This is a genomic window from Bacillus sp. MM2020_4, assembly GCF_011250555.1.
GTDB lineage: Bacteria > Bacillota > Bacilli > Bacillales > Cytobacillaceae > Neobacillus.
In genome coordinates, this window is record NZ_JAANMZ010000008.1 from 1 (window position 1) to 57671 (window position 57671).

Consider the following 57671-nt stretch of genomic DNA (forward strand, 5'->3'; position numbering starts at 1 on the left):
TTCTCAGCGCCGATGGTAGTTGGGGCATGCGCCCCTGTGAGAGTAGGACGTTGCCAGGCTGTTATCAATGGAGGATTAGCTCAGCTGGGAGAGCATCTGCCTTACAAGCAGAGGGTCGGCGGTTCGAACCCGTCATTCTCCACCATAAACATATCATGTTAACTGTGCCGGGGTAGCTCAATTGGTAGAGCAACTGACTTGTAATCAGTAGGTTGGGGGTTCAAGTCCTCTCGCCGGCACCTTTTTTACTCTTTTTTTATTAGTTTCCTAGAATATAAAAATGCGGGTGTGGCGGAATTGGCAGACGCACCAGACTTAGGATCTGGCGCCGCAAGGCGTGGGGGTTCGACTCCCTTCACCCGCACCAAAGTTTTTTGCGCTAGCAAAATAACTTACCATATTTGCGGAAGTAGTTCAGTGGTAGAACACCACCTTGCCAAGGTGGGGGTCGCGGGTTCGAATCCCGTCTTCCGCTTTTGTTTTAGCCGGGGTGGCGGAACTGGCAGACGCACAGGACTTAAAATCCTGCGGTAGGTGACTACCGTACCGGTTCGATTCCGGTCCTCGGCACCATTCGGTTTCGGGAAGTAGCTCAGCTTGGTAGAGCACTTGGTTTGGGACCAAGGGGTCGCAGGTTCGAATCCTGTCTTCCCGACCAGTCGTAGGTTATTCAAGATTATATGTATTTTGGCGGTGTAGCTCAGCTGGCTAGAGCGTTCGGTTCATACCCGAAAGGTCGGGGGTTCGACTCCCTTCGCCGCTACCAAAGTAATCTTTTTTGAAAAAATGGAGGAATACCCAAGTTTGGCTGAAGGGATCGGTCTTGAAAACCGACAGGCGGGTAACACCGCGCGGGGGTTCGAATCCCTCTTCCTCCTCCAGTTTTTATTTATGTTCATATGTGGAGGGGTAGCGAAGTGGCTAAACGCGGCGGACTGTAAATCCGCTCCCTCCGGGTTCGGCGGTTCGAATCCGTCCCCCTCCACCATTATAGGGGCATAGTTTAAAGGTAGAACTAAGGTCTCCAAAACCTTCAGTGTGGGTTCGATTCCTACTGCCCCTGCCAAAATAATTATCATGCTGCTTTAAGCTGCAGAATTTCATCTTATGCCGATGTGGCGGAATTGGCAGACGCGCACGACTCAAAATCGTGTTCCGTGAGGAGTGTCGGTTCGACCCCGACCATCGGTATACTATCGTCGCTTGCCAAGGCGGTGGATTTAACGTTTCTTACACATTGTAAGGAACGTTTTTTATTTATCTCAAAGAAGAAATTTATATAAGCACATAATACATAAAAATAGAAGAAATGAAACCAATTAAAACGAGTGTGAAGAAGTTGACGATACTTCTGATATTCGGGAATCGGGCAGTCTGAAACAGGATACCCTTTTTATTGGAAATCGCGAAGGCACAGATAGGATGATAGAGCCTTAAAAAAAATTCAATTCATACTTTACAGGTAGGAATTATATGTTATAATAAAGTTAATCAAATTACGAATTTAATAGTTGTTGTATTCAAAGGATGGTTTTTGTAAAACAAAAGGAGTGTTTCCGATGAAAATTAATGATGAAAAAAAGAGACAAAAACTTATCAATAAATTAATTTTTTTAAACGTCTATCCCAAAGAAGATCAACAGCTGTATAAGTTTCCACTATCGAAATTAGAATATGAGTATAGAAAATTTAAATTACAAAACCATCCACATGGAGAGTTTGGGTCTATTCGGTTGGTATAAATAAATATGGTTACGTGTCAATAGACTGTATGGTGTTTCTTCACCTGCAGTCTTTTTTATGGAGAATGAAGACATAAAATGCTTTCCTAAATGTTACGAATTTGTGATTATGATCGTTATTTTTTCAATTTTTAGTAATAGCTTAGTAGAATATAAATAGAATAGTTATTGTCATCAGTTTGTTTTCCTACTACTAGAAGAATAATTATTTCTTACTTAATTGACAAAGCGAGGGGAAAAAATATGGACGTGAAAAACAATGCTAATTCAGAGGGGTGCCCGTTTCATCACGGAGGCGCTACTAGTTACAAATCAAGCGGTACCTCAAATCGAGACTGGTGGCCAAACCAGTTGAACTTGAACATTCTTCATCAGCATGACAGAAAATCTAACCCAATGGGAGAAGACTTTGTTTATGCAGAGGAATTTAAAAAACTAGACTACTATGCTCTTAAGAAGGATCTTCAGGAGCTAATGACAACCAGTCAAGAGTGGTGGCCTGCTGATTATGGTCATTATGGTCCATTATTTATCCGTATGTCTTGGCACGCCTCTGGTACGTATCGTATAACCGACGGCAGGGGTGGTGGTGGAGCAGGGGCACAGAGGTTTTCACCACTTAACAGCTGGCCAGACAACGGTAACCTTGATAAAGCTCGCAGGCTGTTATGGCCGATTAAGCAAAAGTATGGAAACAAGATCTCTTGGGCTGACTTGCTCCTTCTAGCGGGTAATGTTGCCATTGAATCCATGGGTGGTAAAACATTTGGGTTTGGAGGAGGACGCGAAGATATTTGGCATCCAGAAGAAGATATTTACTGGGGCACTGAAACAGAATGGTTAGGTGATAATCGTTACTCGGGGGACCGTGAGCTAGAAAACCCACTTGCTGCCGTTCAGATGGGGCTTATTTATGTTAATCCTGAAGGTCCAAACGGTAAACCGGATCCAATTGCTAGTGCTCGCGACATACGTGAAACCTTTGCACGTATGGGGATGAACGATGAGGAAACAGTGGCATTAATTGCAGGCGGTCATACTTTTGGTAAAGCACACGGTGCAGGTGATGCTGCACATGTAGGTCCTGAACCAGAAGCTGCCCCTATCGAAGCACAAGGGTTAGGTTGGTTGAGCACACACGGCAGTGGTAAGGGGCATGACACCATCACCAGTGGGATTGAAGGTGCTTGGACGGCTAATCCAACACAGTGGGATAATGGTTACTTTGATCTATTGTTTGGGTATCAATGGTGGCTTACAAAGAGTCCTGCAGGTGCATTTCAGTGGCTTGCTGTAAATCCTGATGAGAAGGATCTTGCACCGGATGCAGAAGATTCATCCGTAAAAGTTCCAACGATGATGACTACCGCGGATATGGCATTACGTTATGATCCCGAATACGAAAAGATATCTCGTCGTTTCCATCAGAATCCAGAAGAATTTGCAGATGTATTTGCCAGAGGTTGGTTCAAACTTCTTCACCGTGATATGGGGCCAAAAGCAAGATACCTAGGCCCAGAGGTTCCTGAAGAAGACCTTATTTGGCAAGATCCTGTTCCAACTGTAGATTATGAATTAACAGATGCGGAGGTAGTAGAACTTAAGGGAAAAATCCTGGATTCTGGACTTACAGTCAGTGAGTTAGTTTCAACTGCTTGGGCTTCTGCTAGTACTTACCGTGGCTCAGATATGCGTGGAGGCGCTAATGGTGGCCGCATTCGTCTTGCTCCACAGAAAGATTGGGAAGTGAATCAGCCGCTACAGCTTGCAAAAGTTCTTCGTGTACTGGAAGACATTCAAAGTAAATTAAATAAGCAGGTTAGCCTTGCTGATTTGATTGTTCTTGGTGGTAGTGCTGCAGTAGAAAAGGCAGCACGAGATGCTGGCTTTGATGTTACAGTTCCCTTTGTTGCCGGTCGCGGCGATGCAACGGAAGAACAGACTGATGCTGAAAGCTTTGAAGTACTAGAGCCTATTGCAGATGGTTTCCGTAACTATCAGAAGAAACAGCATCATGTAAGTCCTGAGGAACTGTTAGTAGACAAGGCACAACTCTTAAATCTTACTGCACCAGAAATGACTGTACTTGTTGGCGGTATGCGTGTTCTAGGTGCAAATCATGCTGGTACAGAACATGGTGTATTCACGGATCGTGTGGGCATACTTACTAACGATTTCTTTGTCAATTTACTCGACATGAGTGTCGAGTGGAAGCCTGTAGAAGGAAACATATATGTAGGCCGTAATCGCAAAACAGGTAAAGTAGTACGTACTGCAACAAGAGTCGACCTCGTGTTCGGATCAAACTCCGTACTGCGTGCCATAGCAGAAGTTTATGCTCAAGAGGATAACAAAGAGAAGTTTGTCCATGACTTTATTGCTGCGTGGGTCAAGGTAATGAATGCAGATCGCTTTGATCTTAAGTTGAACAAAGCTCAAATAGTAAGTATTTAGACTTACAAAAACTGAAACTTCCAAAAAAATAATGTGCCTGGTCTCTCCCCGCAAATTGTTGAGTTCTCCTCGATAAGATTCGGGAGGGACCGGGCTTTTTTAATGATGAGTATTTCGTGTGCCAAATCGCATGACTCTTTTAGAATTTTTTACTTTACATAGAGGATAAAGTACAATGAGGCTGAAGGTAGATAGAGAATGAGAGGAATACATCATGACATTTTTAGAAAAGATTAAGCCACATTTGCTTAGCGATGATATCTTAATCCAAGAAGTAGTTCTGTACGCGTTGCATGATTATCCATTGGTCCCCGAAGAATGGACCAATGAACTGTTGAAAGAAGCCTTTAAAAGCAAAGACAAACAATCAACGATCTTACTTTATGTAGAAAATCAAACCATCAATGAAGAGGGCGTTAGGATTCTATTGGAAAATATCCCATTAATGGATCCATCCGAACGTCATTTAGCTTTCAGACTATTTAATCAAATCGAACCCGAACTAGCCTTAAAATATAAGGAGCAGCTTCAAACCTTTGTTCCGGCGGATAGATGGTCATTATATGAGCTAATGTTAACAGGAACGGAGGAAGAAGTTTACACCGAATATGGAAAACTTCTATATGACCTTGATCGTGACACTTCATTCCAGCATGACAACTACATAAAAGCAAAAAATCTGGCGGCTTGTTTGGTGAAAAAAGGATGGGTGACGGAAGCAGAAATCCACACTGTCTTTCAAAAGAATCTAAAAGAAGCATGGTTTTCATCTAATGGAATCTTAACCGTTTATATGATTGGGTTATTAAAAATGGAACAATATATTCCTTTACTGGCTAGTTTATTGAACCGTGATGAGGATGTTTTGTTAGAGGAAGTTTCTGTTGCACTCATTGGATTCCAATCCGATGAGGTAGTGAAGGAAGTAGCTCCATATCTTCGGAATCATGATTCCATCATTTATGCTGCCTCGGTTATTGAAAATATTAAGTCAGATTATGCTGTTCAGGTATTACGAGATGCCTATCGCTCTACGAAAGAACTTGATGAACAAGATATGCTGACTGAATCACTTTGCCATCATTTTTCTAAAGAAGCACTGCCTGAAATAACCGAACATATGAAACTGGAATATTCATCAGGCCTGGTGGACATCGAACAGACCGTTTATAGCTACTTTTCAATTTTGGGCCTAGATCACCCTGAACTGCGAATTTGGAGAAAGGTAGCACTGGAAAACGTGATGGACTTTAGAGGTGAACCAGAACAGGTGAATTCTCTTTCAAGTGTTCCGGTTCGAAACGAAACTAAAATCGGCCGTAATGATCCATGTTCATGCGGAAGCGGGAAAAAATACAAGAAATGCTGCGGTAAATGAAATTTAATAACAAAAAACTTCAGGGTTCTCACTGTTAGTGGGAGCTTTTTTGTACCCACATAAAACTATTTTTTCCTACCAGACTATATAAAATGTTTAGAGTACAAAAATAGCCATTATCGCACTCTATTTTTTTTCTAAAAAAATTTGTTGCTAAAGTAATCATGGAACAATTTCAAAAACAGTCCCTTGGTTAAAATCAGTCACTTTCATAGAGCCATGAACACCTAAATAGAGTTTGGATTGATCCAGATTCGTTCCCAAACTAACAAAATATGCTGATTGAGACCCAAAATTATAATCGGTTTCAATCACACTAAAATCATTTAGTTTACCATCTGCTCTGAATCTGGTATATGCCAAAGCACCCCTAACCTGCGGTTGAGATTCTCTTCGAGCAAGATCAGAAAATACAACGCTGCCAGTTAAATTGGGGATTCCATTCCCCATATAGGATTGCACTCCCGTAAGTGAGGTTCCCCCAAACTTATCGGGCCTTCGATCTTTATGAAAATAACTAGTAAGAGGCTGAATACGCTTAACTGAAGTTTGGACTGCTTCGTCGAAATAAGCAATTGTTTTCTCATCCAAATCGGGATTTGCGGAGCAGTCCCGTATAATTGAAGTTGGAAAAGCGCCTTCCCACCCTCGCCAGCCAAAGTTAATCAATCCTTTGTGGGTGGATTTAGGTTTCATTAACGAAGTTTGGACAAGCTGATGAACCGGTATTGGGTTATAATGAATGAATGAAAAAATCGACTCTACCAAATCCTGTCCGACGTTCCCCGTATATTTGATGTACTGATTATTATTCCTTTGAAATGAAATACCTGGGATATTGCGGACTCCTATGGCCATTACCGAAAGTGTTTCCTGAATAGGTGAGGGAAGTTCATTAAAACGTGTGACTACTGGTGGAGGAGAGATTGATGTATGTTTACCTACGTCAATTTCAATGATTTTACCGGCTATTTCCATTTGATTCTGGCTTAAATTAAATGGATCATAGCCTGATCCACCATCTCCGGTGGTTAACACAAGTTTTCCTGTTTCAGGTGAAAAGTTTAAACTATTGACTCCATTATGATTAAGAAATGGTCTTCTTAAGTTAAGCAATGTTCTTCGCTTTTGAGGTTGGCCATTCGATTGTAAAATCCATTCTTCCAATGTATCAATATGATTATATTGTGTTTCTCTATTTGTCCACCTTAAGTTTATGGTTTTTGGATCACATGGATCAGGCTTAAACTGTTCAGAAAGAGCACCTGGTCCTTGTGTTCCGGCTACTGAGTAATGGAGATAAAACAGGCCGTTATAAGTAAATTGGGGATGAAACGCCAATCCCAGCAATCCCCGTTCATCATAACCACCTCTAGGACCGCCTAATTTTAGAATTCGCCCGCGAATATCCAAAAAAGTCCTTATACCTCCGTTGCCTATGTAAAAGATTTCTCCGACCTGGGTTGCGATAAATAATCTTTCAATTGAGTCTCCCGGAAGTATGGTTGTTTTTAAAACAGTGGGTAGATTTAACTTAGTCATAATGGGACGTAAACGAACCTTAATCTTTTTCACCCAACTTTCCCCTCCTTCTCATGTTTTCTTTTATAAGAATATGAGTAGACGTGTTCTGTTAGTACCAAGTTCGGGCTGGGGGAGGATAGCGAACGGTGGGGTCTTGTGCTATGCTAAAAAAGAAGGCTCTTTTCTACTAGTTTGTTGCTTTCTAGAATTCGGTGATAGGACCCTAAAATTGGCTGATATATGGGCTGTGGAGGTAAATAGTTCAAAAAATTAATTGTTTTGTAGCTGAAAATAAATGCTATTTATCAAGAGAATAAAGGAAAGGGGACACCATGAAATATTTAAAAATTGTCATACCCGTTATGGTTATTGTAGCGGTTATTGCGTTATGGATGCTAGGCAAGTATCATGCAGCTGTACAACTTCCAATGCGCATATTGATCGCAATAGGAGGGGCACTCCTCTCAGGCATTGTGAGCTTTACCATGTTGAAGCTAGATGTTGATCGAGTCGACACAAAAACAAATAAATGAAGTAAAAAATATAAAACGCAAATGTAGCCATATTAAAATAATGGCTACATTTGTTTTAGAGTTAGTTTCTGAAAAAAATCTATCTTTTGATTGTTTAATTCCTTTTCTATCTAATAGCCCACCTTAAAAAGATTATATGAGTGTTTTGGTCATAATTAAGTCAATTTGTTCTTCATCACCCATATAAAAAGAGTGGGATCTTCTTCCGACTGGGCATCATTGATATTCACCTTTAAATATCCGGCGACTTCATTATTAATATAAACAAAAAAGAATTGCGAAGAAACAGTAGATAATTCTTTTTCTAGTTGTTTTAAGTTAAATGCCCTTTCCAAATAGGCTTTCATATTCTCGGTTGAATTCTGTTTCTCAAAAGTGGTTCTTTTGTTTCCCTTTTTTACAAATTCCCAGTCGATTTCTACATTTCTCCTTTCTCTGTAGGAAAAAGCTTTTTAATTTTTTGGTTATGTTCATCATTATTCTTTTTAATAAATCCATTAATTTCAAGCTTTTTTATTGCCCGAGCTGCTGTTGTTCGATCAACCTTTATCATCTCAGCAAGCTTTTCTTGAATGATTCCTGGGTTTTCGCATATTCGCACAAGGTACAAATACTGCCCTTTTGTAAGATCAAATTCTTTAAATTCTATAATACTTATAGAATCTAAAGCCCTTGCGATCATTCCAATTTCACGAAGAATTTCTTTCATAACTAACTCCATATCAGGTAGAGAGATTGCGTAAATTGAAAGACAAATTCGGAAAACGATTAGAAATTAAAAATCTGATTAAAAATGGTAAAATAAACTAAAATGATAAATAAATTCTTTACACTGGAATTTTGATCACAATCTGGTGTAGGAAAAGTGATTAGAAAATAGTAGGAGGCAAAATGATGCCAAATGCAAATCAAAAGATCGTGCCCCATTTGTGGTATGACAAGGAAGCCAAAGAAGCAGCTGATTTTTACGTTTCCATCTTTCCGAACTCAAAAATAATGGATGTAACTTCAATCCACGATACACCGTCGGGTAACTCAGATTTAGTCTCTTTTGAGCTATGGGGGCAAAAGTTCATGGCAATTAGTGCAGGACCATATTTCAAAATCAATCCGTCGGTTTCTTTTACAGTTAATTTTGACCCTTCACGAGAAGAAGACGCAAGTGAAAAAATACTTGAGGTTTGGAACAAATTGTCCGAAAATGGAACCGTGTTAATGCCACTTGAAAAGTATCCCTTCAGTGAGTGCTATGGCTGGGTTCAAGACAAGTATGGTTTGTCGTGGCAGTTAATTTTAACGAATCCAGAGGGTGAGGAGCGGCCAGCAATAATGCCTTCATTTATGTTTGTAGGCGAAAAATGTGGCCATACGGAAGAAGCCATTCATTTTTATTTATCAGTATTTAAAAATGCCAAGCAGGGGCATATTGCCCGCTATCCTAATGGCACGGAACCTGACAAAGAAGGGACAATCATGTTTTCTGATTTCATTTTAGAAAATCAGTGGTTTACCGCAATGGACAGCGCACACGATCATAAATTCAGTTTTAACGAGGCAATTTCATTTATGGTATACTGCGACACACAAGAAGAGATTGATTACTACTGGGATCAGCTCTCGGCAGTTCCTGAAGCCGAGCAATGCGGCTGGCTGAAAGATATGTATGGTGTATCCTGGCAGATTGTGCCAAGTGAAATGGATCAGATGATGAGTAAGGGGACACCCGAACAACTTGCCCGGGTAACGAAAGCATTTCTTAAAATGAAGAAATTTGATCTTGTGGAATTACAGAATGCCTACAAGGGATAACGTGAAGAATTTATATTCAAGGAGGTAAAACATGGATTACATTTCACCGAAAGAATTAGGTTTAATGGTGAAAGAGTGGCCCAAAGATACCATAGCGGCTGGACGTCGTCATACCGTTGGGCTTAAATTGGATGGAACGGTGACTGCTGCGGGGGATAATAATTATGGCCAATGTGATGTAAGCGGCTGGAGTGATATGGTGGCGGTCGCAGTGGGTAATGTTCATATGGCGACGAACACGGGCAATGCGCATACAATCGGGCTTAAATCGGACGGAACGGTGGCGGCTGTAGGCTGGAATATGCATAAACAATGCGATGTAAACGGCTGGCGTGATATTGTAGCAGTGGCCGCAGGTTGGCGTCGTACTGTCGGGCTTAAATCGGATGGAACGGTGGTGGCGGTTGGTCGAAAAAATGAAGGCCAATGTGATGTAAGCGGCTGGAGAGATATGGTGGCGGTCGCAGCAGGTGACTGGCATACTGTCGGGCTTAAATCGAATGGAACGGTGATGGCTGTTGGCAATAATCGGTATGGTCAATGCAATGTAAGCGACTGGAATAACATTGTAGCAGTATCGGCAGGTTACCTTCATACTGTCGGACTTAGGGCGGACGGCACTGTTGTAGCTGTTGGTTTAAATAAGCATGACCAATGCGATGTAAGTGGCTGGCGCGGGATTGTGGCGATAGCAGCGGGTAGTAATCACACCATCGGCCTTAAATCAGATGGTACGGTAGCGGCTGTGGGTTTGAATAAGCATGGCCAATGTAATGTAAGTAACTGGTACGGTATTGTAGCGGTATCTGCGGGTTGCGCTCATACTCTCGGCCTTAACACGAATGGAACGTTGGTGGCTGTTGGTGATAATGAATATGGCCAATGCGATATAAGCAGTTGGCGCTGCATCCAACAGACCGGGAATTAGTTTTTTTAACAACAAGCAAGAGAATAACAGCACAAGGTGCTTCTGAAATCATTTCTTTAACCCCAAAACGGCTTGATACCTGTGTGTCAGGTGTGATACTTTTAGTGATACTCCTATCTATTATTCTTGTGTGATTCCCATCACGAAATTATCGATACGTTTGGCGTATGCTTTTAATAAAAGTAATTCAATTCTATCCGAGCCCTTTTGGATATAAAGAATTAGGATCAATGGGGAAGGAAGAATGAGGAGGGATTTGTGGGTGGAGGATTCGAAGGTTACATTTAGTCCCGCATTGCAGCAACTAAAGCGCGAACATGTGTTGCTCCGGGCAGATATGGATATTTTCTATGAGATCACGGAAGAGATAGAATTCGAGTCGGGTCCAGCTGTGGTTCAGCAGTTTGCGAAATTGTACGAGCAGATTTCGGCTTTCAATGAGAAGCTTAAGGCACATTCCAAACGAGAGGAAGAAGGATTGTTTCCTATGATGGCCCGCCGCCTCGGCGAAAATGACAGAACCATCGAGGCTATGGAATATGAACATGAAAAGGCGGAGCAGCATCTACGTGATTTTCTCACCGAAGCAGAAAAGGCGGGATTAAACATCAATGAAAACGACGCGCAAATGATTACTGTATACGCCGTTCAGGCTCATGCTACCTTAATACAACACTTTGCCAAGGAAGAAAAAGCGCTATTTCCATTGGCTGAGAATATACTGTCGAATGACGAGAAGAAGGAACTTGAACGACTGCTTCTAGTAATATCATAGCTGGTTAGGTAAATAATCAGTAATATAAAAACAGTGGGATACGATTGTTTCCCACTGTTTTTCGATATTCGGCTGGTGTTTACATAAGTAAAATTAATCTAAATACGTGTTTGATGAATTTTCACGCTGAAAGACCTCTATGTATTTCCATTTTTGATATTTATTTGATAAGCAACAGGAAATTGTCATCTTCTTCTCGAATACAAGTAGGCAGCATCAATAGACAGGTTTGCCAAGGGCTATTTTATTTTGAGAGGGGTTTAATCAATGTCCAAAACGATTGTTGAAAGCATTTACGGTAAGCTGCAAGGGAAACAGAATGATGGTGTATTTGCGTGGAAAGGGATACCATTTGCAAAGCCACCAATTGGAACTCTTCGCTTTCGTGCTCCAGAAGTGCCGGATTCTTGGGAAGGTGTTCGAGATGCAACCTCATTTTCAGCTGTTGCCCCACAACCACAAAGTGAAATAATGGAGTTTTTTGGAAGTGATAACTCAAATATGAATGAGGATTGTTTATACTTAAATGTATGGTCTCCAGGCGCTGATGAAAAGAAACGGCCAGTAATGGTTTGGATTCACGGTGGCGCGTTTGTTTCAGGATCTGGATCCAGTAGTTGGTATGACGGTGCTTCGTTTGCTGCTCAAGGTGATGTCGTTGTCGTTACGATCAATTACCGACTAGGGATATTGGGCTTCCTTCACCTTGCGGAAATTGGAAATGAAGACTATGCGACTACCGGAAATTGCGGCATTCTTGATCAGGTTGCGGCTTTACAATGGGTACAAGAGAATATTTCGGCTTTTGGAGGAGACCCGAACAATGTAACGGTATTTGGGGAATCCGCAGGTGCCATGAGCATCGGGGTATTACTAGGTTTTCCTTCAGCACAGGGTCTTTTCCATAAAGCAATTCTCCAAAGCGGTGCTGCTGCAAATGTCCATTCTTCGGCAAGAGCCACAAAAGTGGCGGGTCATCTATTAGCGGCATTACAAGTTGATTCTACGAATCTGTCTAAATTAGAAGAAATGCCGGTTGATCAGTTAATTCAAGCTTCTGGCATAGTACCTCCAATGAGTTTAGGACCAGTTATTGATGGGATCGCACTTCCCAAAAATCCAGAAGTGGCGATTTCAGAAGGTTCAGCAATGGATGTACCTATTCTAATTGGTACGAACAAAGATGAATACAATATTTTCAGTGTATTTGATCCAGAGTGGAAGAACGCAGATGAAGCAAAGGTTCATTCTCTTTTTGAAAAAACATTTGGATACTTACTGCCTGTGATTTCAAAACAATTCTCAAATAGTGGTCCACTAAACCAAGAACTTTTTAATAAACTACTAACTGCTAGTATCTTTACAAATCCTGCACAAAAACTTTCAGAGATCCAGATAAGCAAGGGTGCTCCCGTTTGGATGTACCGATTTGATTGGGAAACACCCGTATTTAATGGTACACTGAAAGCTACACACGCGTTAGAAATTCCATTTGTATGGAACACATTGAATAAGCCAAATACTGAAAACTTCACGGGGGATTCCCCGGAAAGGCAACTTGTCGCCAATCAAATGCATCAGGTATGGATTAACTTTGCACGGACTGGCGATCCAAACACAGAGAACCTTCCTGAATGGCCAAGGTATGACATTAATAATCGATCAACCATGATATTTAATACTGAGAGTGCAGTAGAAAATGACCCAAATAAGGAAGATCGGATAGGTTGGGAACAAGTAACTATGCTATTGAAATCCTAATAAAAATGAGGATTAAAGGAGATTCACCATGGACAGACTTCATATCGCTAATTTGCCTACTCCGATTCAAAAGTTAGATCGTCTCGAAGAAGAACTAGGAGTAAATCTATATTTGAAACGCGATGATTTTACAGGGACGGAAGTAAGCGGAAATAAAGTAAGAAAACTTGAATTTTCTGTTGCGGATGCACTGCAACAAGGGTGTGATACTCTCGTTACTGCTGGCGGGATTCAATCTAACCATTGTCGGGCGACGGCTGCTGTTGCGGCAAAATATGGATTAGGCTGTGATCTTATTATCAGAGGAGAGATTCCGAAGCATTTTGAGGGAAATCTTTTTATGAATCAAGCGCTTGGTGCCCGTGTTCACTTAATTTCACCGGAAGAATCCAGAGAAGAGAAAATGGATGAAGTTGTTGAAAACTTGAAATCGCAAGGACATAAACCTTATTTAATTCCAGTTGGCGCATCAAATGCCGTAGGGTCTTTAGGTTATGCTGCGGCTATTGAAGAGATTACCCAACAGGAGAATAATCTAGGGATCCAATTTGATACGGTTGTCATTGCTGTTGGCTCAGGGGGAACCTATGCCGGGCTTTGGTATGCTAACCAGAAGCAGGGAGCAAGACGAAAAATTCATGGATTCGCGGTTGATAACAATACAGAAATCTTTGTGGAAACCATTACTGAAATACTGATGGAAATGTACCTAAAGGATGGCTTGGATGCACCTGAAGAGTATAAAGATATTTTAATTAATGACCAATATATCGGCACCGGTTATGCAAAAAGCACACCAGAAGAGCTGGCTTTCATCATGAAAACTAGCAAAGAACACGGTTTTCTGTTAGATCCTGTTTATACGGGTAAAGCATTTTACGGAATGGTTTCAGAAATACAAAAAGGTCAATTTAATGATGCAAAAAACATCCTCTTCATCCATACTGGCGGTCTTCAAGGATGGACACAGGATCAAAGAGAAATGGCGCTGAAATCAATTTAAGATTTTGTTGATTAGGATTAGTCCCCAACTGATTAAAGGGGGACTGATTCTATTTTTTTTTAGTGCAAATTTAACAAAAAGAACGTATTATTATTGTTTACATAAAATGGAGAAAAACTGAGTGAGGACTTAAATGTTTTATATTCGAGAAACGTTTCAAATTCTTCCTGAAAAGGTCAGTGAGTTTAATGAGTTTTTTCATAATTATGTGTTGCCCAACCAATTGAAAAATGGTGCAAAATTAGTGGGCCGTTGGATAACAGAGCCAAAGGATGAAATTGTTGCTATTTGGGAATTTCCAAGCTATGAAGAATACGAGAAAATTGAGGAACGAGTATTAAGGGATGAAATGTATAATCACGCACAAACCCAACTTCAGAAACGTGGAAAGTTATTGATTGATCACAGCAAAGATTTTTTAAACCCAACAGGTGCATACAGTTCCCCGAAACAAACTGTAACAGTTAGTGGCTATATCACAAATGAACATAATGAGGCATTGCTGGTTAAAACATTTTGGCGAGCAGATACGTGGGAGCTTCCCGGAGGCGGGGTAGAAGAGGGGGAAACACTTGATGTGGCACTGTGCCGCGAGATAATGGAGGAAACGGGAATCACTGTTCAATTACAAGGTGTGACCGGAGTATATTCTAATGAAAGCACTGTTGCCATTGTCTTTTTAGGAAAAAGGATTGGCGGAGAGCCAAAAACGTCGAAGGAAACAAAAGATGTCCGTTTTATTCCCATCAATCCTGCAAACGTAAAACAATATATAAAGCGGGGAAAGTTCATTCCAAGAGTATTGGATGCGATGAATGGTAAGTGTTTACCGTATGAAGCATTTAAAGTCCGTCCATATGAACTGCTGAAGAGAATAGATGGGAATGTAGATAAGGTATAACATTTGCTCTTTTTCTAAATAATTGGGCATCCTATTGACCAAAGAACCTCTTTTGGAAGGAGTTATTCGATGCCTGAGCTTCCGGAAATGGAAACCTACAGAAACTTATTAAATCAAAAAGTGGCTGGTCAAGTAATTACAGATGTTCAAATAAATCGTGAAAAATCAATTAATTTAAAACCAGAGCTTTTCAGGAAAACCATCCTGCACCAGAAAGTGATCACCGTAAATAGAAGGGGAAAGCATTTGCTGTTTCAGCTCCAAAACAGCCATGTCCTTTTATTACATTTAATGTTGGGCGGGTGGATGTTTTACGGTACAGAAGTTGAAAAACCAAAAAGAACCATTCAAGTGCGGCTTTCGTTTGGGCAGCAGCATCTATATTTTATTGGATTGCGTCTAGGATATTTACATCTAAATAGTCAAAACGAAACGGAGAAGAAACTTTCTGACTTAGGTCCGGAGCCGCTAGAGATAACATTTACCTTAAGCGAATTTTTAAAACGAATGGCGGCTAAACATGGTAAATTAAAAACCACAATGCTCAATCAAGAGTTTATCGCTGGGATAGGAAATTGTTATTCTGCTGAAATATGTTATCATGCTGGCATTTTACCCACGAATGATATAGATGATATAAGTGAAAGTGAGAGAAGCCAACTATTTCATTCCATTAGAGTTGTCCTTCAAGATGCCATCAAGAATGGCGGCTATATGGATCAACCACTTTATAAGGAAGATTCTCTTACTGGGGGATACAATAAATTATGTAAAGTATATAATCGTGAGGGTGAAAACTGTTATCGATGCGGTACCAATATCGTGATGAAAATGATTTCTTCCAGAAAAACATTTTATTGTCCTAATTGCCAAAAATAATGTAGAAGACCGCCCCGATGGCGGCTTTTTTATTGTGCAATTTGTCCAAATATTTCTATTTATAGGAAAAACAAGATGGAATTATTCTGGATTTTTTGTTAAGGTTAAATGAACAGAACTTTCAAGGGGAATATAAAAAATGAAAAAAGTCTTAATAATTGTTACAGCAGTAATTGCTATCTTAATTGGTGGAACGTATCTTACATTTACAATCATGGGGAAATTGGCAAATACGAATTCAGCTCATGATGTTACTGGACCTTCAATAGTGGAAACAATGTCTCCAGAAAAAAAAGCTGAAACTGAAAGTAAAGAACAAACCCAATTCATTGGTGGTATTCAGTACGACACTGGACTTACTGCCGAATCCAGCCAAGATGCTGTTATTGACGTGATGCATAAAATGACTCATCAAAAGGTGAAAGCAGAAGATAAATGGGGTGCCATTCCTATGTCTCAAGATACAATATCACAGGTTTCTGAGATAGTGTCCACAAGTACTTTTGAACGGAAAGGAGATTTATTGAAGATTCTTGATAGGTGGAAAAATGGAGATTTTTCTAATGCTGATGATGACCACAACTATTTCTGGAGCTACCAAGGCGGAACAATAGGTAAAGCGTATGGAACACTTAACAATGACGAAGAAAATGAGTTCATCAAAAACAACTTTAAATAATGATTAAAGGGCCTTAAGAGGCCTTTTTATTTTCCCTCCTCCAAAAATATCTAAAATACCGCCGGAATTGGCGGCTTTTTTTATGTTGTGTGCATCTTTTTTCTAAATTAATGTTTCACATTGAAGTTAAATGTTATATACTATATACAAATAAGTATAGCACATTTGTTAGCAATACATAGAATAAACCATATTTATTGAACAGAAGGAGGTGTTAATGATTAAACTTACAAAACGACAGGATGAAATCCTGCAAATTGTTAAACAAAACGGACCGATTACGGGAAAGGATATCGCGGAGAGGCTTTCGTTATCGCGGGCTGCGTTAAGACCAGATCTTGCCATCTTAACGATGTCAGGTAGCTTAGATGCCAGACCTCGGGTAGGTTATTTCTTTAATGAAAAACTGCCAGTTAAAAGACAATCGGAAAAATTTCTTCATCAAACAGTAAATAATTATAAAGCACTCCCGATTGTCGTCGGAAAATCAACATCCGTTTATGATGCGATCGTCCAGTTATTTTTAGAGGATGTCGGAACGCTATACGCTGTCGATTCGGATGGACAATTAGCAGGTGTTATATCTAGGAAGGATTTGCTCAGAGCCTCACTAGGAAATCAAAATTTGAATGAATTGCCGGTAAGTGTGATCATGACGAGAATGCCTAATATCATTACCATTCAACCGGAAGAGACCTTGCTCGAAGCGGCGAAAAAGATGATTCACAATCGCATCGATTCCCTTCCGGTAGTAAAGGAAATGGACGAGCAAAAGAATACATATTTGCTAGTCGGACGAATTACGAAAACAACCATCACACGGGCCTATTTAGAAATTATGGAAGAAAAATCAGACTAAGGGAGTGGCTGAAATTTTGGTACAAAAAGAAGTGGTCTATGTGGTTTCAGACTCAGTAGGGGAAACGGCTGAGTTTGTGGTAAAAGCAGTTGCAACACAATTTAATGGTGGCCATGTTGAGATTCGCCGCAATTCTTATGTGGATGATTTTGAAGATATTGAAGATGTGATGATTTTAGCCAAAAAAGATCATTCGATTATCGCTTATACAATTGTTGTCCCGACATTGAAAGAGTATTTGGACCGGCGTGCAAGGGAGGAAGGCATCATGGCCGTAGATTTGCTTAGTCCATTGATGAATGCATTTGTCACTAAATTTAATAAAGAGCCGCACCATCAGCCAGGATTGATGAGAAAGCTCGATGAGGAATACTTCCGGAAAATTGAGGCTATTGAATTTGCGGTTAAATATGATGATGGCCGTGATCCTAGAGGTATTTTAAGAGCAGATATCGTGTTAATCGGTGTATCACGGACTTCGAAGACACCGCTGTCGATGTATTTGGCACACCAGCGTTTTAAAGTGGCCAATGTACCGTTAGTCCCGGAAGTGCAGCCGCCGGATGAATTATTTCAAATCCCACGGAAAAATTGCATTGGGTTAATTATTTCACCAGATAAGTTAAACGAAATTCGGAAAGAGCGTCTGAGGGCATTAGGGTTAGCTTCCCAGGCCAATTATGCAAGTTTTGAGAGGATTTTAGAAGAATTAGATCATGCTGAAAAAATCATGAAGCGCGTAGGCTGCCCTGTCATTAACGTATCAAATAAGGCTGTTGAAGAAACAGCAGGCTTAATAATTGAAGTGCTGAAAAAAGAGAGGAGCTTTTAATCATGGATCAATTTGTTTACTTATTTAATGAAGGAAATGGCAATATGAGAGACTTGCTAGGGGGAAAAGGAGCTAATCTTGCAGAAATGACGCAAATTGGCTTACCAGTACCATATGGTTTTACGATCACTACACAGGCATGTAATGCTTACTATGAAGCTAGTAAAACGATTCCAACAATAGTAGAAAAACAAACTTTAGAAGCTCTAGCACGATTAGAGGAAAAGATGGGTAAAAAACTGGGAGACCCTCAAGATCCATTACTCGTTTCGGTTCGTTCTGGTTCTGTGTTTTCCATGCCGGGGATGATGGATACAATTTTAAATCTAGGGATGAATGATGAAACCGTTGTGGGATTGGCAAAATTAACGGACAATGCTCGTTTTTCTTATGATTCCTACCGCCGTTTCATTCAAATGTTTAGTAATGTGGTACTTGAAATCGATACCTACTACTTTGAACAATTTTTAGAAGAGGTCCGCGAGCAGAAAGGTTATTCCTCCGACCCTGAAATGACTGCTGAAGATTGGCAGGGGGTTATTGCCGGCTATAAAGGAATTGTGAAAAAGCATACTAGAAAAGACTTCCCACAGGATCCAAAGGAACAGCTTTTCCTTGCGATTAATGCTGTATTTAATTCATGGAACAATCAGCGTGCGATTGTGTACCGCCGCTTAAATAAAATTCCAGATCACTTAGGAACTGCGGTTAATATTCAAAGTATGGTATTTGGTAACATGGGAAATGATTCCGGCACAGGTGTTGCCTTTACAAGAAATCCATCGACTGGTGAGCATGTTCTATACGGTGAATATTTAATTAATGCTCAAGGGGAAGACGTAGTAGCAGGTATTCGGACACCACAGCCTATTGCGACGTTAAAGGATGAAATGCCTAGGGTATATCAACAATTTTCCGATACATGCAAACGCCTTGAACAGCATTATAAAGAAATGCAGGACATTGAGTTTACCGTTGAACGCGGTCAGCTATTCATCTTGCAAACGCGGAATGGGAAACGGACGGCTGCTGCTGCGATTCGCATCGCAGTAGATATGGTCGAAGAAGGAATCATTGATAAAAAAACCGCCTTACTTCGTGTTGACCCTGACCAATTAAATCAATTGCTGCACCGCCGCATTGATGACAAATTTGAAAAGAGAGTTTTAGCAAAAGGATTACCAGCTTCCCCTGGTGCTGCCACAGGACAGGTCGTGTTTGATGCGGATGAGGCCGAGGCATTAGGAAATGACGGGAAAAAGGTCATTTTAGTCAGACCTGAGACCACACCTGACGATATTCATGGAATTGTTGCTGCTCAAGCGATTTTAACAAGCCGCGGCGGGATGACAAGCCATGCAGCAGTTGTTGCACGCGGTATGGGGAAAGCGTGTATTTGCGGATGTGAAGCATTGAAAATTGATTTGCGCGCAAAACAATTTACTATTGGTGAAACTCTAGTAAACTACGGGGAGATTATTACGATTGATGGTTCTACGGGTGAAATTATGCTTGGTGAAATTCCAATGATTGATCCAGAACTTTCTGATGAATTTCAGTTGTTGCTTGCATGGGCAGACCATGAACGGAAAATAGGGGTCCGCGCTAATGCTGACAACCCGGAAGATGCACGGAAAGCTTTTGAGTTCGGGGCAGGTGGTATTGGTTTATGTCGGACTGAACATATGTTTATGGATATAAAGCGCATTCCAACAGTGCAAAAAATGATTCTTGCTGAAAATTACGGAGAAAGAATGGCAGCATTGGACGACTTATTACCAATGCAGCAGGGTGATTTTGAAGGGATATTCGAAGCGATGCAAGGGTTCCCTGTCACGATTCGTTTACTGGATCCCCCATTGCATGAGTTTTTACCAGACAAAGAGGATCTATTAGTAGAAGTAACAAAGCTTCAAATTACAGATCCGGGGTCTGCGGAATTAAAGAAAAAAGAGCAATTGCTCAAAAAGGTTCGCCAATTAGATGAGTATAACCCAATGCTCGGCCACCGTGGCTGCCGGCTTGGAATTATTTATCCGGAAATTTACGAAATGCAAGCAAAAGCCATTTTTTATGCAGCGGCTACACTGGCTGATAAGGGCATGACAGTTCAGCCTGAAATCATGATTCCATTGGTCGGCCATGTGAATGAGTTAAAGCAAATGCGCCAGTTGGTTATTGATGCTGCTACTCTTGTGCAGGAGGAAACAGGTAAGCATTTTGAGTACACGATTGGAACCATGATTGAAATTCCACGTGCTGCCATAACAGCTGACCAAATTGCCGAAGAAGCCGATTTCTTCTCATTTGGAACCAATGATTTAACGCAGACTACATTTGGTTACAGCCGTGATGATGCAGAAGGGAAATTCCTGCAGGCCTATATTGAAAATAAAGTGCTGCCGGAAAATCCATTTGCTGTACTTGATCAGAATGGTGTAGGGAAGCTTATTGAAATGGGCGTTACGCACGGCCGCAAGACGAAGCCAACATTAAAAACAGGTATTTGCGGTGAACACGGCGGTGAAAAGAGCTCGATTGATTTCTGCTACAGAACGGGGCTTGATTATGTCAGCTGCTCACCATACCGCGTGCCGCTTGCACGTTTGGCTGCTGCACAAGCAACGATTCGCCATGAGCAAAATAAGGAAGAAGTATACACAACAGCTTAATATAGTTTGGATGGGCGGTGCCAACGCGGTTGGTGCCGTCTTTTTTTTTGTGGATTTTTGGATTCGCAAATAAACGAAGCTGTTTCGCAAACAAATCCCCTGGTTTCGCAAACAAATCAGTTTGTTTCGCAAATAAACGGGATATTTCCGCAAATAAAAACTGTTTGAGCTGCTAGTATCATTGGATTAGTACACTGCAAACTGCTAATACTATAAAAAACAACGAAAAGGGGACTCAAAATGGGGGCAATTGAACGAAGTGGATACCGATTTGTGCCAGAATACAGTGTGATCATGCAAAACGGAGCGGTCCATGTCTACAATCAAGACCAATTTATCGAAGAAATTCAATTTCAGTTTTCCGGGAAGTTTCCAGAGGTAGATCAAATCGAAGAATTAATAGACGAATATTGTAATCAACATAATATTTAGGGCCGAATATTCGTTCGGTTTTTTGTTTTGTGTTAAAATGAAAAATATGAAACCAATTTTTAGAAAAGGAGGGAAATGTATGAGTAAATTAACAACCATATACCCTCAAGCGATTGAACATACAAAAATGAAGGTGATCGAGGACATTAACCACTATTTAGAAACGAATGAATTACAGCCATCCTTTGAGCAATACAGGAAGGATCGCGGTCATTATCTAGAACAAATTTGGGTGAATGTCTGGCTAAATAAATCAACAAATGATGTTCCAAAAAATGAAAAGAAGCAATTTTTAAGTGAAAAAGGGTTTGAGGTTCACGGAATTGACCGTAAGCTGCTGAACAAACTCTTCAGAGATGAAATGCGATCCTATCAGCCTTTCAATGTGATGGAGTGGGTGGAGGAAACTTTTGCTGGACAGGAAGAACTGTGGGCAGAGCGTTATCAGGAGGCAAAGGTAAACTTTTTAAAGCGGGAAGAACAGAAAGACCTCGAAGAGAAAAAGCAAATGCTTCGCGGTGAAATCGAGGAGTTCGCCGTTGGTATTTTAGAAGATCAATATGAACTTTTTTATCTTTATATCCGTTACTTTGTTGCAAAGCAGTTAGCAGCTGATTTAAAGAATAATATGAAGTTTCAGGCGGTTGATCCAGTGGCGCTTGAAGAAAAATTAGTCAATCAAGGCTCCTTTGATTCATCTGAATATACAACAGTAGCGACATTTTTCGGGGAACTTACCGGCGATATTCACAAGACACTTAACTGGGGCAGAAGTACCTATGAATATCAAACTTATTTCTTTGTTTATGAAAGTTTAATTTCAGATTATATATCAGAGCTCATTCCAGAGAAAATTCTAGAACAACTTTCGGATGAGCATATGGCTGATTTTTACGATGTCTTCCATGAGAAATTATCGCCGTCCTTTGTAAAAGGCAGCATTGCGCAGCTCATATATGACCTTGAGAGCTATTTTATTGAAGATATTCAAGATGAATATGTGTCAGATCTATTAAGGATAGCCGAAGTTCCTTTCGATCCAAAGGTGCATCGGGCTTTTCTGAAAAAAGACCTTGGTGAACGGGAAAAGAAACAGAAAGAAGAACAAGCAGAACTTCAGCGAAAAAGAGAAGCCGAAGAACGGATGATGAAAGACATCTTTGCTGCAGAATATGACCCTTCGTTACAGCGACATGTTCGTTATGTCTTACATATTGGCGAGACGAATACGGGGAAAACCCATCATGCACTTGAACAAATGAAGGCAGCCGAAAGTGGCTTATATTTGGCACCACTTCGACTGTTAGCTCTTGAGGTTTTTGATAAATTGAATGCGGAAGGGGTATCTTGCTCATTAAAAACCGGTGAGGAAGAAAAAATGGTTCCGGGCGCACAGCATATCTCTTGTACTGTGGAGATGTTCCATGAAAAAGAGGTTTACGAAGTGGTCGTGATCGATGAAGCCCAGATGATTACCGATAAAGACCGCGGATTTTCGTGGTATAAGGCGATCACAAAAGCGAATGCAAAAGAAGTACATATCATCGGCAGCAGAAATGCAAGAACAATGCTGCTCGAGTTGCTGGGAAATGCGGATATTGAAATTCATGAGTACAGCCGGGATACGCCACTTGAGGTGGAAAAGAAGGAATTTCATATTAAGCACGTTAAAAAAGGTGATGCCCTCATTTGTTTTTCAAGAAGACGTGTTCTGGAAACGGCCTCGCGGCTGCAAAATGACGGGCATTCGGTCAGTATGATTTATGGCAGTATGCCGCCGGAAACGAGGAAAAAGCAGATCGAGCAGTTTAATAAAGGAAAGACAAAGGTAATTGTGTCAACAGATGCAATTGGCATGGGGTTAAATTTGCCCATTCGCCGGATAGTTTTCTTGGAAAATGATAAATTCGATGGAACCAGAAGGCGGCTGCTCACCTCGCAGGAAGTAAAGCAAATTGCTGGCCGGGCCGGTCGAAAAGGAATTTATGATGTTGGCAAAGTCGCGTTTACAAGTGACATCAAAAAAATGCAAAACCTCTTGCTACAGGAGGATGAGCCTGTCCATACATTTTCGATTGCTCCAACCAATTCGGTGTTCGAACGCTTTCAACGGTATTATCATGATTTGGGGACGTTCTTTGAGCTGTGGGGTAAATTTGAAAGCCCAAAGGGTACAAAGAAAGCTTCGCTTTCTGAGGAGAAGTCCCTCTATCACCTAATTGCCGGGACAGAAATTGAAGCACGACTTTCCTTAATGGATTTGTATGGCTTTTTACACTTGCCTTTTTCAAAAAATGAATCGGTGTTGACGAGGCAATGGGAAGATAACATGTATGCTATTATTCAAGGCAGAGACCTACCTGAACCAATTGTAAAAGACCGCAGCCTGGAGGAATTAGAATTAAGCTATAAGGCCATCGGGCTTCATTTGTTGTTTTTATATCGGTTGGGAGAGCGAACAGAAACTATTTATTGGGAACGACTGCGAGCAGAAGTTAGTGATCAAGTACAGGATCGGTTAAAGACAGACATTAAGAAATTCGTGAAGAAATGTAAGAACTGCGGGAAAAAATTGGCTTGGGATCATTCGTTTCCTACTTGCGATGCCTGCCATGCAGCAAAATATAGAAGATATCGAAATGATGATTTTGAATAGTAAGAGAATCCCGGTGTTCTGACGGAACCCGGGTTTTTCTTATGCCCATAAAAATTAGAGGAACCATTTTTTAATAAGAATTTTAGTCATTTTAGTCCATAAGATGAATAGAAAGGAGTGTGAGCGGTTTATGGCAGTTCATGTTGTGAAGACGGGCGAAAATTTGTGGATGATTTCTGCGATGTATGGAGTTTCAATTCAAACGATTGTTGAGCTAAATGGGTTACCTTCGACAAGTACACTTGTCCCGGGTATTGCCCTCTATCTCCCGGACAGTCTGCCGCCACTCCGTCCTTATCCAATAAAGGCAGGCGATCAAATTTGGCAGTTAGCCCAAGTTTTTAATACAGACATTTCAAGGATTTTAGCGGCTAATCCCGGTGTAGATCCAAAACGGCTCATTGTCGGACAGATGATCAATATTCCCTCATCATTAAAATTAGAAATAGCCACACTTGGCTTCTTAGTGCCTTCTTCTGTTAACGCTAACCTGGAAACACTCAATGATCTTGCGGGGCAATTAACGTACCTGGCGGTTGTCGCCTATTCTTTTACAAAAGAAGGATACGCTTTTAATGTGTCAGAGGACACGGCGATTGTGGCGAAGTGTAAAGAATTAAACATTACCCCGTTACTGATGATTCGTAATTATACGGGCAGTGATTTCAGTGCAGAATTGGCCGGAAGTGTGCTTGAAAATCCTACATTTCGAACAAATTTGGTCGCAAGTATCGTGAATCTTACCATCCAAAGGGGTTTTGGTGGTGTCAGCATTGACCTTGAATTTATTCCCCCGCGAAGGCGCAATGATTTTATTACTTTTTTAACAGATTTAAAGTTGGCTTTAGGCGAGTTGATCCTACACGTGAATGTTCACGCCAAAACAGCAGATATTCCTACCAATCGCATCATTGGTGCGTACGATTATGCAAAAATTGGCCAGGTCGCCGACTTGGTTGCGGTTATGACGATTGATTACGGTTACCCAGGTGGCCGGCCAGATCCGATTGCCCCGATTACCTGGCTTGAACAGGTGATTCAATACTCTATTACCCAAATTAGCCCTCGAAAACTACAAATCGCCTTGCCGCTTTATGGGTATGACAAGGTTGTCCATACGAATGCAACACATGCCAGGTCAGTGCTCGCAGCACAAAATCTAGCGATTTCCACCGGTTCCTCGATTGAATTTGACAACAGCGCCAAATCCCCATGGTTTCGCTATTGGCATGGAGTAGAGGAGCATGTTGTTTGGTTTGAAGACATTCGCAGTTATATAGAAAAGTATCGCTTAATGGATGTTTATCAATTAGTCGGCACAACCTTTTGGCAAATTAGCCTGCCGGCACCGCAGAATTGGGCGTACTTAAGAAAAAATATTGCTGTTGTGAAGAATATTATCTAAATATGGGATTGTTTTCGTATAGGACGGAGTCATTAACCCTATTCAAAATCTAAAACATGAAGTATGTGATGTAAAATTACGCTTAATTAGTGAGTGAAACTGATATATCAGCGTATTTTGTATATTTATCAGCGAATTTTCAATTATATCGACGAATCTAAAAACCACCAATCTGGGATATTAGTTCTTGTCCCATTTTTGGAATTCATTTTTACTACAACACTGATTTTTTGGACAAACTCTTATGAAAAAGGAAGGCCTGATTGAAATTAATGAAAAGAACTAAAATTTACATCATTGTATTTTTTGTAGTCATTTCTTTAGCAATCCCATATTTTCACGTAAACGGAATGAACAGTCATGACAATATGGGTAAGCGGCTTAATCAGCTTATCGTAAGCGAACCTGACTTACAAGGCACCATTGCTGGAATAAGCATTCGTTCGGCAGCCAGTGGTGAAATCATTTATGATCATCAGGGGGATATCCGTTTACGCCCTGCGTCAAATATGAAGTTATTGACCGCAGCAGCTGCCCTACAGGTCCTTGGTGAGAAATATCGTTTTAAGACTGAGGTACTATCTGATGCTCCACTGAAAAAGCAGACACTAGAAGGGAATCTTTTTCTAAAAGGATATGGAGACCCGACACTACTAAAATCGGATTTTGACAAAATGGCAGTAGAATTAAAGGAGCTTGGCATTAAGCGGATAAAAGGAAATGTAGTCGGAGATGATTCGCATTACGATAACGAACGTTATTCGCTCGACCTGCCGTGGAGTGACGAAACCACTTACTATGGTGCCCAGATTTCCGCCCTGACTGCCGCACCAACGAATGACTATGATTCAGGTTCTGTTATGGTAAAGATCAAACCCGGCTTAAAAAGTGGTGACAAGGTGGAAGTAGTAGTAACTCCAGAAACTAATTATGTGAAAATCATCAATAAAGCTGAAACGGTCGAGGCAGATGGCAAAAAGAAAATTAAAGTGGAAAGAGAACATGCAAAGAACACAATCACCATTGAAGGAACTATTCCAGTAACAACAAAGGCAGTGACTGAATGGATTGGTGTCTGGGATCCAACAAAGTATGCCACCACTCTTTTTAAACAATCACTAGCAAAAAACGGAATAAAAGTATCTGGGAAAATACGAACAGGAACGGCTTCAAACACCGCCAAGGTTTTGACGAGCCATCAATCGATGCCATTATCGGAATTGTTAATTCCATTTATGAAGTTGAGTAATAACGGGCATGCTGAGGTTTTAGTGAAGGAAATGGGGAAGGTGGTAAAGGGAAAGGGCAGCTGGGAGACGGGGCTAGAAGTGCTGGAAACGGAGATTTCAAAATTTGGAGTAAATACGAAAACAATGGTGATACGTGACGGGTCCGGGGTTTCACATGTAGATTTAATTCCGGCCAATCAAATTACGCAGCTGTTATTTTCTGTTCAAAAAGAAAGATGGTTTCCTGCTTATGTTCATTCATTACCAGTTGCAGGTGCCCCTGAAAAGACAATAGGCGGCACACTAAGATACCGTTTGAAAGATCCAATCGTTCAGGGAAAGGTGAAGGCAAAGACAGGCACGATCTCGACAGTCAGCTCGATTTCCGGTTATGTAACGACGAAAAATGGACATTCATTCATTTTTTCAATCCTGCTAAATAATTTAGTAAATGAAGAGAAGGCGAAAAAGATAGAAGATAGGCTGATTCAGTTGATAGCCAACACCTATTAAATAAATTATTTCAGAAAAATATCTATAAAATTACCGTGGACATGACATTTATCATGCCCTGCACATGACACCTGCTACTAACAAGTTCAAATCCCTTGGTTTATACTTGGATTAACGTCATAATCCAAGAAGGGAATTCACCTAAATGACCTTACAAAATACGAAAAATTTAAAAAAACAAATGACTCCTTTTGAAAAATCGACCACGAAGGAAAGTGTATGGCAAATCATCAACACGGTCGTACCATTTATGCTACTTTGGTTTCTTACCTATCAAAGTCTTTACGTCTCCTATTGGTTAGCATTGGTTCCATCAGTCCTTGCTGCAGGGTATTTAACACGGATTTTCATTATCTTTCATGATTGCACCCATCATTCTTTCTTTAAAAACCGTCGAGCCAATCGAGCAGTTGGGACTTTTATGGGTGTTTTAACGTTATTCCCATTTGATCAATGGGGACATGAGCATTCAGTACATCATGCAACAAGTGGTAACTTGGATAAAAGGGGTACTGGAGATATTTGGACGCTTACAGTCGATGAATATGTAGCAGCACCACTTAAGCTTCGTTTAGCTTACCGTTTTTACCGTAATCCATTGGTTATGTTTGGATTAGGACCGATTTATGTATTCCTTCTTAAGAATCGATTTAACCGTAAAGGTGCAAGGACGAAAGAACGTAACAACACCTATTTAACGAATATACTCATTGTTGCATGGATTACATTAATGTGCTTAGCAATTGGATGGCAGTCGTTTCTTATCGTACAGGGCACGATTTTTATGATCTCAGGTGCAGCGGGTATTTGGTTGTTTTATGTACAGCATACCTTTGAGGATTCCTATTTTGAAGAAGATAAAGAGTGGGAATATGTGAAAGCAGCAGTAGAGGGAAGTTCTTTTTACAAGCTTCCAAAAATCATGCAATTTCTAACGGGGAATATTGGATTCCATCATGTTCACCATTTAAGTCCACGGGTACCTAACTATAAACTCGAGGAGGCACACAAAAATACGCCTCCGTTACAAAATGTACCAACTATCACGCTTGCAACAAGCTTACGATCACTCCGTTTTCGTTTATGGGATGAGAAAAGTAAGAATTTTGTTACCTTTAAAGATATCAAATCAACTGTTAAAAAAAGGGTTTCTATTCATGCGAAACCGGAAGTATAAAGCAATAACTACCTCCCCTCTCTAAAGGGGAGTCTCTATTTACTAGCGGACACCAGATAAGGAGAGAACATAGATGATACGAATTGTCATTGCGGAAGATCAGGAACTGCTGTTACAGGCAATGGGTTCCCTCCTCAATTTGGAAGATGATATGGAAGTAGTAGGACTAGCGGCCAATGGAGAAGAAGCACTTACACTTATCCATCAATTTCAGCCTGATGTATGTCTGATGGATATTGAGATGCCCAAAATGACTGGGCTTGAGGCCGCGGAAGCGTTAATTTCTTCTTTTTCCAAAATCATTATTTTAACAACCTTCGCGAGACCGGGATATTTCAGGCGTGCTTTAGAAGCCGATGTTAGGGCTTATTTATTAAAAGACAGCCCGAGCGAGGAGTTAGCCTCCGCGATTCGCTGCATTATGGACGGAAAGCGGATATATTCTCCTGAACTAATGGATGTGGAATCCAGTGCTACTGAGGTAGATGGTGAAAATGAATCTTCTGATCAACGGGATAAATCAATTGGCATCGTAAGAAGTTATTTATCAACAATATTAGATAAAATAAAGTTACCGACCGGATAGGGACGTAACGAATGCTCAGGGCATAAAAGTCTCTGAGCATTTTTTATATCTCGGCATTGGTTATTCTATTTTCCAGGATAATGTAAAATGGCCCTTATGCTCTTTTTTAGTATAATTTGATAAAAGAACTCTCTTGAAAAATCCAACTATTGATTTTACTATAAAGATAGTAGATTATGAGCATGGTAAATGGGAGAGCATGATATGAATAAAAAACAAGTGCAGTTATTGTCGGAGCGCTTTGAAGTCGCCTTCAATCAAGTTCATGATGCTTTACGAGATATCGTTCAAATCAATGATGAAAGATTCGTCGTGTTGGTGAAAGTTGGAGCAAAAAAATATCAAATCATTGAAACCTTTAAGAAGGATTTGGAGCAATACGCGCGGCTTCGAAATGCTATCGTCCATGAAAAAATGGAGGTAGGCTTTTATATTGCCGAGCCGAATGCCAAGGTTGTCAATCATATTGAAAAAATTGCCAATGTTTTAAGCCGCCCCAATTACGCTCTTTCCATCGCATCCAAAAATGTGGTCTATTTTGATGTTCAGGATAGCATCTTAAAAGTAACAGAAGCGATTAAAAAGTACAGATATTCCAAGTTCCCTATCTATAAAAATAAAAAGTGCATCGGACTTTTGACCGCAGGCTCCATCGTGAAATGGATAGCGGAACATATGGAAAGTGGTCAGGTAAATCTATTAGATATACATGTTTCAGATATCATGGAATACGAAAAAGAACGTCCCATTGAGATTGTCGATAAGAGCATTAATATCTTTGAGGTTGAAACGATTTTTGAAAAGGCCCATAAAAAGAAACGGAAAATCGAGGGTGTTATCATCACGGAAAATGGGGAAATAGATGAGACACCCCTGGGAATAATCACAGCTTGGGATTTGATTGAAATTGACTATACAGTGGATTAAAAAAAGGAGCGACCAAATGGCTGCTCCTTTGTATGTTACGGCATGTCATCAAAATCAAACTCGCTTAATTGATCCATGTGGCTGGCAATCATTGCGATTATGGTGGTCGCTTCTTCCTTGCTAAAGATAAAATGAGATTCATCTTTTATCAATTCGTCTTCAGTTGTCCAGATACGGTTAACCCGTTTGAGGACGCCGTCACCTGTTGCTTGGACGACCCCGAACTGATAGGTGACCTCCACTTCATCTTCATGCTTGAAGGCAGTTACTTCAGGGGTAGACCAATCGACATCTATTTCCTCAAAAATATCATCGCTGTTGATCTGTTCCGCTTCAAAGTATTCCTCCTCCTCCTCCACAACGGTTTCACAATTTGCCACATCAAATTCTTCCTCCGACTGCAAATAGACTCCGTCATCAGTGTAATGGCCATCACCGTTCATATAGTCATGAAGACTTGCGTGCACTTCCTCAATAATCTCCTCAATGTCTGAAAGGATGATTTTCGCCGTGTGTCCGCTGTCGACATCGAAGCTATCAATGTAAAATTCTTCGTTTTGCGGGTCGAAGAATAGCGAGCAGAAATAATCACGGTCAAGTTCTTCGGTGTCGACATCCGCAGTATCCACGAAAAACTCAATTCTTGGATGTTTGGCGGCTCTTTCAATTGTCATTTGGCCAACCTGATCATATTCTTCACAAATTGATTCCAGGTGCTCCTGCAATTCTGCACATACTCTGTCAAACCATTCTAACGACATCAAACATCCCATCCCTTCCAGTTTATCGAGGTTATTATTTCCAACTATAAAAAATATATGTTTTCGGATTCATCTCTTTTTGTGGATAGTTGGAAATAGCTAAAGGGGATGAGAAATTATCTAGCAAACCCATTTTCCAAAGATCAATTTTATCCGGACGAATCCTGATACAGGTCTTGTTGTAAATTCTACTACAATAGTGGAAATCCTTTTCATAATCAAATGTCTATTTGATTTTTCACTTGAGCACATTGTATTGGTTTTTAAATGAGGTATGGTACTATATTCGTAACCTAAGGAAAATGAGGTGTAATGTGATGAAAATTGAAGTGTGGTCTGATTATGTTTGTCCGTTTTGTTATATTGGGAAACGCAGGTTAGAAGAGGCGTTAAATCAATTTCCTCATAAAGATCAGGTAGAGGTGGAATTTAAGAGCTTCGAGCTTGATCCGAATTCATCGACATACAGTGGTCAAAATATCCATGAGGTATTGGCAAAAAAATATGGCATGAGCCTAGAACAGGCTAAACAAGCCAACAATGGTGTCGGCCAGCAGGCTGCTACCGTGGGATTAACGTTTAATTTTGACGAGATGAAGCCGACAAATACGTTTGATGCCCATCGTATAGCAAAGTTTGCAAAAAAACATGGGAAAGAACCAGTTCTCTCTGAAAAATTGCTTCAAGGCTATTTTACTGCAGGGAAGGATATTGGAGATATCGAAACGTTGGCTGACATGGCTGAAGCTTCAGGGTTAGATCGCCAAGAAGTCTTAGCAGTTCTTCAAGATAAAACCGCCTTTGCCAATGAAGTACGTGCAGATGAAGGGGTAGCCCAGCAGTATCAGATTACCGGTGTACCGTATTTTATTATTAATTCTAAATACGCCATCTCCGGTGCACAGCCGATTGAAACATTCAAAGGTGCCTTGGAAAAGGTTTGGGAGGAAGAAGCTCCTGCCCCTGTTCTGCAGGATCTTTCTACAGAAGATGATGTCAGCTGTGCTGATGGCAGCTGTGTCATTCCTGAGAAGAAATAATCAAGCAAAGAAAAATGGGAAAGGAGCAATTGCTTCCTTTCCCATTTTTCTTTGCTGGACATTTATTTTCGATTTCGAACACAATATTCCCACATATTCCCATCTCGCCAACAACTTCTTGTTTGTTCATTGCCACGAGATGTGTTCCGCCAACCCGAGCAGCATCTCCTAGTCGTTTTTCTCGACGTACGTCTTCTTGACGTATTTCTTCGAGTCGTGTTTCTATTTCTAGAAGTATCTCTACTCGTCGTTCTTCTTCGTGATGTTATTTGTCGCCGTGTAGTTCTTCGACGTGATGTCCCGCGATTTTGTCCTGGGTCTCTGAACATAAAGTCTCCGAATCCACCGCGTCTTACCTCATCTGCGGCATTTTGAATCTCCTCGGGTGAAAATTCACTCATTTTAGCACCTCCTTTAATTCTAGAAAAGAGAGCACGAAAGCTATTGACATATTTTTCGCCTAAAACTCACTCTTCTTTTACCAATTTACGTCTGTATAGTTGTACATGTTTGGGACAAACGCCTATGATTTGAAAAAATGCAAGCTAGTCGTGACCTCCCTTCGTTTTCCTTCATAGAAATAAGGGAAGGAGGAAATAGAACATGGACGAGGTTACAGGCATTCCGCAATATAAGCTTTTTATTAAACCAATAGATCTTAAGGAACTAAGAAGAGACATTTGGATTGATGAGCCGGTTCCCGCTCAATTAACGATAGAGGGTAAAAGGCTTGAGGTTGATTTAAGCTACCGTGGGTCACATATTCGTGATTTTTCCAAGAAGTCTTACCAAATTGCTTTTTATAATCCGAAAAGGTTTAAAGGTTCTAACCAATTCCATCTGAACGCTGAATACAAGGATCCATCACTTATCCGAAACAAGTTGTCCTTCGATTTTTTCTCAGAGATTGGCGTGCTATCCCCTCAATCGAGGCATATTTTTTTGACCTCAAATGGAAGGGCTGAAGGGGTTTATTTGGAACTCGAATCGGTGGACGAAAACTTTTTAAAAAGAAGGAACCTGGCAGACGGAAGTATCTTTTACGCGGTGGATGGTGATGCAAACTTTTCATTAATGAGTGATTTAGATAAAATCACGAAGACTTCCTTGGAATTAGGCTATGAAAGAAAATATGGAATTGCTGAAAATGATTATTTCTTACAAGAATTTATCTTTAACATTAATACCCTTTCACAGACTGATTTTGAAAAAGAAATACGAAAATATGTTGATATTGATAAATATCTCCGCTGGATCGCTGGGATTATTTTCACATCAAACTATGATGGATTTGTTCATAACTATGCACTTTATCGGAATGGAGATACGGGGTTATTTGAAGTGATACCTTGGGATTACGATGCAACATGGGGTCGTGATGTAAATGGAAAGGAAATGGAAGCGAATTATGTCCCAATTGATGGTTTTAATACATTAACGGCCAGGCTACTAGACACAGATGTTTATCGAAAAAATTACAGGAAACTGCTTGAAGAAATCATGAACCATCAATTTACTAATGAATTTATGATGCCTAGGGTTGAAAAATTACTTCAGCTGATTCGTCCCTTTGTGCTACTGGACCCTTATAAGAAACAAATGATTGATGACTTTGATCAGGAGCGAGAAGTGATTGCTAACTATATCGAGGAAAGAAGAATATACTTACAAAGGAAGATAACGATATTGGAATAGGGAAATCAAAAAGATGCCTTTGGCATCTTTTTGATTTCCGATATATATAAAGTTTACCGTCTAACTGGTCTCCAAATATTGTCTTCCAAAATATAGCCTTCCACTTCAAAATTATCATTTGGTGTTGCGCTCCAGCCAAAATTGTCTTGTCTGGCATTGCTCCAACGCGAACGATTACAGCATCTGAATCCACTTCGTCTGGAAGTATTCCTTCTGGAAGTATTTCTTCTAGAAGTATTTTGTCTGGAAGTATTCCTTCTAGAAGTATTTTGTCTGGAAGTATTCCTTCTAGAAGTATTTCGTCTAGATGTATTCCTTCTAGTGGTAACCATCATAGAAGTTTGGCGATTTCTAGTTGTATTGCGTCTAGAAGTCACCCTGCCAGAAGTAGGTAGAGTTCTGGAAGTATTGCGTCTAGAAGTCACCCTGCCAGAAGTAGGTAGAGTTCTGGAAGTATTGCGTCTAGAAGTCACCCTGTCAGAAGTAGGTAGAGTTCTGGAAGTATTGCGTCTAGAAGTCACCCTGCCAGAAGTAGGTAGAGTTCTGGAGGTGTTGTGTCTAGAAGTCACCCTGCCAGAAGTAGGTAGAGTTCTGGAGGTGTTGCGTCTAGAAGTCACCTTGACAGAAGTAGGTCGATTTCCGGAAGTATTGTGTCTAGAAGTAACTGTCACAGAAGTAGGCTGATTTCTGGAAGTAATGTGTCTAGAAGTAACTGTCACAGAAGTAGGCCGATTTCTGGAAGTAAAGTGTCTAGAAGTAACTGTCACGGAAGTGGGCCGATTTCTGGAAGTAATGTGTCTAGAAGTAACTGTCACAGAAGTAGGCCGATTTCTGGTAGTGGTTCTTCGAGCAATGGTTTGCTGAACGGGCTTTGCAGAAATTCTTCGAGAAGTGTTGCGGTGTTTGGGTGGTTTTGGCCCAGGATGTTTTTTATGATGAGTTCTCTTTTTTGATCCGGGATCATTAAACATGTGTTTTCCATGCCCGGATCTTTTTACTTCCTCTGCAGCCCTTTGAATATCCTCTGTAGAAAAGTGTCTCATTATTTCACCTCGTATTAATCTTGAATCGGGAAGACAGAGAGCACTGAAGCTCGTCTCCTGTTCTTTTACTAATCTACGTAAAGGTAGTCCCATTTGTATGGGGGAATTGCTCAATTACCAAAAAAGAATCTATAAAAATAACATTAAAGAGGTGGCAGACGTAAAAAGGGTGTCAGGCACCATTAAAAAGTAAATTTATTGAAGGATATAAAGCATCTTGCACGAATTAAAGTAATGTAAGAATATTCCACGCGGAAGAGGTCGATAATATGTCTCTTGATCCACAAACGAAAATGATATTAGAATTCTTTGCGACAGCTGGTGCACCACCACTGGAAGCGTTAGCACCGGAAATGGCAAGGCAGGCATTCACATTGCCACAGGGAGATCTAGAACCCGTCGGCAGAGTAGAAAATCGGACAATCCCTGGACCTGAGTCAGAAATCCCTGTTCGTGTTTATTATCCTAAGGAAGTGCAGCCATATTCACCTGCTATTGTTTATTACCATGGCGGCGGCTGGGTTGTGGGTAATCTAGATTCACATGAAAATATCTGTAGGGCTCTAACTAATATCGCGAATTGCGTGACGATTTCAGTTGATTACCGCCTGGCACCTGAACATAAATTTCCGGCAGCCGTTTATGACTGCTATGCAGCTGTTGAATATGTTTATGATCATGCTGAGGAATTTCAAGTAGATCAAAACAGGATTGCGGTCGGCGGTGACAGTGCCGGGGGAAATCTAGCCGCGGTCATAACAAATATGGCCAAGGACAAAAACAAACCTGCTATTTGTTTTCAATTACTCCTATATCCAGCTACGAATATCTTGGGCACTCCATCAGCATCGAAGGTAAATAATGCAGAAGACTATTTTTTAACACAAGGAACAATGGAATGGTTCCGTGATTGCTATATAAATGCTGGGGAGGAAGATACACCGCTTTTATCGCCCATTCTTTATGAAGATGTTCGCGGCCTGCCACCTGCACTTGTGATTACAGCAGAATACGACCCGCTAAGAGACGAAGGCGAGGAATACGCAAAAAAACTGGCAGATGCCGGTGTTGAAGTAGAATTGACACGGTATGATGGTACGATTCATGGATTTATCAGCATGGCCGGGGTTATCGGCTTAGGAAAAGCAGCCCTCGAACAGTCTGGCACCGCATTAAAAAAATCTTTCAATAAACAGACGATAAAAAAATAAATAAACGATTAAGGCAGTAATTTATTTCAAAACTGCCTTTTTGTTGTGCTTATATATACAAGAAAAAGAATATGCAAAATTTAAAGGATTTTGTTAAATCCTTGGTGAAATTATTAAGTGAATATTCAAATACTTAGAGGAGCTGATGACATGTTTGCCCCATTAACCCCATTGGATTGGAAACGTAGAGCGGTTAAATATTATCCGCAAAAAACGGCTGTAATAGACGGTGACAAGGAATTTACCTATCAGGAATTTGGACATCGGGTTGACCAGCTTTCGGCTGCCTTACAGCAAGCTGGAATCGGAGCAAGTGATCATGTTGCGGTGATGCTGCCCAACACCCATTATATGCTGGAATGCTTCTATGGTATTTGTCAGCTAGGTGCTGTTATGGTTCCGTTGAATTACCGGCTTACAGCAGAAGATTTGGAATACATTATTCGTCACAGTGACGCAAGGATGTTAATTGTCGATGAAGAATTTTCTGGTCCAATTGAGAAAATTATCGAAAATCTTTCCTTGGAACAAGTTATTATTGTCCATATTGCAGGATATGAAACATCCTTAAATGGGGTAGCTTATGAGGATTTCCTTCAGCATGCCCCGCAAAATGCTACATTACCGGAAATAGAAATCGATGAAAATCAGCTTCTTACCTTAAATTACACCAGTGGAACTACCTCAAAGCCAAAGGGTGTGATGCTTACGCATCGTGGTAATTACCTGAATGCTGCTAATTTTTTGTATCACCTTAATGTAAAGCCTGATGACGTGTATTTACATACATTACCGATGTTTCATGCAAATGGCTGGGGGGGTGTCTGGGCGATAACAGCTGCTGGTGGTACGCATGTATGTTTGCGAAAAGTTGACCCGCCGCTGATTCTTGAATTATTTGAGCAAAAAAATATCTCCTTGTTATGTGGTGCCCCGACTGTTGTCAATATGCTTGTGAATGATCCAAAGGCAAAAGAGGTGAAGATCAAGACAAGTCCACGGATGGCGACTGCTGGTGCACCACCTGCAGCGGCTTTGATTCATAAAGCCCAAGAGATTCTTGGACTAAATATGGTTCATGTGTATGGTTTGACGGAAACCTCACCCTTTATCCTCTATTGCGAGTGGAAAAAAGAATTTGATACTAAATCTGCCGATGAACAAGCAATGATTAAGGCAAGGCAAGGAATTGAACTCGCTTTCAATGGAGAAACAAAGGTCGTTCATCAAGATGGTGAGGAGGTTGCATGGAATGGACGAGAGCTTGGTGAAATTGTGACCCGCGGCAATGTGGTGATGGCTGGTTATTACAAAGATCAACAAACAACTGCGGCCGCTATCCGCGACGGCTGGTTCCATACCGGCGATTTAGCTGTCACCCATCCTGACGGATTCATTGAAATTCATGATCGGGCCAAGGATTTGATCATTTCTGGAGGAGAAAATATTTCTTCTACAGAGGTTGAAGGGGTTTTGTATAAACATCCTGCAGTCCTAGAAACAGCCGTTATTGCTATTCCTGATGAAAAGTGGGGCGAGGTTCCGAAGGCAATTATTGTCCTGCAGCAAGACGCAACCGTGACAGAAGAAGAAATTATCCAGTTTTGCCGTGCAAACATGGCTCATTTTAAAGCACCAAAAGATATTGAGTTTGTGGAAGCACTGCCAAAAACTGCAACGGGAAAACTACAAAAATATCGTTTACGGGAAATGTATTGGAAAGGCCCAAAGAAAGTAAATTAAATAATGAATATACTGTAAAAGGGTAGTGATGGGGTAAATCACTGCCCTTTATTGCGCTGATTATTCGTTCTTAAAGTTTTCACAATTAAGAGTGTACCAATGATGTTTATCACAAACAAACAATTTACGAAGTGATAAGTTATTAATGAGAAATATTTCACAATTACGTAGTACAGTGAAGGAGAATCCTAAAATGAGTGAATTCATTAATAACCGTGAAAACTTATCTACTACAAATACAGAACGGATGACAATGTTAAAACAAATATTTCAAGACCTACATAATGGTCGAAACCTTGATGAGGTAAAGGCGCATTTCGATGCTTATATTGGAAAAATTACAGTGGATGAAATTTCCCAGCTTCAGCATGATTTTGTCGAAGGAATTTCGGCTGCGGAACTGCAGCGCTTATACGCCCAGCATACGGCTATATTTAAGGGTTCGATTGAAGAGGAGAAGGTAGAACAAGTGAAAAAGCCGGAAGATCGGCCGGGTCACCCTGTTCATACCTTTAAACTGGAAAATCAAGAACTGGATAAATTACTGAAAACGCAGCTTCAAATCCACCTTTGGCAATTTGAAAAAGAAGATTCTGCTGAACATGTCTTTAAGCTATTGGAAGATGTAAATCTCTTGCTTGATATCGATAAGCATTACAGCCGTAAGGAGAATTTGATTTTTCCGTATTTAGAAAAATACGGAATCTATGGCCCAACTACCAACATGTGGCGGATAGACGACTTTATCCGTGACGGCATTAAAGAAGCAAAACAAAAACTGGCTACTTATAATGGTGATAAGCAAGCCGTTATCGGAATAATGAATTATGTCATTCAAGAAGTAGGAGAAATGATTTACCGCGAAGAAAACATCCTTTTCCCAATGGCTTTGAAAAATCTCACGGAAGACGAATGGGTGAAAATTGCCCATGAAAGTGATGAAATTGGCTTTTGCCTCACCGCTCCTGCTGAAGAATGGAAGCCCGATCGGAAAGGGTTGGACGAAAATACTATCTCTGAAGGATTTATAAAAATGGAGACCGGGGTTCTATCATTAAAACAACTTGAACTGGTGTTAAACCATTTACCAGTAGATATTACTTTCATTGATCAGGATGATGTTGTCCGCTATTTCTCACACGGGAAAGAAAGAATCTTCGCGCGGACAAAAGCAGTAATTGGCCGGACGGTTCAAAATTGCCATCCGCCAAGAAGTGTCCATGTAGTGGAAGAATTGCTTGCTGAATTTAAATCAGGTAAGAAAGATAGTGAAGACTTCTGGATACCATTTAAGGATAAATATGTTTATATTCGTTACTTTGCTGTTCGGGATGAAGACGGAAAATACGTTGGTACTCTAGAATTTACCCAAAATATAGCCCCAATAAAAGTAATCGATGGCGAAAAGAGAATATTATCTTAGTAAACTAAACTGCCTGGAAACCGCGACGGCAAATCGTGGGATTCCGGGCAGTTTTTAATTCGCTGTAAACCTAAAAATATCGACAAGTCTAGTCAAATCAAGAGTAAGGCCACAATTTATGTCGATAAAAAAGCAGGACAAATTCACAAAGCTGTAACAGGTTACACGAAAAAATGGAAAAAATCGGTGATAATAAGAGTAGAAGAAGAACATTTTATACAGGCGGCATACAGGTTCAAAAATAATTTTTCGAGGAGGAGGAAAATGAAAAAGCAAAACTGGATTGCGTTATTGTTGGCTGGTGGTAAGGGGACAAGATTGAATCTACTGACCAAAACACTTGTGAAGCCGGCCGTGCCCTTTGGTGGGAAATACCGAATCATTGACTTTGCTTTAAGTAATTGCCAAAACTCAGGAATTGAGACAGTCGGAATTTTAACGCAATACAAGCCCTATGTGTTGCATGCCCATCTCGGCCAATACAGCTATTGGAATTTGTATAATCAAAATGGCGGTTTAACCATCCTCCCACCCTATCAACGCAGTAATTCCGGGGTGGAGTGGTATGAGGGGACATCACATGCTGTGTATCAAAATATTGAATTCATTGAGCAAAATAACCCAGATTATGTTGCCATTTTGTCTGCAGATCAAATTTATAAGATGGATTATTCAGTGATGCTAGAACAGCATATTGAAACAAAAGCGGATTGTACCATCGCGGTTGTTGAGGTTCCATGGGAAGAGGCAAGCCGCTTTGGGCTCATCAATATTGATAGGCAAACCTACAAAATTATTGATTTTAAGGAAAAACCGAATAGACCCTCGTCAAATCTTGCCTCGATGGGAATTTATATTTTTACATGGAAGATTTTAAAAGACTATTTACAACTGGAGGAACAGAAGGAATGTACCAATCGCGATTTTGGCAAGGATATTATTCCTTCGATGCTGTCTGATGGATTACAGCTTTATGCATACTATTTTGATCAATATTGGAGGGATGTTGGCACGGTCCACAGCTACTGGGAGGCGAATCTGGATTTATTGAAAGGAGAGAATAATATTTTTCTGCAGAATCCTAAATGGCAGATTCATACGGTTGAACATCATGAGCCGCCATTGTTTTTAGCCGAAAGCGCAAAGATCCATCAAAGCTTGATTAGTGAAGGCTGCGAGGTTTACGGGTCGATTGAAGATTCAGTTTTATGTAATGGCGTGAAGGTAGGAAAGGGGGCAAGGATTAAAAACGCGGTAATTTTGCCGCATACCACTATTGAGGAGAATGCGTGGATTGAAAATGCCGTGGTCGGAAGTCAATCATTAATCAAGAATGGCGTAATTATTGTCTCTAAAAATCCAGATGAAAATTTAATGGTAGTTGGAAATAACGAGACCGTCGATCCAACCATTCAGGATGATTTAACTCCTAATCATGTGATATCTGTGACGTCGTAGCAGGATGTTACTAAAAAGTGTATGACGAAACTCTTTCATACACTTTTTTGAATTTTTTGCAAAATTATTTGCTTTAAAGTAGTAAAATGGTAAACTAGTAAAAATAGTTTTGAAAGAAGGGTGTGAGGTTCATGATAAAAGCGATATTTTTTGATTTAGATGATACATTACTTTGGGATCAAAAGAGTGTTAAAGATGCGTTCGCTTCAACATGTAAAGCAGCTGAAAATCGGTACGGCGTTGATGCTGATCAATTGGAAGATGCTGTTCGTGAGGCAGCGAGAAAACTTTACTCTTCCTATGATTTTTACCCTTTTACGCAAATGATAGGAATTAATCCATTTGAAGGGTTATGGGGTAATTTTTTGGATGAAAATGATTTTAATTTTATGAAGATGAAAGAAACGGCTCCTGTTTATCGGAAAGATGCCTGGACAACAGGGCTAAGGATAATGGGAGTGGATGACCCTGACTTTGGCGAATGGTTAGCAGAGCTTTTCCCGCAGGAAAGGAGAAAGTCTCCGATTGTATACGAGGAAACCTTTACAACACTTGACCTCTTAAAGGGAAAATTTAAGCTTCTCTTGTTGACAAATGGCTCACCCGATTTACAAAATACGAAACTAGAGATAACGCCAGAACTTGTCCCTTATTTCGATGAAATTGTGATTTCCGGTGCTTTTGGCAAAGGAAAACCTGATCCATCCATTTTTGAACATGCTTTGTCACTTCTTTCGGTGAAGAAAGAGGAAGTTATAATGGTTGGAGATAACCTGATGACCGATATTCTAGGTGCTAACTGTGCTGGCATTAAAACGGTTTGGATCAATCGTCACAAAAAAGAGCGAAATGAAGTCATTCCTACATATGAAATTAAGCAATTGGAAGAGCTGTTTCCAATCTTAGAAAACCTTCGGGATGGTATTTAATAGAAAAATTGTATGGATTAGAAAACCTTTGCCAGTCACATTACTCAGGTAGAGGTTTTTTCGTTTGATTTTGTTTTTCTGGATAACATTGTCGCGAGCCCTATCCTTTAATACCTACATTGATAAACATTGATAATATTTATACAACAGTATGTTTTTGTCATTTCGAAATTGTCTAAATAATCCCCAAAATAGGTTGAATTTCTTCCGTGGGAATAGTATTATTAGTTCCGGAAATAGTTCAATGATTGATAGTATATTTACACTATCAGTATTTTTACAATAGGGTGGGGCAGTTTATATGCAAAATAAATTACCGTTTTCAAGGTATTTCATTATAGGTGTTATGTTGTTTGCGTTATTCTTTGGTGCCGGGAACTTAATATTTCCGGCTGGACTGGGGCAAGTGGCAGGAACAAACATTTGGATGGCAATAGGAGGATTTTTAATTACCGGTATCGGCCTGCCGTTCCTTGGGATTTTGGCGATGGGCTTTTCTGGTAGTAAAAACTTACAGGAACTTGCGGGGCGGGTTCATCCTGTTTACGGGATCATCTTTACCTCACTACTCTATTTAACAATTGGGCCATTTTTTGCCGCACCAAGAACAGGTGCTGTAGCCTATGACATCGGGATTGCACCGGTCGTTGGAGAGAGATTTGGACATGCGGGTTTAATTATTTTTACCTGTGTTTTCTTTATTGTTACACTGTGGTTCTCATTAAATCCTGCTAAGATAGTGGACAACGTGGGAAAAATCCTGTCGCCTGGAATCATTATTCTCCTTTTGGTTTTATTAGTGATGGTTGTGGTAAAACCAGTCGGTTCCATTGGCGTACCCCAGGAATCCTATGTTAACGGGGCGTTCATGAAGGGGTTAATGGAAGGGTATAACACGATGGATGCCCTCGCATCACTTGTATTTGGGATTATTGTCATCAATGCGATCCGTTCGATGGGAATAACGTCTACACGCGGAATTCTAACGGCATCAGCTAAATCTGGAATTGTAGCCATCGTTTTTCTTGGTATCATCTATGTCGGCATTGCCTATCTTGGCGCAACAAGTACAGAAGCTTTCGGTCTGTTTGATACCGGAGGACCAGTCCTTGGCAAGGCGGCCTCCTATTATTTTGGTTCAGTAGGAACGGTTATGTTATCGATCGTTATTATCTTAGCCTGTCTAACAACAAGTATCGGATTGATGACGGCTTGTGGGGAATACTTCCATACAATCTTTCCTAAAGTCAGTTATAAAGTATGGGTAGTTTTCTTTTCACTAGTGTCATTTGCTGTCGCAAACTTTGGGTTATCAAACATCATTCACTTCTCCATTCCAGTGTTAATGTTGTTATATCCATTGGCAATCGCATTGATGTTACTGACATTCCTATCAAAAATTTTTCACCATTCAAGGATTGTATATGCATCCGCTATTACGGTCACATTTATGATCAGTGTGATTGATGGTTTCAAAACATTCTGTGATTTGCTTGAAATCGGCTATTTTGGCTGGTTACAATCGATTATTTCATTTTATGAAAAGATATTGCCCTTATACAATGATGGACTTGGCTGGTTGCTTCCTGTTTTTATTGCCATCTTGATTTCAGGTTGTATCGTTTGTTTTCAGAATTTCTCAGCACTTCGGCTAAAAAATAAAACAGAAGGCGTTCTTTAACATCTCCCCATGGTGGAGATGTTTTTTTTGCAGGAAATTATAGCCAGATGATGGAGGAATCGGTATAATTAGTTTAGTTTACTGACTATTTATTGTTTTAAAATAATTATCGAATAGATGAAGAGGAAGTCCTAATGAAAATAGTTAAAAAAATAGGTTCCCTGATATTACAGTGTTTCATCGGTATAGAGGTGCTTATCCTAATCGCAGCATTTCCTGTTTTATTTGCCAATATATCTTTTCATTTCACTGAATATTTTCATGCCATCTATGAGCTTAATAGTAAAGTCTTTACTTTAGGAGACTTTCTAACAGGAGATGGTAAAAGTTCATTATTTCCGTTTATTATAGAGAGCTATTTCGAGTCTATGAAAATATTAGGTTTGGGCATTGTGGCTGCATTCTTCACTTCTTTCCTGATTACCTATCTATCATTCATGCTGTTTCGCAAAAGAATGAAAGTGATTAAATATGTACTAGAGTTAGCAGAATCGGTCCCGGACTTAATGTTTATTCTCCTATTACAAATGGCGGTCATTTTGATTTATCAAAAAACCGGAATAAAGCTGGCCCAGGTTGTTTCTGTAAGGGAAAAGGCTGTTTTGTTGCCCATCATCAGCATCAGTATTCCGATTAGTTTTTACATAACAAAAATCCTTATCCATCATATTGAGAAAGAATTGGAGAAATCCTATATATCCTTAGCTGTGGCAAAAGGATTGTCGTTTCCATATATATTGAATCTCCATATCCTCAGAAATATTGCTGATGGGATGTTTGGGGCCTCAAAAACAATTTTCTGGTCGATGCTTTCCACACTATTAGTGATTGATTATTTATTTAATATGAATGGCCTGCTGAGAGTTATGGGAACCGGGAGGGACCCATTTATTATTGGCTGCCTTATGATTTTTGTCCCATTTTTTATTCTCTATCGTCTCTATGAATGGATTAGCTTTGATAACAGAAAGGATCAAGGGTAGATGGCTATATTTTTATTGAAAAGAAAAAGATTTATGGTTAGTGTTTTATTTCTTGTTACACTGTTTACCTGGAGTATCATAAATAACGGGGACATTCGACAACTGCGGTTTCATACCGATGAAAGAGGAAACCTGATTGATGCGCCGCCCTATCCTCCCTTGACAGTCTTTCTCCTGGGATCCGATAAATACGGCTATGATCTCGGGCAAATGATGATTGAAGGAGCCAAATATACGATCGGAATCACGCTGTTGGTGGCCATTTTAAGGATGATTTTGTCGATTATTATGAGTGCTTTTATTTATTCATTGAGACCAAGAATATACTCTGTATTAAAGAGTATATTCGAACCATTTTCGGTCGTCCCACAGACAATCATTGCCTATTTTATCCTCCATACTGTGTTATGGATGCCAATCGAAGGGTTTTCAACTCCTTTTTGGCAGCGGGCCTTATTTGAAACTATTATTCTTGTTATCATTGCGATTCCAAATTTGACCATTCACCTTTCAGGTGAAATGAGGCAAGTGGAGAAAGAACCATTTATTGAGGCAGCAAAAATACTTGGGGCAAGCAAGACTAGTGTCTTTTTCAAGCATATTGTCCCACATGTGTATGAAAAGTGGATTTTGCTATTCGGACAACAATTTATTCAATCCCTGCAGCTTCTGGCCCACCTTGGCTTTTTGAACCTTTTCTTCGGTGGTTCCTTCATCGCCTATGGCGAGAGTATCGATCCCCCACGTTCCATTTCATATGAATGGTCTGGTGTTATTGGTTCAAGCATTAGTTATATTTTCTCTTATCAATGGATTATTTTAGTCCCGATTGGATTTTTTATGTTAACCGCTATTAGTGTGGCGCTCATCAATGATTCGGTGAAGGCATTTTTTCAAAATAAGGCAATTAATCAAGCGAAAAGATGAGTAGATTTTAACGGGGTGCAATCATTACCAAACCTCTGGGGAGGAAAATAGATGTTACGAAGGGTAATTGCCGTTACGGATGATGAGACAAGTATTAAAGATGCGATAAAAGAGGTATTAAGGTCGAAACATAAGGGGTATGAAGTTGCCCTGGATTTAACAAGAATAAAAAATAAGGATCGAAGAAAAGAAATCATGAAGCTGTTAACAAAGTATTAAAGGGGGGTTGAACCACGTAAAACGAGCCTTTCCAATAAACTGGAAAGGCACGTTTTTTCCTTTAATTTGCCGTTATTTTCACTTCACTTTTAAGCAATGGCAAAAGATGACGAACAGCATAGGCAAAACCATCTTCATCATTGGTCTTTGTGATAATATCTGCTTTTTGTTGCACATGGGACGGGGCATTTCCCATGGCAACAGAAGTAGTAGCAACTTCAAATTGAGCAAGATCGTTGCCGCCATCGCCAAACGCAATAATTTCATCAAAAGATAGACCCATCATGTCTTGGTACCGTAATAATGCTTTGCCTTTATGGGCTTCACTCGAGGTGATTTCTACATTATTCGGAAAAGAAGAGGCCGTTGAAATCGGATAATTTCCGGCTAAGGCGGCTTTCACTTCAGCAATAGTATCAAGCTGGTCTTGATGAACTAAAGCAATCAGTTTATAGATTTTTAGATTATCTTTTTCTAGAATGGCATCATAATTAAATTCCTGAAATAGGGTATCAAGTTCTTGTTTTGTCTTCCCATGCAATGGGGGAAGGGTGGAGGGGAAGCCCCCGTGATTGGTATAGACGAGAATCCCCACACCTAATCCCTTAAGAATCGAAAATATTTCTTTATAAGTTGAAATGGGTAGGGTTGCTTCAAACAGCAGTTCTCTTGTCTTCGTATATAAAACAGAACCATTTACACAAAAAAGTGGCACCTCCATATTTTGGATGGCTTTTAGCTTAATGACATCGGTGTATGCCCGTCCCGTATTCATAATCAGGCAATGGCCTTGTTCTTGAAGCTCGTTTAAGGCTTTTACGTTCTCTTCGGTAACTTCATGATCTGAGTTTAATAACGTGCCATCAAGATCAATTGAAATGCATTTCATAGGATCGTATCATTCCTCTCATTTTATATTTTATCTTAACGTAAAGGGCAAGCCTATTTATGCAGGCTTGCCCTTATCTATATGATCTATGAAAAACGCAGAAGGTTATCCGCGTCTTCCGCCCCGCCCGCCTCGTTTTGATTCAGTGTTGCGTTTGAGGCTAGATAAATTCTCTTCACTTGACTTTAAAAACTTAGACACTTTATCTTCAAAACTTTCCCTCGGTTTGAATTGACCTTTTGAACGAAAGTCTTTGGAACGGTTATCCGTTCTTCCTTGACGCGGTGGTCGTTGAGAATAAGAAGATGTTTGTCCCTCTGGTTTTTCGATTGCTTTTTTGATGGATAAGGCAGTTTTTCCGTCCTTTTCACTAATAACTTTTACTTCGACTAGGTCGCCAATTTTCAGATGATCATTAACATCCTTTACATAGCTGTCTGCGACCTCACTAATATGCACGAGACCTGTTGAGCCTCCTGGTAATTCTACGAATGCTCCAAAATTAGTGATGCCTGTTACTTTACCTTGTACTTTACTGCCTACTTCGACTGACATGGAAATATAGTTCCCCCTCAATAATGTTAAAGACACCTTATTATAACAAATAATTACGAAAAAGAATATCCTCTTTATTTTTAAAGAGTAAATGGTTTTTTTAATAAAAAAGATAAACTTATTTATGATAGTAAATCTTCATCTGAAAAGCTAATGATACGCATCGAAAAATTATCATGAAAAGGGGATTATGAACATTCAGTGACACATGTGGTGTTTTGGTGTCATTTCTTCAAGAATGATATTAATATAGAACTACGAAATGTGATTTAAATCACATATCTTTTAAAAAGAGTATGCTTTGGTTTTATAGAATAATGGAAAGGGGATCTACCAAAAAATGAAATGGGCTTTATTGACACTACTTTTTACTATAGCCACTGTGTTAACAGGTTGTGAACCATTAATGGTCCTGGATCCGAAAGGACCTCAAGCTGAAAGACAGGCAAGTGACATCTTGTTATCTATTGGAATTATGTCATTTATTGTCATAGTCGTTTTTGCTATTTTAGTATTTGTTTTAATCAAATATCGTGCCTCTAATCAAGCAGTAGACTATGAACCACCTCATATAGAAGGGAATCCATGGGTTGAAGCGATTTGTGTAGGAATTCCTATTATTATTGTTGCTTATTTTTCTTTCGTTTCTGTTCAAAGTAACTACATTGTTGAGGCAACACCGAAAGGTTATGAGGATCAAAAACCGTTAGTTATTTATGCATCATCATCGGACTGGAAATGGCATTTTAGTTATCCTGAAGAGAATATTGAAACGGTTAATTATTTGTATATTCCAACTGACCGACCAATTGAATTTAAGTTATATTCATATGGGCCGATTACAAGTTTCTGGATTCCGCAGCTTGGAGGGCAAAAATACGCGATGTCTGATATGATTACCACTCTCCATTTAGCAGCTGATGAACCAGGTGAATTTATGGGGCGGAATGCAAACTTTAGTGGAAAAGGATCGGCTGAAAATACGTTTAACGTTACCGCCATGTCGCAGGATGATTTTGACGATTGGGTGGGGGAAGTGAAAGATACTGCTAAACCACTAACAGAAGGTAAATTTGATGAATTGTTGAAACCTGGGCACCTAGGACAGATGACGTTTACAGGAACACACTTAGGCTTTTTACCACCACCAGGAGAGCATGGTAATCATGACTCATCAGACACAGAAGAAGCGAAACCTAACTCAGATAAACATTCTGATCACAGTATGATGAATCATTAAACTAAAACGAAGACTGGATCAAACAGTAAGTAATATTATCTCGGAAGGAGTATAAATCGGATGGAATTTTTTGAACGATTCGCTATACCCAATCCAAGCCCGGTAATCTATGCCTCTATGGTTGCCATTGGTCTGGTTGTGATCGCAATTATAGCTGGATTAACCTATTTTAAAAAATGGGGATATCTATGGCGCGAATGGTTAACAACCGTTGACCATAAACGGATTGGTATGATGTATTTAATTTCTGCGTTGTTAATGTTGTTCCGTGGCGGTGTGGATGCCATTATGATGCGTGCTCAGCTTTCTGCACCTGAAAATAAATTGCTAGATGCGCAACACTATAATGAAATATTTACCACACACGGTGTCGTTATGATTATCTTTATGGCGATGCCATTCATATTTGCTTTCATGAACTATCTTGTTCCATTACAAATTGGAGCCCGTGATGTTGCGTTTCCACGTTTAAATGCCATTAGTTTCTGGTTGTTTTTTATGGGGGCAATGTTATTTAATATCTCTTTTGTTATTGGTGGTTCGCCTGATGCAGGATGGACATCCTATTTCCCGCTTGCAGGTACTGAATTCAGTGAATCAGTAGGGACGAATTATTATATGATTGCTATTCAAATATCGGGACTTGGTTCATTAATGACAGGTATTAATATGTTAACGACCATCATGAAAATGAGAGCACCTGGTATGACATTAATGAAAATGCCAATGTTTACATGGTCTGCTTTAGTTTCTAATCTTATCATTGTGACTGTTTTTCCTGTATTAACCGTTGCACTTGCAATGGGAACCATGGATCGATTATTTGCAACGAATTTCTTTACAACAGAAAATGGCGGTATGGATATGCTCTGGGCAAACTTGTTCTGGGTTTGGGGACATCCCGAAGTGTATATCTTAATTTTACCAGCCTTCGGTATTTATAGTGAGATTATTTCCACATTCTCAGGACGTAACCTCTATGGGTACAAATCAATGGTTTGGTCAATGGTTCTTATTTCAGTCCTTTCATGCTTTGTCTGGGCTCACCACTTCTTTACCATGGGCCAAGGGGCTGCATCGAACAGCTTCTTTTCCATCACAACCATGATGATTTCCGTCCCGACAGGGGTGAAGATTTTTAACTGGTTATTTACCTTGTGGAAAGGGAAAATTCGCTTTACCGTCCCAATGCTATATTCAATCGGTTTTATTCCGCTTTTCACTATTGGCGGTATGACGGGCGTAATGCTGGCCATGTCAGCTGCTGATTATCAATATCATAATACTATGTTCTTAGTTGCTCATTTCCATAATACGATTATCCCTGGAGTGGTTTTCGCCATGCTGGCAGGTTTTACGTATTACTGGCCAAAAATGTTCGGCTTCATGTTAAATGAAAAAATTGGTAAATGGACCTTCTGGCTGCTTTCTATTGGCTTTGTGTTAGCATTCTTCCCGATGTATATCACTGGGTTAGACGGGCAGGCACGAAGGATGTACACGTATTCTGAGTCAACTGGTTATGGTCTTTTGAATATGGTTTCATTTGTTGGCGCAGGGATCATGGCGATTTCCTTCATTTTAATCGTATACAATATTTATTACAGTATTCGGTATTCACCAAGAAATATTGGAAGCGACCCTTGGGATGCGCGTACATTAGAATGGGCTACACATACTCCTGTACCAGAATATAACTTTGCCATTACACCAGAAATTCATTCAAGTCAGCCATTCTGGGATGCTAAGAAAAATAAACATCCGTTATTCTCAGGTGAATTGGAAAAAATCCATATGCCTAACAACAGCGGAGTTCCGTTTATTATGTGTTCTATCTTCTTCATATTGGGCTTTTCGTTCATATTTGCGATCTGGCCGCTTGTCATTATTTCAACAATTGGAATCATTGCATGTTTGGTATACCGCTCATTTGAAAAAGATCATGGACGACATATATCAATAGAAGAAATTAAAGAAACAGAGGAAAGATTAGGGGGGGCTAAAAGATGAATGTAGATCACTCGCAACCTCTTGAATATAGCACTGGTCAAAATAAATTGAATATTTTCGGTTTCTGGATTTTTCTTGGAGCCGAAATTATGCTATTTGCAACACTTTTTACTACGTATTTTACATTAGAGAATAGAACAGGTAACGGCCCTGCCGGATTAGAAATTTTTGAAATAACGCCAGTATTAATTGAAACAATCCTGCTGTTAACAAGTAGTTTTACAATTGGACTTGGTATACATGCAATGCGGATAGGTAAGAAAAAAGCAATGATGACGTTCTTTGCCATTACATTATTGCTCGGTCTTGCGTTCCTAGGGTTCGAAATTGAAGAGTTTCTTACGTATATTCATGACGGGGCTAGTATTCAAACAAGTGCATTTACTGCAAGCCTACTGACCACATTAGGAACTCATGGAGCTCACGTAACATTTGGGTTGTTCTGGGGATTAGCAATCATGGTACAAGTGAAAAAATATGGGTTAACTCCAGAAACAACAAATAAATCATTTATCTTTTCACTTTACTGGCATTTCTTAGATGTCGTCTGGATCTTTATCTTCAGCTTCATTTACTTGAAAGGAATGATGTAAAATGAAAGAATTATTCCCAGCTAAACAAATAATGGGGTTTGTATTTTCTTTACTACTAACAACTGTTGCTCTTGCTGTTTACTTTTTAGATATGTCATTCACGGTAGGAATGACGATTCTTGTTGTAACAGCTTTCATACAAGCAGGCGTGCAGCTAATTGTGTTTATGCATGCTGGGGAAACTGAGGATAAGTTGTCTATTTACGGGAATGTTTACTTCATGATTTTCATTGCTTTGCTTACGGTATTTGGTACATTATTCCTCTTTAAATGGGATATGTGAGATAAATAAGAAAACAAAATGGAGCGTCGATGATCTCGGCGCTCCTATTTTCTTTTTACAGATTCAAACTGGATCCTTTTCTCTGTTGTTTTCAGCATTTCTTCTGTCACGACAAAAAATATTCCCATTAGAAAGATGAAAACGGCGCCAACGATGATTCCGATTGCAATACCTGTTAAATTACTGTAACCGTTTCCAAAAAAACTGTAGAAAAATGTCGCAATACCAATAGCTAATAATAGTCCGCCGAAAATCTTAACTGTATTTAGGATTTTTTCATTTACCTTCATATTCCACATCCCCCTTTTTATATATTATTCCCGTTGTTCACATAATTGTCAAAATTAATTTTAATAAACGGTTGAAAAATTTTTCGGAATTGGATTTATCTTTCGGCAGTGTAAGTGGAAGGATAGAAATAAGTTTAATTCCTTGATTTCTAGCACCAATGATTTTAATCTAATATGGCATCATACAAACAATGAAATAGGGGCGAATGTACATGAAAGAAGTAAAAACCGAACAAGAATACCGTGAGCAAATCGCAAAAGATGAACTAACTGTGGGTATTTTTACCACTACTTGGTGTCCGGACTGTAAACGGTTAGCAATGTTCATTGATGAAGTAATTGAAGAGAACCATGATAAGCAATGGATTAAAGTGGACCGTGACGAATTTCCGGAAATTTCTGAGGAACAAAATGTGATGGGGATCCCTTCATTATTGGTTTTTAAAAACGGGGAAAAGTTGGCTCATTTACATAGTGCGAATGCTAAAACACAAGACCAAGTTAGAGAATTCATTAACAATTTTTCATCATAAAATAGTAAAAAAAAGTGTCCTCATGAGTGTATTCATGAGGACATTAATCTTAGGGATATTATCTTAATAGATCTTATCGCCATTAAAAATAGAATTTTTCACGACGACATAATCTACGTTACGAATGGCTTCTAATTTGTTGCCACCTGAATAGGAAATGGATGATTGAAGATCTTGCTCCATTTCGATTAACGTATCCATTAATGCGCCTCTATATTCGACAAACATTTTTTTGCCTTCTACATTTTTCTTTTCCCCTTTTTGGAATTCCGATGCGGAACCAAAGTATTCTTTATAGAGCTTGCCATCTTTTTCAACGGTTTCACCTGGAGATTCTTCATGGCCGGCAAATAAAGAACCAATCATGACCATCTTCGCTCCGAATCTAACAGATTTAGCGATATCACCATGTGTTCGAATTCCACCATCAGCAATGACAGGTTTGCTTGCTGCCTTTGCACACCAACGAAGTGCGGCTAATTGCCAGCCACCAGTTCCAAAACCAGTCTTAATCTTCGTAATACACACCTTTCCTGGTCCAATGCCCACTTTTGTTGCATCTGCACCAGCATGTTCCAATTCTCTTACTGCTTCTGGAGTACCAACATTACCGGCAATCACAAAGCTTTGAGGTAATAATTTTTTAATATGCTTAATCATTTCGATCACTGCATTGGAATGACCATGCGCAATATCGATTGTTATGAATTCAGGCGTAAGCTGTGCAGCGGCTAATTGTTGGACAAATTGATATTCTTCCTCTTTGACGCCTACACTAATTGAAGCGATCAATCCACGAGATTTCATATCTTTAATGAAAGAAAGGCGTCTTTCAGGTTCGAAACGGTGCATGATATAGAAGTAACCATTTTCTGCTAAGTAAATGGAAATCTTTTCATCGATAATAGTTTGCATATTTGCGGGAACCACAGGTAATTTAAAGGTATAACTACCTAAAGTGACAGATGTATCACACTCTGATCGGCTATTTACTATACACTTTGCAGGAACCAATTGAATATCTTCGTAATCAAATACATTTTCCATGAATTGCACCCCTAAACACGAATATTTAAGATTAATAACTTATTATTGTTCGTACATTTGCTAATTTACATTATTTTTATTAGCTTGTCAAAGGTTTCGATGTTATTTTTACTAAATTTGCAGATTTTTATTAAATATTAAAGACAAATAAGGTAAACGTCGTGGATGCCCCTTTCATAAGATACATTATCTGAAATACGGGGTGATTTCTTGAAGCGTTGGTTGAAAGCCATTATTTTACTTTATTTATCTCTTTTGTTTTTCGGTAGTTTTTTGGCAATAACTGTTCTAATGGCAGGATTTCTCGAAAAAACACTGCCATTCATTCCCCAAATTAAGAATTTCCTTTTCTATTTCTTTTCGGGAGCCATTGGAGGGTCACTAAGGCATCTCTATATGTTCTGTTCTCATTATATGGAGGACGAATTACAAGATTATCGTAAATGGATTATGTATATTTTTTATCCTATTTTCGCAACAGGAACGGCGGTCATGGCAGTCACCTTAATTCGAAGCGGATTCCTTCAAATTGAATTCACTAATTATGGGGATACGCCATACGGAGCAATAAGCATCGCATTTATTGTAGGATTTAGCTTCAACCGGTTTCTTAATTTACTAAATGCCGTCTCAAAAAATTTATTCAAATCAAAGAAGGGTCAGCAGGGCAATTCAGAAATCGATAATTGATACTCTTTTAGTCAACATAAAAAGTATTATAGAGATCAATACTAAATCGGAATGCATGTTCAAAAACAGTCATGGAAGGAGAGCAGAGAATGGATCAGCGATATAGCACTGATGATGATGCTACTGTGGAATTAAAAAAGGCTCTTCAAAAAAGTAAACCTAGAAGCAATATCAAAATGAGTGAAGCAGAGGTAAGGATGAAAAAGCAAGCCAAGAAAAGTTAAGTTAAGTGACATACTATTTGGAGGTAACCCATGAAAAAGCAAAATCCAATTGAATTCAACGGTCGGGTATTGGATCAAAGAAATACCCTAACTGGCCCTGACGATGCAGGAAAAGGATTTTACCCAGAACGACCACAAAATGTGCCCATTCAGCAGGGAAAGAGTAAAAAGGGTTAAGAGTCTTTTACGAAAGGGAGGGGTAAACCTTCTCTTTTTCTTATGGATAACCGGCAGGAGTCCTGCATAGGCATTTAAGTTTAATTCTTATATTCCTATTGGTATGATGGGAGTGTACTCCTAATAGAAAGGACAAATGAATATGGCAACCATTCAATTACCAGTGTCTGTCTTAAATTTAGCCCCCATACGCGAGGGACATAGCCCGAAAGAAGCGATCGATGCCATGGTGGAACTAGCACAAGCAGTTGAAAAAATGGGCTATCAGCGCTATTGGATTGCAGAGCACCATAATACGCCTACACTTGTCAGTTCTGCCACGTCTATTTTAATCAAACATACATTAGAACATACTGATCACATCCGGGTGGGATCTGGCGGTGTGATGCTACCCAATCATTCACCATTAGTTGTAGCCGAACAATTTGGAACAATGGCAACGATTTACCCAAATCGTGTGGATCTTGGGCTTGGCCGAGCTCCCGGCACGGACATGATGACCGCAAGTGCTTTAAGGCGCTCGAAAAATGATTCTGTTTATACATTTCCTGATGATGTTAATGCCTTGCTTACCTATTTTGGTCCTGAAGAAAGGCAAAGTTATGTGAGAGCCTATCCAGGTGTCGGTACGAATATTCCAATTTATATTCTCGGTTCGTCAACAGATTCTGCCTACCTAGCTGCAAGATTAGGTTTGCCATATGTATTTGCATCCCATTTTGCGCCAAGGTATATGGAAGAAGCGATATCAATTTATCGCAGTCGTTTCCAGCCTTCTGAGTACTTAGATAAGCCCTATATGATGGTCTGTTTAAACGTTATTGCTGCTGAAACGGATGAGGAAGCAAATTGGCAGTCGACAACGATGCAGCAATTTTTCCTTAATGTAGTAAGAGGTTCAAGAAATCCGTTGCAACCTCCTGTTGAGAACATGGATGAGATTTGGAATTCAGCGGAGAAGGATATGGCATCATCGATGTCTAGCGTGACCCTAATGGGCAGTAAAGAGACAGTCAAACAACAACTCATTCATTTCCAAGAAAAATATAACGTTGATGAACTCATGGCGGTATCCTATATTTATGATCTTGACAAACAAAAACGTTCGTATGAAATTTTAAAAGAGATTGTGGACGGTGAATAGATTTTACCATCACAAAAGGCATGTACATTAAGTAAGATTTAGTTCATAAAAAAGAATAGAACGGTACTATCTGACTAAAAATGGAGGTCATTCTTTTTACAAGAATGCCTCCGTTTTTCATTTATTTAGCTATTTTTCTTTTGGAATACACCCATAAACTCACTGAATGCCTTGCATGTTTCAAACGGAACGGCGTTATAAGCTGATACACGGCATCCACCGATGGAGCGATGACCGTTAACTCCTACAAAGCCTTCTTGTTTAGCCTGTTCTAAGAATTTCTTCTCTAATTCTTTTGATTTTAAATTAAAGGTGATGTTCATTAGTGAACGGCTATCTGGCGCAGCATGGCCTATGTAAAAACCATTGCTAGTTTCGATTGTATGATAGATAAGATTAGCTTTGTTTTCATTTTGCTCAGCAATAGCAGATAATCCGCCGAATTCACGAACCCAGTTAAGAACCTCTCCCAGCATGTAAATGCCAAAGGTTGGCGGTGTATTATATAGGGAGTTGTTTTTAGCATGTGTGCTGTACTTTAACATTGATGGGATATTGGTGTTCGCTTGCTCAAGGAAATCCTTACGAATAATGACAACAGTTACGCCAGAAGGGCCAAGATTTTTCTGGGCGCCGGCATAGATGAAAGCAAATTTACTGACATCAATCGGCCTTGATAGAATATCGCTCGACATATCTGCAACAAGCGGTACATCCCCAGTGTCTGGAAAATCTGCCCACTGTGTACCATAAATTGTATTATTGGAAGTTAGATGTAAATAGGCATCATCTGGATGAAACTTTAATTCTGAAACAGTTGGTATGTTTCGGTAATTTCCATCTTTAGCAGAAGCTGCCTGATAAACATCCCCAAACAATTTCGCCTCTGCGAATGCTTTTTCAGACCAAGAACCGGTCATCACATATCCAGCCTTTTTACCCGGTTTTAAAAAGTTCATTGGGATCATGGAAAACTGAAGACTGGCTCCGCCTTGGAGAAACAGTACTTCGTATTGATCCGGGATAGACAGTAGTTCCTTTAAGCGGTTAATGGCCTGATTATGAACTTCCTCATAGGTACTGCTCCGGTGGCTAAGCTCCATGACTGACATTCCAGTACCACGAAAATCGATTAGTTCTGCTTGGGCTTTTTCGAGGACTGAAATAGGTAATGCAGATGGCCCAGCATTAAAATTGTATGCCCGTTGTGTTTTCACTGTCATAATTTTCTCTCCCTATTTTTTATTTACTTGAATATATCATATATTTTAAAAATTTGGGAAATTAAAGCGGTTACATGATGAAAATAAATTTGAGGATGAAAAATGCGTTAATGGAGGGGGGGATTGATAAGCAATTTTTTTGAGGTTGTGAAATTATTTACAGAAAAAGCTATCCGATTTAGCAGATGGATATTTATCAATTATATGAAAATTCTTAACAAAGGAGTCTTGTCTACTGTATAATGGTGGTCATTAACAGAAAGGAAAATAAACATATGAATTTCACTATTAAAAATCAAATCGAACAATTTAAACAACATAACCAAAATCGTGGGCGTTTGTTAGTTAGCTGCCCGGATCAGCCTGGGATCGTGTCAGCCATCTCGCAATTTTTATTTTCTTTTGATGCCAATATCATTGAGTCCAGTCAGTACTCAACCAATCCTGAGGGCGGCCTATTTTTTATTCGGATTGAGTTTGAATGCCCGTTATTAAAAACAAAAGAAAACAAAATGGTGCTAAAATTTACTGAAATTGCCGCAAAATTTTCGATGGACTGGCGTTTAACTCCTGTTTACAAAGTGAAGAAAGCGGCGATATTTGTATCAAAGGAACTTCACTGCCTGTTGGAACTTTTATGGGAATGGCAAAGCGGGGATTTAATGTCTGAGATCGCTTTAGTTATTAGTAATCATGAAGAGGCGAGAGAGGTGGTGGAAGGTTTAAATATCCCATTCTATTATATTCCGGCAAATAAAGAGATTCGAGAACAAGTAGAAGAACAACAGCTGCAGCTACTCAATGAGTATGCTATAGATGTGATTGTTTTAGCGCGCTATATGCAAATATTAACACCAAAATTCGTGGAAGCTAATGCGAAAAAAATTATCAATATCCACCACTCCTTCTTACCAGCGTTTATTGGCGCAAGACCGTATGAACGAGCCTATGAACGCGGAGTGAAAATTATTGGCGCGACTGCTCATTTTGTGACGAATGATTTGGACGAAGGGCCAATTATTGAACAGGACATTGCTCGAGTCGATCACCGTTCAGATGTCGATACCCTAAAAAAATTGGGTCGTACGATTGAACGAAGTGTATTGGCAAGGGCAGTAAAATGGCATATAGAAGACCGAATTATTGTCCATCAAAATAAAACGATTGTTTTTTAACGGAAGGTTCTGTTCATTCGGAAAATGGGAGGAAGTATGCCTTGACCGAATGAGCTTTCTTTTTGCTGTAACGTAGAATGGTAAAATTCTAAGGATACTTAGAATTTAAATACATGCCGTCCAATCACTAATGTTGTCGGTTTTGAATCAAGCCAACGACTAGTAGCAATGGCAGGATTATAGAAAAATAACGACCCGGCTGCTATATTCCGGCTCCCATTCATTGCTTCATGAACGGCTTTAATAGAATCCGCATCAGCAGGTTTATCGATTTGACCATTCTGTACAGGCTGAAATTGACCCTTTTGATATATAACCTCTTTAATTGTGTTAGGGAAGGAGACGCTATCAACTCTGTTAAGCACAACACAGGCTACAGCTACTTTTCCTTGATAGGGCTCATTTTGTGCTTCAGCCCTAACTAGTCTAGCAAGCAGATTGATTTCGTATTCTGAATTTCCCACAACGATTTCCGGTTTCGTTGTTGTTTCTTCTGATTTATTTGTATGTACAATCTCCCCAATGTTAATGAAATCAAGATTTTGAATTTGCGGGTTAAGTCTTGCTATATCTGCTAACTTAAGGCTATTATCTCTTGCAATTTTAGACATGGTATCCCCGCTTTTAACGGTGTAAGCAAAAGCCGGGGAAGCAAATAAGAGTGCAATCACTACTGTCAATGTGGAAATTAGTTTTTTCATCGATCTATTCCCTCCTAGTTGAATTCTCGTAAATCGTTTATTAGTTTCTATTTCTATGAATGAAAGAGATAGATTAGTATTACAGTTTCTTTACATAGATAGGAGAGATTCTTGATTCCCGCATTTATAT

53 protein-coding genes, 11 tRNA genes and 3 pseudogenes are annotated in these 57671 nt (G+C 39.7%); 55 read left to right on the forward strand and 12 right to left on the reverse strand.

The features are described from left to right. Positions 1 to 69 precede the first annotated feature (69 nt). The 14 genes from G6554_RS08040 to G6554_RS08105 all read left to right on the forward strand — a co-directional run bounded on the left by G6554_RS08040 (position 70) and on the right by G6554_RS08105 (position 5574). Positions 70 to 145, forward strand: a tRNA-Val gene (locus G6554_RS08040). A gap of 21 nt (positions 146 to 166) precedes the next feature. Next, positions 167 to 239 (forward strand) — tRNA-Thr (locus G6554_RS08045). A 43-nt stretch (positions 240 to 282) separates the two neighbouring features. Next, a tRNA-Leu gene (locus tag G6554_RS08050) sits at positions 283 to 367 on the forward strand. Between the two features lie 36 nt (positions 368 to 403). After that, positions 404 to 475 (forward strand) — tRNA-Gly (locus tag G6554_RS08055). 9 nt (positions 476 to 484) lie between these two features. Further along, positions 485 to 573, forward strand: a tRNA-Leu gene (locus G6554_RS08060). A gap of 8 nt (positions 574 to 581) precedes the next feature. Continuing rightward, positions 582 to 658 (forward strand) — tRNA-Pro (locus G6554_RS08065). Positions 659 to 689: 31 nt separating this feature from the next. Next, positions 690 to 766 (forward strand) — tRNA-Met (locus G6554_RS08070). A 22-nt stretch (positions 767 to 788) separates the two neighbouring features. Beyond that, a tRNA-Ser gene (locus tag G6554_RS08075) sits at positions 789 to 881 on the forward strand. 22 nt (positions 882 to 903) lie between these two features. After that, positions 904 to 988: transfer RNA gene (locus tag G6554_RS08080), tRNA-Tyr, on the forward strand. Positions 989 to 992: 4 nt separating this feature from the next. Beyond that, positions 993 to 1066 (forward strand) — tRNA-Trp (locus tag G6554_RS08085). Positions 1067 to 1109: 43 nt separating this feature from the next. Continuing rightward, positions 1110 to 1191 (forward strand) — tRNA-Leu (locus G6554_RS08090). A gap of 368 nt (positions 1192 to 1559) precedes the next feature. After that, positions 1560 to 1742 carry a Fur-regulated basic protein FbpA gene (locus G6554_RS08095; RefSeq protein WP_166240566.1) on the forward strand — a complete coding sequence of 61 codons (183 nt, stop codon included), beginning with the start codon at positions 1560 to 1562 and terminating at the stop codon, positions 1740 to 1742. 243 nt (positions 1743 to 1985) lie between these two features. Then, positions 1986 to 4196, forward strand: a complete 2211-nt coding sequence (gene katG / locus G6554_RS08100; protein WP_166240568.1) for a catalase/peroxidase HPI — start codon at positions 1986 to 1988, stop codon at positions 4194 to 4196. 214 nt (positions 4197 to 4410) lie between these two features. Beyond that, positions 4411 to 5574, forward strand: coding sequence for a YecA family protein (locus tag G6554_RS08105; protein WP_166240570.1), 1164 nt, complete (start codon positions 4411 to 4413; stop codon positions 5572 to 5574). Positions 5575 to 5736: 162 nt separating this feature from the next. On the opposite strand, the gene G6554_RS08110 is transcribed toward G6554_RS08105, so the two are convergent. Further along, a complete protein-coding gene (locus G6554_RS08110; RefSeq protein ID WP_166240572.1) occupies positions 5737 to 7149 on the reverse strand; it encodes a PQQ-dependent sugar dehydrogenase in 1413 nt (470 codons plus the stop codon). Positions 7150 to 7430: 281 nt separating this feature from the next. Here G6554_RS08110 and G6554_RS08115 point away from each other — a divergent pair, with 281 nt between their 5' ends. After that, on the forward strand, positions 7431 to 7631 hold the full coding sequence (locus G6554_RS08115) for a hypothetical protein (RefSeq protein WP_166240574.1): 201 nt from the start codon (positions 7431 to 7433) through the stop codon (positions 7629 to 7631). Between the two features lie 200 nt (positions 7632 to 7831). Here G6554_RS08115 and G6554_RS26320 read toward each other — a convergent pair. Next, a pseudogene (locus tag G6554_RS26320) lies at positions 7832 to 8047 on the reverse strand (hypothetical protein); the annotation flags it as partial. Positions 8048 to 8055: 8 nt separating this feature from the next. Then, positions 8056 to 8340: pseudogene (locus tag G6554_RS08125) on the reverse strand (MarR family transcriptional regulator); the annotation flags it as partial. A gap of 185 nt (positions 8341 to 8525) precedes the next feature. Between G6554_RS08125 and G6554_RS08130 the strand changes: the two are divergent. The 18 genes from G6554_RS08130 (at position 8526) to G6554_RS08215 (ending at position 29654) form a co-directional block, all read left to right on the forward strand. After that, a complete protein-coding gene (locus tag G6554_RS08130) occupies positions 8526 to 9440 on the forward strand; it encodes a VOC family protein (RefSeq protein ID WP_166240767.1) in 915 nt (304 codons plus the stop codon). Positions 9441 to 9471: 31 nt separating this feature from the next. Further along, entirely contained in the window at positions 9472 to 10368 is an 897-nt protein-coding gene (locus G6554_RS08135) for an RCC1 domain-containing protein (protein ID WP_166240576.1), read from the forward strand. 244 nt (positions 10369 to 10612) lie between these two features. Continuing rightward, positions 10613 to 11143 carry a hemerythrin domain-containing protein gene (locus tag G6554_RS08140; protein ID WP_166240578.1) on the forward strand — a complete coding sequence of 177 codons (531 nt, stop codon included), beginning with the start codon at positions 10613 to 10615 and terminating at the stop codon, positions 11141 to 11143. A gap of 267 nt (positions 11144 to 11410) precedes the next feature. Next, complete coding sequence (locus tag G6554_RS08145; RefSeq protein WP_166240580.1) at positions 11411 to 12904, forward strand: carboxylesterase/lipase family protein; 1494 nt, start codon at positions 11411 to 11413, stop codon at positions 12902 to 12904. Positions 12905 to 12932: 28 nt separating this feature from the next. Then, a complete protein-coding gene (locus tag G6554_RS08150) occupies positions 12933 to 13907 on the forward strand; it encodes a 1-aminocyclopropane-1-carboxylate deaminase/D-cysteine desulfhydrase (RefSeq protein ID WP_166240582.1) in 975 nt (324 codons plus the stop codon). 133 nt (positions 13908 to 14040) lie between these two features. Further along, positions 14041 to 14808 (forward strand): NUDIX domain-containing protein, encoded by a 768-nt coding sequence (locus G6554_RS08155; protein WP_166240585.1) that lies wholly within the window; start codon positions 14041 to 14043, stop codon positions 14806 to 14808. A gap of 69 nt (positions 14809 to 14877) precedes the next feature. After that, positions 14878 to 15687 (forward strand): bifunctional DNA-formamidopyrimidine glycosylase/DNA-(apurinic or apyrimidinic site) lyase, encoded by an 810-nt coding sequence (gene mutM, locus G6554_RS08160; protein WP_166240587.1) that lies wholly within the window; start codon positions 14878 to 14880, stop codon positions 15685 to 15687. 139 nt (positions 15688 to 15826) lie between these two features. Continuing rightward, positions 15827 to 16366 carry a DUF6241 domain-containing protein gene (locus G6554_RS08165; protein ID WP_166240589.1) on the forward strand — a complete coding sequence of 180 codons (540 nt, stop codon included), beginning with the start codon at positions 15827 to 15829 and terminating at the stop codon, positions 16364 to 16366. A 217-nt stretch (positions 16367 to 16583) separates the two neighbouring features. Continuing rightward, positions 16584 to 17225 (forward strand): transcriptional regulator CcpN, encoded by a 642-nt coding sequence (gene ccpN, locus G6554_RS08170; protein ID WP_166240591.1) that lies wholly within the window; start codon positions 16584 to 16586, stop codon positions 17223 to 17225. Positions 17226 to 17241: 16 nt separating this feature from the next. Beyond that, positions 17242 to 18057, forward strand: coding sequence for a pyruvate, water dikinase regulatory protein (locus G6554_RS08175; RefSeq protein ID WP_166240593.1), 816 nt, complete (start codon positions 17242 to 17244; stop codon positions 18055 to 18057). A 2-nt stretch (positions 18058 to 18059) separates the two neighbouring features. Beyond that, on the forward strand, positions 18060 to 20729 hold the full coding sequence (ppdK, locus tag G6554_RS08180; protein ID WP_166240595.1) for a pyruvate, phosphate dikinase: 2670 nt from the start codon (positions 18060 to 18062) through the stop codon (positions 20727 to 20729). A gap of 240 nt (positions 20730 to 20969) precedes the next feature. After that, positions 20970 to 21161 carry a YbxH family protein gene (locus G6554_RS08185; RefSeq protein WP_166240597.1) on the forward strand — a complete coding sequence of 64 codons (192 nt, stop codon included), beginning with the start codon at positions 20970 to 20972 and terminating at the stop codon, positions 21159 to 21161. Positions 21162 to 21240: 79 nt separating this feature from the next. Next, a complete protein-coding gene (locus tag G6554_RS08190) occupies positions 21241 to 23817 on the forward strand; it encodes a DEAD/DEAH box helicase (RefSeq protein WP_166240599.1) in 2577 nt (858 codons plus the stop codon). 130 nt (positions 23818 to 23947) lie between these two features. Next, entirely contained in the window at positions 23948 to 25222 is a 1275-nt protein-coding gene (locus tag G6554_RS08195) for a glycosyl hydrolase family 18 protein (RefSeq protein WP_166240601.1), read from the forward strand. 272 nt (positions 25223 to 25494) lie between these two features. Then, positions 25495 to 26964 (forward strand): D-alanyl-D-alanine carboxypeptidase/D-alanyl-D-alanine endopeptidase, encoded by a 1470-nt coding sequence (gene dacB / locus G6554_RS08200; RefSeq protein WP_166240769.1) that lies wholly within the window; start codon positions 25495 to 25497, stop codon positions 26962 to 26964. 145 nt (positions 26965 to 27109) lie between these two features. Then, positions 27110 to 28141, forward strand: a complete 1032-nt coding sequence (gene desA, locus G6554_RS08205; protein ID WP_166240603.1) for a Delta(5) desaturase DesA — start codon at positions 27110 to 27112, stop codon at positions 28139 to 28141. Between the two features lie 73 nt (positions 28142 to 28214). Then, positions 28215 to 28727: a response regulator gene (locus G6554_RS08210; protein ID WP_166240605.1), complete on the forward strand. Its 513-nt coding sequence runs from the start codon at positions 28215 to 28217 to the stop codon at positions 28725 to 28727. A 204-nt stretch (positions 28728 to 28931) separates the two neighbouring features. After that, a complete protein-coding gene (locus tag G6554_RS08215) occupies positions 28932 to 29654 on the forward strand; it encodes a CBS domain-containing protein (protein WP_166240607.1) in 723 nt (240 codons plus the stop codon). A gap of 35 nt (positions 29655 to 29689) precedes the next feature. On the opposite strand, the gene G6554_RS08220 is transcribed toward G6554_RS08215, so the two are convergent. After that, positions 29690 to 30415 carry a hypothetical protein gene (locus G6554_RS08220; protein ID WP_166240609.1) on the reverse strand — a complete coding sequence of 242 codons (726 nt, stop codon included), beginning with the start codon at positions 30413 to 30415 and terminating at the stop codon, positions 29690 to 29692. 317 nt (positions 30416 to 30732) lie between these two features. Between G6554_RS08220 and G6554_RS08225 the strand changes: the two genes are divergently transcribed. Continuing rightward, positions 30733 to 31455, forward strand: a complete 723-nt coding sequence (locus G6554_RS08225; protein WP_166240611.1) for a DsbA family oxidoreductase — start codon at positions 30733 to 30735, stop codon at positions 31453 to 31455. 62 nt (positions 31456 to 31517) lie between these two features. On the opposite strand, the gene G6554_RS08230 is transcribed toward G6554_RS08225, so the two are convergent. After that, positions 31518 to 31856, reverse strand: a complete 339-nt coding sequence (locus G6554_RS08230) for a CotG/ExsB N-terminal domain-containing protein (protein WP_166240613.1) — start codon at positions 31854 to 31856, stop codon at positions 31518 to 31520. 202 nt (positions 31857 to 32058) lie between these two features. Between G6554_RS08230 and G6554_RS08235 the strand changes: the two genes are divergently transcribed. Continuing rightward, positions 32059 to 33150: a CotH kinase family protein gene (locus G6554_RS08235; RefSeq protein WP_166240615.1), complete on the forward strand. Its 1092-nt coding sequence runs from the start codon at positions 32059 to 32061 to the stop codon at positions 33148 to 33150. Between the two features lie 156 nt (positions 33151 to 33306). Next, positions 33307 to 33834 carry a hypothetical protein gene (locus G6554_RS08240; RefSeq protein ID WP_166240617.1) on the forward strand — a complete coding sequence of 176 codons (528 nt, stop codon included), beginning with the start codon at positions 33307 to 33309 and terminating at the stop codon, positions 33832 to 33834. Between the two features lie 284 nt (positions 33835 to 34118). Here G6554_RS08240 and G6554_RS26325 read toward each other — a convergent pair. Then, positions 34119 to 34286: pseudogene (locus G6554_RS26325) on the reverse strand (CotG/ExsB N-terminal domain-containing protein); the annotation flags it as partial. 176 nt (positions 34287 to 34462) lie between these two features. On the opposite strand from G6554_RS26325, the gene G6554_RS08245 reads away from it, so the two are divergent. The 9 genes from G6554_RS08245 to G6554_RS08285 all read left to right on the forward strand — a co-directional run bounded on the left by G6554_RS08245 (position 34463) and on the right by G6554_RS08285 (position 44767). Then, the gene (locus tag G6554_RS08245; protein ID WP_166240619.1) at positions 34463 to 35404 is read left to right on the forward strand and encodes an alpha/beta hydrolase; all 942 of its coding nucleotides are present in this window, start codon (positions 34463 to 34465) and stop codon (positions 35402 to 35404) included. 150 nt (positions 35405 to 35554) lie between these two features. Continuing rightward, positions 35555 to 37147 (forward strand): long-chain-fatty-acid--CoA ligase, encoded by a 1593-nt coding sequence (locus G6554_RS08250; RefSeq protein ID WP_166240621.1) that lies wholly within the window; start codon positions 35555 to 35557, stop codon positions 37145 to 37147. Between the two features lie 193 nt (positions 37148 to 37340). Next, entirely contained in the window at positions 37341 to 38570 is a 1230-nt protein-coding gene (locus G6554_RS08255) for a DUF438 domain-containing protein (protein WP_166240623.1), read from the forward strand. A gap of 264 nt (positions 38571 to 38834) precedes the next feature. Beyond that, complete coding sequence (locus G6554_RS08260) at positions 38835 to 40028, forward strand: glucose-1-phosphate adenylyltransferase (RefSeq protein WP_166240625.1); 1194 nt, start codon at positions 38835 to 38837, stop codon at positions 40026 to 40028. 131 nt (positions 40029 to 40159) lie between these two features. Next, positions 40160 to 40957, forward strand: coding sequence for an HAD family hydrolase (locus tag G6554_RS08265; RefSeq protein WP_166240627.1), 798 nt, complete (start codon positions 40160 to 40162; stop codon positions 40955 to 40957). Between the two features lie 301 nt (positions 40958 to 41258). Beyond that, positions 41259 to 42638 carry a branched-chain amino acid transport system II carrier protein gene (gene brnQ, locus G6554_RS08270; protein WP_166240630.1) on the forward strand — a complete coding sequence of 460 codons (1380 nt, stop codon included), beginning with the start codon at positions 41259 to 41261 and terminating at the stop codon, positions 42636 to 42638. Between the two features lie 134 nt (positions 42639 to 42772). After that, positions 42773 to 43621 (forward strand): ABC transporter permease subunit, encoded by an 849-nt coding sequence (locus G6554_RS08275; RefSeq protein WP_166240632.1) that lies wholly within the window; start codon positions 42773 to 42775, stop codon positions 43619 to 43621. Continuing rightward, positions 43622 to 44548 (forward strand): ABC transporter permease subunit, encoded by a 927-nt coding sequence (locus tag G6554_RS08280; RefSeq protein WP_166240634.1) that lies wholly within the window; start codon positions 43622 to 43624, stop codon positions 44546 to 44548. A gap of 51 nt (positions 44549 to 44599) precedes the next feature. After that, complete coding sequence (locus G6554_RS08285; RefSeq protein WP_166240636.1) at positions 44600 to 44767, forward strand: hypothetical protein; 168 nt, start codon at positions 44600 to 44602, stop codon at positions 44765 to 44767. A 61-nt stretch (positions 44768 to 44828) separates the two neighbouring features. Here G6554_RS08285 and G6554_RS08290 read toward each other — a convergent pair whose 3' ends face one another. Then, positions 44829 to 45656, reverse strand: a complete 828-nt coding sequence (locus G6554_RS08290) for an HAD family hydrolase (protein WP_166240638.1) — start codon at positions 45654 to 45656, stop codon at positions 44829 to 44831. A gap of 105 nt (positions 45657 to 45761) precedes the next feature. Then, positions 45762 to 46211 (reverse strand): S1 domain-containing RNA-binding protein, encoded by a 450-nt coding sequence (locus G6554_RS08295; protein WP_166240640.1) that lies wholly within the window; start codon positions 46209 to 46211, stop codon positions 45762 to 45764. 340 nt (positions 46212 to 46551) lie between these two features. On the opposite strand from G6554_RS08295, the gene qoxA reads away from it, so the two are divergent. From qoxA to qoxD, 4 genes are read left to right on the forward strand one after another with little or no spacing between them, the layout of a single operon-like run. Next, positions 46552 to 47451: a cytochrome aa3 quinol oxidase subunit II gene (gene qoxA / locus G6554_RS08300; protein ID WP_166240642.1), complete on the forward strand. Its 900-nt coding sequence runs from the start codon at positions 46552 to 46554 to the stop codon at positions 47449 to 47451. A 60-nt stretch (positions 47452 to 47511) separates the two neighbouring features. Next, positions 47512 to 49461 carry a cytochrome aa3 quinol oxidase subunit I gene (gene qoxB, locus G6554_RS08305; RefSeq protein ID WP_166240644.1) on the forward strand — a complete coding sequence of 650 codons (1950 nt, stop codon included), beginning with the start codon at positions 47512 to 47514 and terminating at the stop codon, positions 49459 to 49461. After that, complete coding sequence (qoxC, locus tag G6554_RS08310; protein WP_166240646.1) at positions 49458 to 50054, forward strand: cytochrome aa3 quinol oxidase subunit III; 597 nt, start codon at positions 49458 to 49460, stop codon at positions 50052 to 50054. Before qoxB ends, qoxC begins: the two co-directional genes overlap by 4 nt. A gap of 1 nt (position 50055) precedes the next feature. After that, positions 50056 to 50337: a cytochrome aa3 quinol oxidase subunit IV gene (gene qoxD, locus G6554_RS08315; protein WP_166240648.1), complete on the forward strand. Its 282-nt coding sequence runs from the start codon at positions 50056 to 50058 to the stop codon at positions 50335 to 50337. Between the two features lie 44 nt (positions 50338 to 50381). Here qoxD and G6554_RS08320 read toward each other — a convergent pair whose 3' ends face one another. Beyond that, the gene (locus tag G6554_RS08320) at positions 50382 to 50627 is read right to left on the reverse strand and encodes a DUF2207 domain-containing protein (protein ID WP_166240650.1); all 246 of its coding nucleotides are present in this window, start codon (positions 50625 to 50627) and stop codon (positions 50382 to 50384) included. A 212-nt stretch (positions 50628 to 50839) separates the two neighbouring features. On the opposite strand from G6554_RS08320, the gene G6554_RS08325 reads away from it, so the two are divergent. After that, a complete protein-coding gene (locus G6554_RS08325) occupies positions 50840 to 51160 on the forward strand; it encodes a thioredoxin family protein (protein WP_166240652.1) in 321 nt (106 codons plus the stop codon). A gap of 63 nt (positions 51161 to 51223) precedes the next feature. On the opposite strand, the gene guaC is transcribed toward G6554_RS08325, so the two are convergent. Further along, the gene (gene guaC, locus G6554_RS08330; RefSeq protein ID WP_166240654.1) at positions 51224 to 52207 is read right to left on the reverse strand and encodes a GMP reductase; all 984 of its coding nucleotides are present in this window, start codon (positions 52205 to 52207) and stop codon (positions 51224 to 51226) included. A gap of 210 nt (positions 52208 to 52417) precedes the next feature. Here guaC and G6554_RS08335 point away from each other — a divergent pair, with 210 nt between their 5' ends. From G6554_RS08335 to G6554_RS08345, 4 genes are all read left to right on the forward strand, one after another. Beyond that, the gene (locus G6554_RS08335) at positions 52418 to 52897 is read left to right on the forward strand and encodes a hypothetical protein (RefSeq protein ID WP_166240656.1); all 480 of its coding nucleotides are present in this window, start codon (positions 52418 to 52420) and stop codon (positions 52895 to 52897) included. A gap of 89 nt (positions 52898 to 52986) precedes the next feature. Then, positions 52987 to 53121: a hypothetical protein gene (locus G6554_RS25980; RefSeq protein WP_278187280.1), complete on the forward strand. Its 135-nt coding sequence runs from the start codon at positions 52987 to 52989 to the stop codon at positions 53119 to 53121. A 30-nt stretch (positions 53122 to 53151) separates the two neighbouring features. Then, on the forward strand, positions 53152 to 53298 hold the full coding sequence (locus G6554_RS08340; RefSeq protein WP_166240658.1) for a hypothetical protein: 147 nt from the start codon (positions 53152 to 53154) through the stop codon (positions 53296 to 53298). Between the two features lie 142 nt (positions 53299 to 53440). Continuing rightward, a complete protein-coding gene (locus tag G6554_RS08345) occupies positions 53441 to 54442 on the forward strand; it encodes an LLM class flavin-dependent oxidoreductase (RefSeq protein ID WP_166240660.1) in 1002 nt (333 codons plus the stop codon). Between the two features lie 125 nt (positions 54443 to 54567). On the opposite strand, the gene serC is transcribed toward G6554_RS08345, so the two are convergent. Further along, positions 54568 to 55665 carry a 3-phosphoserine/phosphohydroxythreonine transaminase gene (serC, locus tag G6554_RS08350; RefSeq protein WP_166240662.1) on the reverse strand — a complete coding sequence of 366 codons (1098 nt, stop codon included), beginning with the start codon at positions 55663 to 55665 and terminating at the stop codon, positions 54568 to 54570. A 275-nt stretch (positions 55666 to 55940) separates the two neighbouring features. On the opposite strand from serC, the gene purU reads away from it, so the two are divergent. Continuing rightward, positions 55941 to 56840, forward strand: a complete 900-nt coding sequence (gene purU, locus G6554_RS08355; protein ID WP_166240664.1) for a formyltetrahydrofolate deformylase — start codon at positions 55941 to 55943, stop codon at positions 56838 to 56840. 98 nt (positions 56841 to 56938) lie between these two features. Here purU and G6554_RS08360 read toward each other — a convergent pair whose 3' ends face one another. Next, positions 56939 to 57541 carry a cell wall hydrolase gene (locus tag G6554_RS08360; protein ID WP_166240666.1) on the reverse strand — a complete coding sequence of 201 codons (603 nt, stop codon included), beginning with the start codon at positions 57539 to 57541 and terminating at the stop codon, positions 56939 to 56941. Positions 57542 to 57671 lie beyond the last annotated feature (130 nt).

What these genes read in the sequence shown, in the direction of transcription:
- G6554_RS08105 (WP_166240570.1), top strand. Translation starts at nt 4,411, where the DNA reads ATGACATTTTTAGAAAAGATTAAGCCACATTTGCTTAGCGATGATATC.
- G6554_RS08190 (WP_166240599.1), top strand. Translation starts at nt 21,241, where the DNA reads ATGAGTAAATTAACAACCATATACCCTCAAGCGATTGAACATACAAAA.
- G6554_RS08130 (WP_166240767.1), top strand. Translation starts at nt 8,526, where the DNA reads ATGCCAAATGCAAATCAAAAGATCGTGCCCCATTTGTGGTATGACAAG.
- G6554_RS08340 (WP_166240658.1), top strand. Translation starts at nt 53,152, where the DNA reads ATGAAAAAGCAAAATCCAATTGAATTCAACGGTCGGGTATTGGATCAA.
- ppdK (WP_166240595.1), top strand. Translation starts at nt 18,060, where the DNA reads ATGGATCAATTTGTTTACTTATTTAATGAAGGAAATGGCAATATGAGA.
- G6554_RS08325 (WP_166240652.1), top strand. Translation starts at nt 50,840, where the DNA reads ATGAAAGAAGTAAAAACCGAACAAGAATACCGTGAGCAAATCGCAAAA.
- G6554_RS08230 (WP_166240613.1), bottom strand. Translation starts at nt 31,856, where the DNA reads ATGAGTGAATTTTCACCCGAGGAGATTCAAAATGCCGCAGATGAGGTA.
- katG (WP_166240568.1), top strand. Translation starts at nt 1,986, where the DNA reads ATGGACGTGAAAAACAATGCTAATTCAGAGGGGTGCCCGTTTCATCAC.
- G6554_RS08285 (WP_166240636.1), top strand. Translation starts at nt 44,600, where the DNA reads ATGTTACGAAGGGTAATTGCCGTTACGGATGATGAGACAAGTATTAAA.
- G6554_RS08185 (WP_166240597.1), top strand. Translation starts at nt 20,970, where the DNA reads ATGGGGGCAATTGAACGAAGTGGATACCGATTTGTGCCAGAATACAGT.
- G6554_RS08155 (WP_166240585.1), top strand. Translation starts at nt 14,041, where the DNA reads ATGTTTTATATTCGAGAAACGTTTCAAATTCTTCCTGAAAAGGTCAGT.
- G6554_RS08115 (WP_166240574.1), top strand. Translation starts at nt 7,431, where the DNA reads ATGAAATATTTAAAAATTGTCATACCCGTTATGGTTATTGTAGCGGTT.
- serC (WP_166240662.1), bottom strand. Translation starts at nt 55,665, where the DNA reads ATGACAGTGAAAACACAACGGGCATACAATTTTAATGCTGGGCCATCT.
- dacB (WP_166240769.1), top strand. Translation starts at nt 25,495, where the DNA reads ATGAAAAGAACTAAAATTTACATCATTGTATTTTTTGTAGTCATTTCT.
- brnQ (WP_166240630.1), top strand. Translation starts at nt 41,259, where the DNA reads ATGCAAAATAAATTACCGTTTTCAAGGTATTTCATTATAGGTGTTATG.
- G6554_RS08290 (WP_166240638.1), bottom strand. Translation starts at nt 45,656, where the DNA reads ATGAAATGCATTTCAATTGATCTTGATGGCACGTTATTAAACTCAGAT.
- G6554_RS08265 (WP_166240627.1), top strand. Translation starts at nt 40,160, where the DNA reads ATGATAAAAGCGATATTTTTTGATTTAGATGATACATTACTTTGGGAT.
- G6554_RS08225 (WP_166240611.1), top strand. Translation starts at nt 30,733, where the DNA reads ATGAAAATTGAAGTGTGGTCTGATTATGTTTGTCCGTTTTGTTATATT.
- G6554_RS25980 (WP_278187280.1), top strand. Translation starts at nt 52,987, where the DNA reads ATGGATCAGCGATATAGCACTGATGATGATGCTACTGTGGAATTAAAA.
- qoxA (WP_166240642.1), top strand. Translation starts at nt 46,552, where the DNA reads ATGAAATGGGCTTTATTGACACTACTTTTTACTATAGCCACTGTGTTA.
- purU (WP_166240664.1), top strand. Translation starts at nt 55,941, where the DNA reads ATGAATTTCACTATTAAAAATCAAATCGAACAATTTAAACAACATAAC.
- G6554_RS08345 (WP_166240660.1), top strand. Translation starts at nt 53,441, where the DNA reads ATGGCAACCATTCAATTACCAGTGTCTGTCTTAAATTTAGCCCCCATA.
- G6554_RS08140 (WP_166240578.1), top strand. Translation starts at nt 10,613, where the DNA reads ATGAGGAGGGATTTGTGGGTGGAGGATTCGAAGGTTACATTTAGTCCC.
- G6554_RS08250 (WP_166240621.1), top strand. Translation starts at nt 35,555, where the DNA reads ATGTTTGCCCCATTAACCCCATTGGATTGGAAACGTAGAGCGGTTAAA.
- qoxB (WP_166240644.1), top strand. Translation starts at nt 47,512, where the DNA reads ATGGAATTTTTTGAACGATTCGCTATACCCAATCCAAGCCCGGTAATC.
- G6554_RS08295 (WP_166240640.1), bottom strand. Translation starts at nt 46,211, where the DNA reads ATGTCAGTCGAAGTAGGCAGTAAAGTACAAGGTAAAGTAACAGGCATC.
- G6554_RS08280 (WP_166240634.1), top strand. Translation starts at nt 43,622, where the DNA reads ATGGCTATATTTTTATTGAAAAGAAAAAGATTTATGGTTAGTGTTTTA.
- qoxC (WP_166240646.1), top strand. Translation starts at nt 49,458, where the DNA reads ATGAATGTAGATCACTCGCAACCTCTTGAATATAGCACTGGTCAAAAT.
- G6554_RS08220 (WP_166240609.1), bottom strand. Translation starts at nt 30,415, where the DNA reads ATGTCGTTAGAATGGTTTGACAGAGTATGTGCAGAATTGCAGGAGCAC.
- G6554_RS08320 (WP_166240650.1), bottom strand. Translation starts at nt 50,627, where the DNA reads ATGAAGGTAAATGAAAAAATCCTAAATACAGTTAAGATTTTCGGCGGA.
- G6554_RS08255 (WP_166240623.1), top strand. Translation starts at nt 37,341, where the DNA reads ATGAGTGAATTCATTAATAACCGTGAAAACTTATCTACTACAAATACA.
- mutM (WP_166240587.1), top strand. Translation starts at nt 14,878, where the DNA reads ATGCCTGAGCTTCCGGAAATGGAAACCTACAGAAACTTATTAAATCAA.
- G6554_RS08260 (WP_166240625.1), top strand. Translation starts at nt 38,835, where the DNA reads ATGAAAAAGCAAAACTGGATTGCGTTATTGTTGGCTGGTGGTAAGGGG.
- G6554_RS08195 (WP_166240601.1), top strand. Translation starts at nt 23,948, where the DNA reads ATGGCAGTTCATGTTGTGAAGACGGGCGAAAATTTGTGGATGATTTCT.
- G6554_RS08360 (WP_166240666.1), bottom strand. Translation starts at nt 57,541, where the DNA reads ATGAAAAAACTAATTTCCACATTGACAGTAGTGATTGCACTCTTATTT.
- G6554_RS08245 (WP_166240619.1), top strand. Translation starts at nt 34,463, where the DNA reads ATGTCTCTTGATCCACAAACGAAAATGATATTAGAATTCTTTGCGACA.
- qoxD (WP_166240648.1), top strand. Translation starts at nt 50,056, where the DNA reads ATGAAAGAATTATTCCCAGCTAAACAAATAATGGGGTTTGTATTTTCT.
- G6554_RS08135 (WP_166240576.1), top strand. Translation starts at nt 9,472, where the DNA reads ATGGATTACATTTCACCGAAAGAATTAGGTTTAATGGTGAAAGAGTGG.
- desA (WP_166240603.1), top strand. Translation starts at nt 27,110, where the DNA reads ATGACCTTACAAAATACGAAAAATTTAAAAAAACAAATGACTCCTTTT.
- G6554_RS08215 (WP_166240607.1), top strand. Translation starts at nt 28,932, where the DNA reads ATGAATAAAAAACAAGTGCAGTTATTGTCGGAGCGCTTTGAAGTCGCC.
- G6554_RS08275 (WP_166240632.1), top strand. Translation starts at nt 42,773, where the DNA reads ATGAAAATAGTTAAAAAAATAGGTTCCCTGATATTACAGTGTTTCATC.
- G6554_RS08145 (WP_166240580.1), top strand. Translation starts at nt 11,411, where the DNA reads ATGTCCAAAACGATTGTTGAAAGCATTTACGGTAAGCTGCAAGGGAAA.
- guaC (WP_166240654.1), bottom strand. Translation starts at nt 52,207, where the DNA reads ATGGAAAATGTATTTGATTACGAAGATATTCAATTGGTTCCTGCAAAG.
- G6554_RS08210 (WP_166240605.1), top strand. Translation starts at nt 28,215, where the DNA reads ATGATACGAATTGTCATTGCGGAAGATCAGGAACTGCTGTTACAGGCA.
- G6554_RS08165 (WP_166240589.1), top strand. Translation starts at nt 15,827, where the DNA reads ATGAAAAAAGTCTTAATAATTGTTACAGCAGTAATTGCTATCTTAATT.
- G6554_RS08095 (WP_166240566.1), top strand. Translation starts at nt 1,560, where the DNA reads ATGAAAATTAATGATGAAAAAAAGAGACAAAAACTTATCAATAAATTA.
- G6554_RS08150 (WP_166240582.1), top strand. Translation starts at nt 12,933, where the DNA reads ATGGACAGACTTCATATCGCTAATTTGCCTACTCCGATTCAAAAGTTA.
- G6554_RS08235 (WP_166240615.1), top strand. Translation starts at nt 32,059, where the DNA reads ATGGACGAGGTTACAGGCATTCCGCAATATAAGCTTTTTATTAAACCA.
- ccpN (WP_166240591.1), top strand. Translation starts at nt 16,584, where the DNA reads ATGATTAAACTTACAAAACGACAGGATGAAATCCTGCAAATTGTTAAA.